Origin of the sequence: Pseudomonas persica, assembly GCF_900291015.1 — a bacterium.
Taxonomy (GTDB): domain Bacteria; phylum Pseudomonadota; class Gammaproteobacteria; order Pseudomonadales; family Pseudomonadaceae; genus Aquipseudomonas.
In genome coordinates this window covers 1-55205 of record NZ_OLKL01000048.1, presented here as the reverse complement: position 1 = coordinate 55205, position 55205 = coordinate 1, and the positions used below count along the sequence as shown (strand labels likewise).

Genomic DNA, 55205 nt, shown 5'->3' with positions numbered 1-55205 from the left:
TGTTGTTCACCATCGTCGTCACCGGCGTGTACGGCTTCACCATTGAACGCATCGCCTACAAACCCCTGCGCAACTCTACCCGCCTGGCACCGCTGATCAGTGCCATCGGCATCTCGCTGATCCTGCAGAACTACGCGCAGATCAGCCAAGGCGCCCGCCAGCAAGGCGTGCCGACCCTGCTCGAAGGCGCCATGCGCGTCGAAGTCGGTACCGGCTTCGTGCAACTGACCTACACCAAGATCTTCATCCTGGTGGCGGCCTTTGTCGGCATGGGCCTGCTCACCTACGTGATCAAGTACACCAAGCTCGGCCGCATGTGCCGTGCCACCCAGCAAGACCGCAAGATGGCCTCGATCCTCGGCATCAACACCGACCGGGTGATCTCCTATGTGTTCGTCATCGGTGCGGTGATGGCCGCCCTGGCCGGCGTGCTGATCACCATGAACTACGGCACCTTCGACTTCTATGCCGGCTTCATCATCGGTATCAAGGCGTTCACCGCCGCGGTGCTCGGCGGTATCGGTTCGCTGCCTGGCGCCATGCTCGGCGGGATCATCCTGGGCATTTCCGAGTCGCTGTTCTCTGGCCTGATCAACTCCGACTACAAGGACGTGTTCAGCTTCTCGCTGCTGGTGATGATCCTTATCTTCCGCCCACAAGGCCTGCTGGGTCGCCCGCTCGTGGCTAAGGTGTGAACATGTCCATTGCCAAAACTGCCGCTGTAAGCGAAACCAACAAGGGTTTCGACCTTAAACGCAGCCTGCTGGAGACCATTGTCGCCGGCCTGCTGGCACTTATCGTGTTTGGCCCTGTGGTCGGCGTGGTGCTCGATGGCTACAGCTTCAATGCCGAGCCGCAGCGCGTCGCCTGGCTGGTCGGCGGGGTGATGCTGGGGCGCTTCCTGCTCAGCCTGTACCTGCAGACTGCTGTCGGCTCGCGCATGCTCCAGGGCTTCGAAAGCGGTGGCTCGGGCGTGCATGTGCGCGCGCCGGACTACGTGTCACGCCTGCGCTACATCATTCCGGCGCTGGTGGTGATCGCCATCGTCTTCCCGATCTTCGCCAACAAGTACCTGCTGACCGTGGTCATCCTCGGGCTGATCTACGTGCTGCTGGGCCTGGGCCTGAACATCGTGGTCGGCCTGGCCGGCCTGCTCGACCTGGGCTACGTGGCGTTCTATGCCATCGGCGCCTACGGCCTGGCGCTGGGTTACCAGTACCTGGGCCTGGGTTTCTGGAGCGTGCTGCCACTGGCTGCCATCGCCGCGGCGCTGGCAGGGTGCATCCTCGGCTTCCCGGTGCTACGGATGCACGGTGACTACCTGGCGATCGTGACCCTGGGCTTCGGCGAAATTATTCGCCTGGTGCTGAACAACTGGCTGTCGTTCACCGGCGGCCCCAACGGCATGCCGGCACCGTCGCCAACCTTCTTCGGCCTGGAGTTCGGCCGCCGGGCCAAGGACGGCGGGGTACCGATCCACGAGTTCTTCGGCTTCGAGTACAACGCCACCCTCAAGTTCGTGTTCATTTACGCGGTGCTGTTCATCGTCGTGCTGGCCGTGCTTTACATCAAACACCGCCTGACCCGCATGCCGGTCGGCCGCGCCTGGGAAGCGCTGCGCGAAGACGAAATCGCCTGCCGCTCGATGGGCCTGAACCACGTGCTGGTCAAGCTTTCGGCGTTTACCCTGGGTGCCTCCACCGCCGGCCTGGCCGGGGTGTTCTTCGCCACTTACCAGGGCTTCGTCAACCCGTCGTCGTTCACCTTCTTCGAGTCGGCGCTGATTCTCGCCATCGTGGTGCTCGGCGGCATGGGCTCGACCGTGGGTGTGGTGATCGCCGCGTTCGTGCTGACCGTAGCGCCAGAACTGCTGCGCAGCTTCTCCGAATACCGCGTGCTGCTGTTCGGGGTGCTGATGGTGCTGATGATGATCTGGCGACCGCGCGGGCTGATCCGCATCAGCCGTACCGGTGTGACCCCGCGTAAAGGAGTGGCGCCATGAGCGACGATATCATTCTCTCGGTCGACAACCTGATGATGCAGTTCGGTGGCATCAAGGCGCTCAGCGATGTCAGCCTGAAGGTCCGGCGCAACCAGATCTTCGCCCTGATTGGCCCCAACGGTGCCGGCAAAACCACCGTGTTCAACTGCCTGACCGGTTTCTACAAGGCCAGTGGCGGGCGCATCGAGCTGAACGTGCGCGGCAGCCACACCAACGTCATCCAGCTGCTCGGCGAGCGCTTCCAGGCTGCCGACTTCGTCTCGCCGGCGCGCTTTGCCAACCGCATGTACTACAAGATGTTCGGCGGTACCCACCTGGTCAACCGCGCCGGCCTGGCGCGCACCTTCCAGAACATTCGCCTGTTCAAGGAAATGTCGGTGGTGGAGAACCTGCTGGTGGCCCAGCACATGTGGGTCAATCGCAACCTGCTGGCCGGGGTGCTCAATACCAAGGCTTACCGCAAGGCCGAGAGTGATGCGCTGGACCACGCATTCTATTGGCTGGAAGTGGTCGACCTGGTCGATTGCGCCAACCGCCTGGCTGGCGAGTTGTCGTACGGCCAGCAGCGCCGCCTGGAAATCGCCCGGGCCATGTGCACGCGGCCGAAGATCATCTGCCTGGACGAACCGGCGGCTGGCCTGAACCCGCAGGAAACCGAGGCCCTCAGCCGCATGATCCGCGTGCTGCGTGATGAGCACGACATCACCGTGGTGCTGATCGAACACGACATGGGCATGGTCATGAGCATTTCCGACCATATCGTGGTGCTCGACCACGGCAACGTGATTGCCGAAGGCGCGCCGCAGGACATCCGCCACAACCCGACGGTGATCGCCGCCTACCTGGGTGCCGATGAAGAGGAACTGGTATGAGTGCACCCATTCTCGAACTGAAGGATCTGGACGTGTTCTACGGCCCGATCCAGGCGCTGAAAAAAGTCTCGATGCACATCAACGAGGGCGAGACGGTCAGCCTGATCGGCGCCAACGGTGCCGGCAAGTCGACCCTGCTGATGTCGATCTTCGGCCAGCCGCGGGCGGCGTCGGGACATATCGTGTACCGCGGTACCGACATCACCCGCAAGTCGTCGCACTACATCGCCTCCAACGGCATCGCCCAGTCGCCGGAAGGGCGTCGGGTGTTCCCCGACATGACTGTCGAGGAAAACCTGATGATGGGCACCATCCCCATCGGCGACAAACATGCCGACGAAGACATGCAGCGCATGTACGAGCTGTTTCCGCGCTTGAAAGAGCGGCGTAACCAGCGGGCCATGACCATGTCCGGTGGCGAGCAGCAGATGCTGGCCATTGCCCGCGCGCTGATGAGCCGGCCAAAGCTGTTGCTGCTGGACGAGCCATCGCTGGGGCTGGCGCCGATCGTGGTCAAGCAGATCTTCTCGACCCTGCGTGAGCTGGCCAAGACCGGGATGACCATTTTCCTGGTGGAGCAGAACGCCAACCATGCGCTGAAACTGTCGGACCGGGCGTATGTGATGGTCAACGGGCAGATTCGCATGACCGGGACCGGGCAGGAGCTGCTGGTCAACGAAGAGGTGCGAAACGCCTATCTTGGTGGACACTGAGTTGTATTCGGGGCCGCTTTGCGGCCCCATCCAAATGTGGACAACTTGTCGCGCACCTGTACCCATACACCCCTCCACCCCTCCCAGACCCTTGTTTCCACAGGCCGGATCTTTTCCACGGATAATGTGGAACCGCCTGTGGAAAACATGGTGGCATATCCCTCAAGCCCTTTGGTAGCAAGCCCTGCAGAGCTATGATCAATTTTTGATCACATCGCCCTTGTGGATGATTTCCCAAGCTTTTCAAAGCCCTGCATGCATGCGCAGAGCGATGCATGTCCTGTGGATAACTCTGTGAAAAAACCTTGGACAGACCGCTGCAGGCGGCATGCTTGAAAGCCTTGCGCCATCACCGAAAAGATATCCACCGACCACAAGCTGCTGAAAGGTTTCCGCGCGGTGGACAAGTTGCCCCCAATCCGTGGGGAAAGACTTGTGGATAACGTGCGCATAGCTGGCGCCGAGCCCTCTGCTGCAAGGGTTTTCCGCAGATGAACAAAAAATGAACAGCACCCTCGACGGGTTGCTGCCAGCGCCCGGCGCGGGCATGCTGCAAAACTGCCGATGACAATCCACCGCGAGGAACAGAGCATGACGTCCACCGTATTCATCACTGGCGCGACTTCCGGTTTCGGCGAGGCCACTGCTCGCCGCTTCGCCGAAGCCGGCTGGAAGCTGGTGCTCACTGGTCGCCGCAAGGAGCGCCTGGACGCCCTGTGCGCCGAGCTGTCGGCCAAGACCGAAGTACACGGCCTGGTGCTCGACGTGCGTGACCGCAAGGCCATGGAGCAGGCCATCGCCAACCTGCCGACCGGCTTCGACAAGCTGCGCGGCCTGGTCAACAACGCAGGCCTGGCGCTGGGTGTGGACGCGGCGCAGAACTGCAGCCTGGATGACTGGGAAACCATGGTCGACACCAACATCAAAGGCCTGATGTACACCACCCGCCTGCTGCTGCCACGACTGATCGCCCATGGCCGGGGGGCGTCGATCCTCAACGTAGGTTCCGTAGCGGGTAACTACCCGTACCCGGGCAGCAACGTGTACGGCGGCACCAAGGCCTTCGTCGGCCAGTTCTCGCTGAGCCTGCGCTGCGATTTGCGGGGTACTGGCGTGCGGGTGAGCAACATCGAGCCTGGTCTGTGTGAGAGCGAGTTCTCGCTGGTGCGCTTCGGCGGTGACCAGGCCAAGTACGACGCCACCTACGCCGGCGCCGAGCCGATCCAGCCGCAGGACATTGCCGAGACCATCTTCTGGATTCTCAACCAGCCGGCGCATATCAACATCAACAGCCTCGAGCTGATGCCGGTGAGCCAGGACTGGGCAGGGTTCTCGATCGACCGGTCGGTCAAGGGTTGATCCGAGGGCCTTTTCGCGGGTGAACCCGCTCCCACAGGTACTGCATCGGTTTCAGAGGTGGCGCCATTCCTGTGGGAGCGGGTTTACCCGCGAAGAGGTCAGCTCAGGCGCTGCAAACCTTCCAGGCAAGTCGCCAGGTGGTAGGGCGTAGTCGAGGGCATGTCATGCCGGCTGACATTGCCTTCACCATCGCGGCACTCGTACCAGCCCGCGTCGCGCAGAAACCGTGCCTCCAGCGCCTGCAACTGCCCAGCCAGCTTCGCCTCGCCCCCCGCCCGCAGCACCAGCGCCCGCAGGTACTCCGCCTGCGCCCAGATGCGCTGGGTGGCATCCAGCACCTGGCCATCCACATCCAGCATCGCCAGCACCGCGGCATCCTTTACCCCGTACTGTTCGGCGTAGCCGAAAGCCCGGTCGATGGACGCATGCAGCGGCGTGTCACGCAGCAGCGGGGAGGTATGCAGCAGGTAGAACCACTCGAACTGGTGCCCCGGCTCGAACCAGTTATCCACAACGCCGCGTGGCTTTTCCAGCATCAGGCCGTGGGCCGGTTCGATGAAGTGCGCCTGCAGCGCCTCGCACAGTTGCAGCAGCGACTGCCGGGCATGCTCGTCGTCACGCACCGCCAGCACTTGCAGGAAGGCTTCGGCCAGGTGCATCTGCGGATTTTGCAGCGGGCCGCTGCCAAGATCGGCCCAGTCTTCACCGAGGCTGGCTTCGTACAGGCCATCGTCGCGGGCGAACTGCTGGTCGATGATGTCCAGCGCGGCGTTCAGCGTGGACTCCACCAGGTTGTCACGTACCTTGCCCCAGTAGTGCGCACAGGCGAAGACGATGAAGGCATGGGTGTACAGGTCCTTGCGCCGGTCCAGCGGTTTGCCCTGGGCGTCGATGCTGTAGAACCAGCCGCCGTGCTCGGCGTCGTGGAAGTGCTTCTGCAGTGATCGGAACAAGGCGGCGGCGCGCTCGGCTGCGCCGGGTTGCCCGATACGGCTGCTGAACAGGTAGAGCTGGCGTGCGCAGGCCATGGCCCGATAGCGCTGTACCGGCAACGGTTGATGCTGGGCGTCCAGGGCCTCGTAGGGCAGGGCCATGTCGGCGTTCCAGCCCGGGCCTTGCCACAACGGCACGATGCGTTCGGCGAAGTGCTGGTTGAAGCGGGCCAGTTCGGGCAGGGTGGGGCGGGGGTCGGACATTTCGGCGCTCGTCGCTGTCGGGCAGGGCGCCATGGTAGCAGAACTGGGGTTGTGGGTAGCCTGTGCCGGCCTCTTCGCGGGTGAACCCGCTCCCACAGGTATTGCGCTGCCCTCAGGTCCGGTGCCGTACCTGTGGGAGCGGGTTCACCCGCGAAGAGGCCAGTACAGGCTACCGATCAGCTCGGGTTGCCAAGCCCCTGCCAATGCCGCGCCCCGACGAAGATGAAGCGCAACTGCTGGGTGATCTTTTCCTGCGGCGTCAGCGCCTGTGGATAACCCGCCTCGGGGCTGTCGATAAGCTCGGGCAGGGTGGCGAACACGGTCTTCACCACCAGGTCGGCCATCACCGTCAGGGCCGCGCTGTCCAGATGCTGCCAGCGCTTCATCCGCGCCAGGTCGGTGGCCAGGTCGTCGCTGATGTCCTGGCGCAGGCGGGCAATGGCCTGGCGTACGGCCTGCGAACCGCCGTACTGCTCACGGGCGAGAAACAGGAACTGCGCGCGGTGGGCGGCGACCACGTCGAGGAAGATGCGCACCGAGGCGTCGGTGATGCCGCCCAGTTCGAATTCATTGTGGCGCACCAGGCGGATAGTCTGGCGGAAGGTGGTGTCGATTTCGGCCACCAGGGCCAGGCCCAGGGCGTCCATGTCGGAAAAATGCCGGTAAAAGCCGGTGGGTACGATGCCGGCCGTCTTTGCCACTTCGCGCAGGCTGATACTGCCGAAACCACGGCCACTCTCCATGAGCTGGCAGGCGGCATCGAGCAGGGCCTGGCGGGTCTGTAGCTTCTGTTCGGCGCGCGGCAGCATGGTGCGGGCTTCTGTGACGGTAAGGCTGGGCACTCTAGTTAAAAAAACAAAGCCCGGTCAATGGACCGGGCCTGGAGGGGAGCAGGCGTTGTGGCAAAGGTTGCTCTTTTCGGGCATGGCGATCAGCTCACACGGCTGAGTTCAACCAGGCGATCGGAGCCACCTTCGGCAACGCGGCCGGTACGTTCGATCAGGCGATCAGAGCCACCTTCGGCAACGCGGCCCGTGCGTTCGATCAGGCGATCAGAGCCACCTTCGGCAACCCGGCCAGTGCGTTCGATCAGGCGATCGGAACCACCTTCGGCAATCCGGCCAGTGCGTTCGATCAGGCGATCAGAGCCACCTTCGGCAACCCGGCCGGTACGTTCGATCAGGCGATCGGAACCACCTTCGGCAACGGTTTTCAGCGGCTGGGCGATTTCCGCAGCGCTGGAACGCGATTCGGCGGTCAGGTGTTGCTCGTCGGCTGGCAGGGCAAAAGCGTTGGCAGCCAGGATGGACAGGGTCAGGGTCAGCAGATGGCGTTTCATGATTTCGGTGCTCCTCTCGGGGGCTGGAAAGTGGGTACGGAGCCAATGCTACGCCGGGTAACGCCAGAGAGAAGTTCATACGGATAATGGTAACAATCGACCGTATTGATAGAGGTTGGAAGCTGCTCTAGGCAGCGCGTTACGGACCGAATAATGGCAACTTGATACTGTTTTTTTGCGGGTAACACGCACGGCTTGGCGAGACGAATTGCTGAGCAAAAGGCCAGGAAAAACTTCGCTATCATGGCGCCATCGATAAAACCCCACGGGTTTTCATCAGTCCGAGATATTGAGTGCCACCGCTGCGCCTGTTCTGCGCCATACCGCAAGGAGAATCACGCAATGACGCGTCCCGCCAGAATCCTCGTCTGGACCTTCACCAGCCTGCTGACCCTGCTGGCGATCCTGGTGGTGGTGATCGCCACCTTCGACTGGAACCGCGTCAAACCTCTGCTCAACGAGAAAGTCTCCGAGGCCCTGCAGCGGCCCTTCGCGATCAATGGCAACCTTGCCGTGGACTGGCGCACCGAACCTGAAGAGGGGGGCTGGCGTGCCTGGGTGCCTTGGCCGCACTTCACTGCCGAGGACCTGACCCTGGGCAACCCCGAGTGGCTCAAGGAGCCGAAGATGGTCGGCCTGGAGCGCGTGTCGTTCCGCCTGGCGCCGCTGCCGCTGCTGTTCCAGCAGATCAGCATCCCGCGCATCGACCTGACCAGGCCCACTGCCAGCCTTAGCCGCCTGGCCGATGGCCGCGCCAACTGGGCCTTCGACTTCGGCCCCAAGGATGAAAACGCAGAGCCTGCCAAATGGCAGCTGGACATCGGTGCCATCGGCTTCGACCAGGGCAGTGTCAGCTTCGATGACCAAACCCTGAAAACCAGCATGAAGGTGCAGATCGACCCGCTGGGCAAGCCTGTCCCGTTCAGCGACATCGTCGGCAAGGCCAGCGCCGAGAAAGCTGGTGCCGCGCAGGACTACGCCTTCGGGCTCAAGGCCCAGGGCCGTTACAAAGGCCAGCCGGTGTCCGGTACTGGCAAGATCGGTGGCCTGCTGGCTCTGCAGGACGCCAGCCAGCCGTTCCCGCTGCAGGCTGACGTGCGCATCGCCGACACCCATGTGCTGCTCGCCGGCACCCTGACCGACCCGCGCAACCTCGGCGCCCTCGACCTGCGCCTGCGCCTGTCCGGAGCCAGCCTGGGCAACCTCTACCCGTTGACCGGTGTGACCTTGCCCGACACCCCGGCCTACTCCACCGACGGCCACCTCAGCGCCAACCTGCACGCGGCGCAAGGGGCAACCTTCAACTATCAGGGCTTCAACGGCCAGATCGGTGACAGCGATATCCACGGTGACCTGGCCTTCGTTGCCAGCCAGCCACGGCCCAAGCTGTCCGGCAACCTGGTATCCAACCAGTTGCTGTTCAAGGACCTGGCGCCGCTGATCGGCGCCGACTCCAACGCCGAGCAGAAGGCGCGCGGCGGTGCCAGCAAGCAGCCGGCAGGCAAGGTGCTGCCGGTGGAAGAGTTCCGCACCGAGCGTTGGCGTGCCATGGACGCCGACGTCACCTTCGCCGGCAAGCGCATCGTGCACAGCGCGCAACTGCCGTTCAACGACCTGTCGGCCCACGTGATCCTGGAAGACGGCCTGTTGCGTCTGGAGCCCCTGCGCTTTGGCGTGGCTGGCGGCAACCTGGCTTCCAGGATCCGCCTGGATGGCCGCAATGTACCGTTGCAGGGACGGGCCCGTCTGACGGCGCGGGGCTTCAAGCTGAAGCAGTTGTTCCCCGCCTTTGCGCCGATGCAGACCAGCTTCGGTGAGTTGAATGGCGATGCCGATATCACCGGCCGGGGCAACTCGGTGGCCGCCTTGCTGGGCACGGCCAATGGTGACCTGCGCATGCTGATCAACGATGGCGCCATCAGCCGCAGCCTGATGGAGATCGCCGGGTTGAACGTGGGCAACTACCTGGTCGGCAAGCTGTTTGGCGATGAAGATGTGAAGATCAACTGCGCAGCAGCCGATGTGGGCATCAAGGATGGCTTGGCGACCACGCGCCTGTTCATCTTCGATACCGAGAACGCGATCATCTACATCAACGGCACGGCCAATTTCGCCACTGAGCAGTTGGACCTGAAAATTGCCCCGGAATCGAAAGGCCTGCGGCTGTTCTCGCTGCGCTCGCCGCTGTATGTGCGCGGGCCGTTCGCCAAGCCCAGTGCCGGGGTGCAGGCGGTGCCGCTGGCGTTGCGTGGGGCGGGGATGGTGGCGCTGGGCGTGGTGGCCGGGCCGGCGGCGGGGTTGCTGGCGCTGATTGCGCCTAGCAGCGGGGATGATCCGAACCAGTGCACGCCACTGTTGCAGCAGATGAAGGCGGGCAAGGCGCCGGCGGTGGTGAAAGGTAAGAAATGACGGGGGCCGCGTTGCGGCCCAATCGCCGGCAGGCCAGCTCCCACAGGTCCCCTACTGACATCAAGGCTTGTGCAATTCCCGTGGGAGCTGGCTTGCCGGCGAATGGGCTGCAAAGCAGCCCCTTGCGGTTACAGCCCTTGCAACAGGTCGACAGATCGTCCGCGTGCTCCTCTCCTGCGCCAGGATGTCAGGCTTACGCGCCGTGGGCGGCGGCGCTGTCTTCTTCGCGTTGTTTGCAGGTCTTGAAGCCCTTGGCATCGACATGGCCGGTGGCGTCGAAGCGCACGTAGTAGGGCTGCTGGTGGCCGTCGCGGTTGAGGATGTAGTCGTTGCAGGTGCCGCCATGGGGCAGGTCGATCACGCTGGAGGGGCTGCCGCCGATGGCGATGACCTTCTGCATGGTCATGCCTTTTTCCACCTGCTTGACCAGCGGCTCGTCGCGGTAGGTGACGTAGTCAACCGGGTTTTCCGGGCGGCTGCCGCAGGCGGCGAGGGTGGCGCTTGCCAGAAGGATTGCCAGGGTCTGCTTGTACATGGTCCTGCTCCTTGCAAAGGTCTGTGTGGTTTTGAACCGCAGCGCGCGCCGGGAGTTCGATTGCGATGGTCATCAAGGCCGCTGTAGTGTTGGCCGGTCGTCCACGGAAAGGGGCTGGGGCAATGCAGCAGGAATTGGCCACGCGATACCCGTTGGTGCTGGTGCCGGGCATGCTCGGTTTTGTCCGGTTAGTGCTCTATCCCTACTGGTTCGGCATCGTGCCGGCCCTGCGCAAAGGCGGGGCGCAGGTGTTTCCGGTGCAGGTTTCGCCGTTGCATTCCAGCGAGGTGCGCGGTGAGCAGTTGCTGGCGATCATCGAAGGCATCTGCCAGCGCACCGGCGCGGAAAAGGTCAACCTCATCGGCCATAGCCAGGGCGCCCTGAGCGCGCGCTACGCTGCCGCCAGGCGGCCCGGGCGGGTGGCTTCGGTCACGTCGGTGGCGGGGCCCAACCATGGCTCGGAACTGGCCGATTACCTGGCGCGTACGGCACCGGGCGATTCCCCGCAGGGGCGCATCCTCAAAGCTGTGCTGCATGGCTTGGCCGTGCTGCTGGTGTGGTTGGAAACCGGCTGGCGCCGCGACCCGCTGCCGGTGGATGTACACGCCTCGCACCAGTCGTTGACCAGCGCCGGGGTGGCGCTGTTCAACCAGGCTTATCCACAGGGGCTGCCAGGCACCTGGGGCGGGGAAGGGGCCTATGAGGTCGATGGCGTGCGCTATTACTCCTGGTCCGGCACCTTGCAGCCCGGCCTGACCGACCAGCGGCGCAACCGCTTCGACGGCAGCAGCCACTTCTGCCGCCTGTTCGCGCGCAGTTTCGTCAAGGAAAAGGGCCATTGCGACGGCATGGTCGGGCGCTTCAGTTCGCACCTGGGACAGGTGATCGGCGACGATTACCCGCTCGACCACCTGGATATCGTCAACCAGTCGCTTGGCGCGGTGGGCAAGGGCGCCGAACCGGTGCGGCTGTTCACCGAACATGCCGCCCGGCTCAAGGCGGCGGGGCTCTAGCGACGAATCGGTGTGGTCCAGCGCTCGGCCAGCAGCACTGCGGCGATCAGTGCCGTGAGCAGGCTGGTGGGTCGCCGGCGTTGACCCCTTCAAGCACTCAGAAAATGACACCAGCGCGCCCAGCAGGGCGCCGTAGCCAAGGCGCTGGCCCGGCCAGGCGATGGACAGTGCCAGTGACATCAGTGACATCAGCGAGAGGATGATGCCCATGAGGCGTTCTCCGTTACAGCAGCAGCGCCTGTCAGAGCGAGCGCCGCCCGCGCGGCGCATCGCGAGCTGCGCTCGCTCCTACGTTTGTTTCGGGCCAGTTATTTCTGAGGGATCTGCGCGCGGACTCTTTGGAGCATGACGCGACATCTTGTCGTACGGACCAGGCGGTCGCGCGCGCCTGCCCCAGGCGTTACTGGCCCGAAACCAATGTAGGAGCGAGCGCAGCTCGCGATGCGCCGCGCGGGCGGCGCTCGATCTATGTCCCACCTCAGCACTCAAGTCAGGCATCTCTTGGCCCGTACCTGGCCAGGCCCTGGCAGGGCGCTGACAATTCTTGGCTACACTCAGCACGACCCCCGTGCATCGGGCACGGAGCCAAGGAGACCACTCCATGAAAGTGCTGCAAATCCCCTTACTGGTGTTGGCGGTGTTGTTCAGCGCCCAAGGCTTCGCCGCCAATACCGCGCAGCAGGAAAAGATGAAAACCTGCAACGCCGACGCCACTGCCAAGGCCCTCAAGGGCGATGAGCGCAAAGCCTTCATGAGCACCTGTCTGAAGAAGGACGTGCCGCAAACCCAGCAAGAGAAGATGAAAACCTGCAATGCCGACGCCACCACCAAGGCCCTGAAGGGTGACGAGCGCAAAGCGTTCATGAGCGACTGCCTGAAGAAGAAATGACCTGCGCCTATGCCTGCAGGCGTAAGGCTGGCAGACTGCGGGTCTTTCCCGTTGTCTGCCGTTGAGGCTGTATGACCTTCACCCCCCGCCAAGTCACCTTGGCCAGCTGGATCATCGTGTTTGCCGGGCTGTTGCTGGCGCTGCCCCTGAAATTGCTGCCGAGCCTGCTGGCCGGATTGCTGGTGTTCGAGCTGGTCAACATGCTCACGCCGCGGCTGCAACCGCTGCTGACCGGGCAGCGCGCCCGTTGGCTGGCCGTGGCGCTGCTCGGCACGCTGGTGGTCAGCACCCTGACCCTGCTGTTTGCCGGTGCCTTCAGCTTCCTGCTGCACGAGGCGGAAAACCCCGGTGCCTCGCTGGACAAGTTCATGGCCCTGGTGGAGCGCGCCCGTGGCCAGCTGCCGCCGTTCATCGAAGGCTACCTGCCGGCCAGTGCGGCGGAGTTCAAGGTGGCCATTGGTGACTGGATCAAGAGCCACCTGAGCGACCTGCAGCTGGTGGGCAAGGGCATGGCGCACATGTTCGTCACCCTGTTGATCGGCATGATCCTCGGCGCCATCGTCGCCTTGCAGCGCATCCCCGACATCTCCCGGCGCAAGCCGCTGGCGGCGGCGCTGTTCGAGCGCCTGAGCCTGCTGGTGCAGGCGTTTCGCAACATCGTTTTCGCGCAGATCAAGATTTCGCTGCTCAATACCACGTTCACCGGCATCTTCCTGGCCGTGGTGCTGCCGATGTTCGACGTGCACCTGCCGCTGACCAAGACGCTGATCGTGCTGACCTTCCTGTTGGGCCTGCTGCCGGTGATCGGTAACCTGATGTCGAATACCCTGATCACCATCGTCGGCCTGTCGTTGTCGATCTGGGTGGCGGCGGCGGCGTTGGGTTACCTGATCGTCATCCACAAGGTCGAGTACTTCCTCAACGCGCGGATTGTCGGCGGGCAGATCAGTGCCAAGTCCTGGGAATTGCTGCTGGCGATGCTGGTGTGCGAGGCGGCATTCGGGTTGCCGGGGGTGGTGGCTGGGCCGATCTACTATGCCTACCTGAAGAGTGAGCTGAAACGGGCCGAACTGGTCTGATTATTTGTTGACCAGTGCAGGCCCTTTCGCGGGTAAACCCGCTCCCACAGGGATCGCACAGACTGCAAGCCTTGTGCAGTACCTGTGGGTTTACCCGCGAAAGGGCCTGCACAGGCTAAAAACGTCGGATCAAGCCACGCCGTAACGTTTACGCGCCTCGATGGCCAGCCCGCTACCAATGCTGCCAAAGATGTTGCCTTCCACATGCCGCGCATTCGGCAGCATCGCCGACACACTGTTGCGCAGCGCCGGGATCCCGCTGGAACCGCCGGTGAAGAACACCGTATCGACCTGGGTCTCGCTCACACCAGCCTTGGCCAGCAGTTCGCTAACACTGCCACGCACGCGCTCCAGCAGCCCCTCGATGGCTCCCTCGAACAGCGCCCGGGACAGGTCCACGCCCAGCTCGCGCTCGATGCGGCCGAGGTCGACGTGGCGGCTTTGCTGCTCGGTCAGCTCGATCTTGCTGGCCTCTACTTCCATTGCCAACCAGTGCCCGGCACGCTCTTCGATCAGCTTGAACAGGCGGTCGATGCCCAGCGTGTCCTCGATGTCATAGCGCATGCTGCCCAGCGCCAGCTGCGACTTCTGCGAGTACAGGGCGTTGATGGTGTGCCAGGTGGCGAGGTTGAGGTGGTAGCTGGTCGGCATCAGCGCGCCGCTCTTCATGCGGCTGCCGTAGCCGAACAGCGGCATCACGCCCTGCAGGCTCAACTGCTTGTCGAAGTCGGTACCGCCAATGTGCACGCCGCCGGTGGCGAGGATGTCGCTCTGGCGCTCGGCCACCAGGTGGCGCTCGGGCGACAGGCGGATCAGGGTGAAGTCCGAGGTACCACCGCCGATGTCGACGATCAGCACCAGCTCTTCGCGGCTGATGCCCGACTCGTAGTCGAATGCCGCGGCAATCGGCTCGTACTGGAACGACACGTCCTTGAAGCCGATCTTGCGCGCCACTTCGGCCAGGGTGTCCTCAGCCTCCTGGTCGGCGGTCGGGTCTTCGTCGACGAAGAACACCGGGCGGCCCAGCACCACCTGCTCGAACTCACGGCCGGCAGCGGCCTCGGCGCGTTTTTTCAGCTCACCGATGAACATCCCCAGCAGGTCCTTGAACGGCAGGGCGCTGCCCAGCACGCTGGTATCGTGCTTGATCAGCTTGGAACCCAGCAGGCTTTTCAGCGAGCGCATCAGGCGGCCTTCGTAGCCTTCCAGGTACTCGTGCAGCGCCAGGCGGCCATATACCGGGCGACGCTCCTCGATGTTGAAGAACACTACCGAGGGCAAGGTGATCTTGCCGTCCTCCAGGGCAATCAGCGACGAGGCGCCTTGGCGGTGCCAGCCGACCGTGGAGTTGGAGGTGCCAAAGTCGATGCCCAGGGCGCGGGCCGGGGATACGTCAGACATGGGGAATGAGCTTCCGGAGGCAAAACGGCCGCGCAGTGTATGCCAGTTGGCTACAGAATCAAGACCAGTCGTCTGCCGTGGAGCAAAGCCAAGGCGGTCTTGAAAGGCTATGCTTGACCCCTATCTTCTTTTGCAACACGCACATTCACATTGGTGATCCATAGATGGACTTCAAAGACTATTACAAGATACTCGGCGTAGAGCCCACGGCGGACGACAAGGCGATCAAGGCCGCGTACCGCAAGCTGGCGCGCAAGTATCACCCCGACGTCAGCAAGGAGCGCGACGCCGAGGAAAAATTCAAGGAGGCCAACGAGGCCTACGAAGTACTGGGCGACGCGCAGAAACGCGCCGAGTTCGACGAAATCCGCAAGTACGGTGGCCAGCATGGCCGGCCGTTCCAGGCACCACCGGGCTGGGAAAACCGTGGCGGTGGCGGTGGCTTCGAGGGTGGCGATTTCTCTGACTTCTTCAGTTCGATCTTCGGTGGCCGGGGTGGCAACCCTTTCGGTGGTGCCCGGCAACAGCAACGCAGCGCCGGCAGGCGGGGGCAGGACGTGGAGCTTGAACTGGCAGTGTTCCTTGAAGAGACCCTGAACAAGGAGTCCAAGCAGATCAGCTTCCAGGTGCCGCAAACCAATGCCATGGGGCAGCGCACCGGCTTTACCACCAAGACCCTGAACGTGAAGATTCCGGCCGGGGTGACCGATGGCGAGCGCATTCGCCTCAAGGGCCAGGGCGCGCCAGGCAGTGGTGGCGGGGCCAATGGCGACCTGTTCCTGACCATTCGCATGGCACCGCACCCGCTGTTCGATGTCGAAGGACATGACCTGATCATCACCGTGCCGCTGGCACCGTGGGAGGCAGCACTGGGCGCCAAGGTGGCGGTGCCGACCCTGGACGGCAAGATCAACCTCACCATCCGCCCCGACAGCCAGAGCGGCCAGCGCCTGCGCGTACCGGGCAAGGGCCTGGCCAACAAGAGCGGCGAGCGTGGCAACCTTTACGCGCAACTGAAAGTGGTCATGCCACCAGCATCCGACGAGTCTGCCCGCGAATTGTGGACCAAGCTTGCCGAAAAGGCTGCGTTCAATCCGAGGACACAATGGAGTAAGTGATCATGAGCAGCACCCTGATCGTTCAACTGGACATGCGTACCCTGTGTCAGGAGGCCGACATCACGGCTGACTGCGTGATCGAAATCGTCGAGCACGGCATTGTCGAGCCTTCCGGGCGAACGCCGGAGGACTGGTTGTTCGACGATCAGGCGCCGTTATTGGCCAAACGCGCGGCCAAGCTGCATCAGGAGCTGGAACTGGAGTGGGAAGGGGTGGCGCTGGCGCTGGAGCTGCTGCAGGAAGTGCAGCAGTTGCGCAGTGAGAACAGCATGCTGAGGCAGCGGTTGGGCAGGTTTACCCAGATGTGAGGTTTGCAGGCCCGGCCTCTTCGCGGGTGAACCCGCTCCCACAGGAATCGCACGATCCCTGAGATGTGTGTAGTACCTGTGGGAGCGGGTTTACCCGCGAAGAGGCCAGTACAGGCAAAATCAAATTCAGCTTGGTTCTGCACCCGGGTTCAGCACCAGCTGCATGAAGGTCAGATCCAGCCACCGGCCAAACTTCACCCCCACTTGCGGCATCTGCCCGGTCACCACGAAGCCCAGCCGCTCATGCAGGCGCACCGACGCTGCATTGCCGCTCTCGATGGCCGCCACCATCACATGCTTGCCACACTCGCGCGCCCGCTCGACCAGCGCTGCCATCAGCACCGGCCCCAATCCCTTGCCGCGTTGATCGCCACGGATATACACCGAGTGTTCCACGGTATTGCGAAAGCCCTCGAACGGCCGCCAGTCGCCAAACGATGCATAGCCCAGCACACCGCTCCCATCCACCGCCACCAGGATCGGGTAGCCTTGCTGCGCCCGTGCGGCGAACCAGGCCAGGCGGTTGGCCAAATCCACCGGGGTTTCGTTCCAGATCGCCGTGGTGTTGCGCACCGCGTCGTTGTAGATGTCGAGGATGCCCGGCACGTCGGTAGGCAGGGCGTCGCGGATTTCATGACTCATGACAGCGTCTCGCAGGGTCGTTGCTTGCAGATTAAATGGTTACCAGCCCACGCACACCCTCGGCTTGCATGTTTTCGCCACGGCCCCGCTGGATGATCTCGCCACGGGCCATCACCAGGTACTGGTCGGCGAGCGCCTCGGCAAAGTCATAGAACTGCTCCACCAGCAGGATGGCCATGTCACCGCGCTCGGCCAGGCGGCGGATCACCACGCCGATTTCCTTGATCACCGAGGGCTGGATGCCTTCGGTCGGCTCGTCGAGGATCAGCAGGCGCGGGCGGCTGGCCAGGGCGCGGCCGATGGCCAGCTGTTGCTGCTGGCCGCCAGACAGGTCGCCGCCACGGCGTTGCTTCATCTGTTCCAGTACCGGGAACAGTTCGTAGATGAAGGCTGGCACTTCGCGGGCCTGCCGGGCGGGAAAGCGCGACAGGCCCATCAGCAGGTTCTCCTCGACAGTGAGGCGCGGGAAGATCTCGCGGCCCTGGGGCACGTAGGCGATGCCGGCGTGGACCCGTTGCTGCGGCTTGAGGCTGGTGATCGGCTTGCCTTCCCATTCGATGCTGCCGTCGCGGGCCGGGACCAGGCCCATCAGGCAGCGCAGCAGGGTGGTCTTGCCTACGCCATTGCGGCCCAGCAGGCAGGTGACTTCGCCGACCTTGGCTTCGAAGGACAGGCCCCGGAGAATGTGGCTACCGCCGTAGTACTGGTGCAGGGTGTCGATCTTGAGCATGTGAATGTTCCTGGGAAGTCTGTTTTGCCTGTGCTGGCCCTTTCGCGGGTAAACCCGCTCCCACAGGGATCGCACAGTTCTCCAGACCTGCACCGTACCTGTGGGAGCGGGTTTACCCGCGAAGAGGCCGGCACAGGTTTCAATGTCTAGCGGCCCAGATACACCTCGACCACCCGCTCATCCGCCTGCACCTGCTCCAGCGAGCCTTCCGCCAGCACACTGCCCTGGTGCAGCACGGTCACATGGTCGGCAATGCTGCCGACAAAGCCCATGTCATGCTCCACCACCATCAGCGAGTGCTTGCCAGCCAACCCCTTGAACAGTTCGGCGGTGAATTCGGTCTCGGCATCGGTCATGCCCGCCACCGGCTCGTCCAGCAACAGCAGTTGCGGCTCCTGCACCAGCAGCATGCCGATCTCCAGAAACTGCTTCTGCCCATGCGACAGCAAGCCTGCCTGGCGCTGGGCCAGCGGCAACAGGCGCAAGGTGCCCAGCACCTCGTCGATGCGCTGGCGCTGCTCACCACCCAGGCGCGCTGTCAGGCTGGCCCACACCGACTTGTCGGCTTTCAGCGCCAGCTCCAGGTTCTCGAACACCGTCAGCGCCTCGAACACCGTGGGCTTCTGGAACTTGCGGCCGATGCCGGCCTGGGCGATCTGGTATTCGCTCATGCGGGTCAGGTCGAGGGTGTCACCGAAATAGGCCGTACCGCTGTCGGGCCGGGTCTTGCCGGTGATCACATCCATCATGGTGGTCTTGCCGGCACCATTGGGGCCGATGATGCAACGCAGCTCGCCCACACCGATGTACAGGTTCAGCGCGTTCAGTGCCTTGAAACCATCGAAGCTGACGCTGATGTCTTCCAGGCTCAGCACCGTGCCGTGGCGGGTGTCGAGGCCGGCCTTGCGGCTATGGCCCAGGCCGATGGCGTCGCGGCCGGCACCGAGGTTGTCGAACACCGGTTCGAGCATGAATTCAGGGTGGACCGGGGGCACGCCTCTCATGGCTGGCTCCTTTTCTTCAACAGACCGACCACGCCCTTGGGCAGGTACAGGGTGACGAGGATGAACAGCGCACCGAGGAAGAACAGCCAGAACTCCGGGAAGGCCACGGTAAACCAGCTTTTCATGCCATTGACCAGGCCGGCACCGAGCAGCGGGCCGATCAGCGTGCCGCGCCCGCCCAGGGCTACCCACACGGCGGCTTCGATGGAGTTGGTCGGCGACATTTCGCTGGGGTTGATGATGCCCACCTGCGGCACGTACAGCGCCCCGGCCAGGCCGCACAGCACGGCGCTGAGCACCCACACCAGCAGCTTGAAACCGCGTGGGTCGTAGCCGCAGAACATCAGGCGGTTCTCGGCGTCGCGCACGGCGGTGAGCAGGCGGCCGAACTTGCTCTGGGTCAGGCGCCAGCACAGGTACAGACTGGCCAGCAGCAGGCCGACGGTGAGCAGGAACAGCACCGCGCGGGTGCCTTGCGCGGCAATGTCGAAGCCAAGGATGGTGCGGAAGCTGGTAAAGCCGTTGTTGCCGCCAAAACCGGTTTCGTTACGGAAGAACAGCAACATGCCGGCGAAGGTCAGTGCCTGGGTCATGATCGAGAAGTACACACCCTTGATCCGCGAGCGGAAGGCGAACCAGCCGAACACCAGCGCCAGCAACCCGGGCGCCAGCACCACCAGGCACAGGGCCCAGGCGAAATGCTGGGTGCCGGCCCAGTACCACGGCAGCTCGCTCCACGACAGGAAGGTCATGAACCCCGGCAGGCCGTCACCGGCGGCCTGGCGCATCAGGTACATGCCCATGGCGTAGCCACCCAGGGCGAAGAACAGTCCGTGGCCCAGCGACAGCAGCCCGGCGTAGCCCCAGACCAGGTCCAGGGCCAGGGCGACGATGGCGTAGCAGAGGATCTTGCCGACCAGGGTCAGGGTGTAGGCCGACACGTGCAGGGCATGCTCCGCCGGCAGCAGTGACAGCGGCGGCAGGGCCACCAGCAACAGGACGGCGACGGCGCCGATGGCCAGGGTCAGCCGTGGCCCGGCGTTTTGCGTAGCGGTGACAAGCAGTGGCTGGTTCATCAGTCGATTACCCGTCCCTTGAGGGCGAACAGGCCTTGCGGGCGCTTCTGGATGAACAGAATGATCAACGCAAGGATGAGGATCTTGCCGAGCACGGCACCGATCTGCGGCTCCAGCAGCTTGTTGGCGATGCCTAGGCCGAAGGCGGCCCACAGGCTGCCAGCCAGCTGGCCGACGCCGCCGAGCACCACCACCAGGAACGAGTCGATGATGTAGCTCTGGCCCAGGTCCGGGCCGACGTTGCCGATCTGGCTCAGGGCCACGCCGCCGAGCCCGGCGATGCCCGAGCCGAGGCCGAAGGCGAGCATGTCGACGCGCCCGGTGGACACGCCGCAGCAGGCCGCCATGTTGCGGTTCTGGGTGACCGCGCGCACGTTCAGGCCCAGCCGTGTGCGGTTGAGGAGCAGCCAGGTCAGCAGCACCACGGCCAGGGCGAAGCCGATGATCACCAGGCGGTTGTATGGCAGCACCAGGTTGGGCAGCAACTGGATGCCACCCGACAGCCAGGCCGGGTTGCTGACTTCGACGTTCTGCGCGCCGAACAGCAGGCGGATGGCCTGGATCAGGATCAGGCTGATGCCCCAGGTTGCCAGCAAGGTTTCCAGTGGGCGCCCGTAGAGATGGCGGATCACCGTGCGCTCCAGTGCCATGCCGACCCCGGCACTGACGGTGAAGGCGACTGGCAGGGCGATCAGCGGGTAGAACTCGATGGCGCCGGGGGCGTAGCGCTGCAGCAGCACCTGGACCATGTAGGTGCTGTAGGCGCCGAGCATCAGCATTTCGCCGTGGGCCATGTTGATCACCCCGAGCAGGCCGAAGGTGATGGCCAGGCCAAGGGCTGCCAGCAGCAGGATCGAACCCAGCGACAGGCCGCTGAAGGCCTGGCCGAGCAGCTCGCCGACCAGCAGCTTGCGCTGGACCTGGGCCAGGCTGGTTTCGGCGGCGGTGCGCACGCCCGGGTCGGTTTCCGCGTTGGGCTGCAGCAGCGCTTCGAGGCGGGTGCGGGCCAGTGGGTCGCCGGTTTCACCGAGCAGGCGCACGGCGGCCAGGCGTACTGCCGGCTCGCTGGCGCCCAGCTGCAGGTTGGCCAGGGCCAGGCCGAGGGCGGCGTGCACGGTGGCATCCGGTTCGCTGGCGAAGCGCCGGTCGAGGAAGGCCATTTGTGCCGGTTGTGCGGTCTTTTGCAGTTGTTGGGCGGCGGCCAGGCGCAGGTCGCTGTTGTCGCTGAGCAACTGATGACTGGCCAGGGCGTTGTCGATTAGGCCGCGCAGGCGGTTGTTCAGCCGGACCTTGCGGCTGTCGTCAGCGGCGATGCGGCCCTGGCGCAGATTGTCCAGCAGTGCCAGGCGTGCGGTCTCGGGTTGCGCCGCCCAGCTTTCGAGCAGGCGGGCTTGCTCGGCGGGCTTGGCGGTGAGGAAAAATTCGCCCTCGCTGGCCTGGGTTGCCAGGGGCATCAGCAGAAGAAGGGTTAGCAGGAGTCTAAGCATGCGAGCAATCCTGGAATACAGCGGTGGATTCTTCGCGGGTAAACCCGCTCCCACAGCTATCGCACAGGTTTCTAACCTTGCACCGAACCTGTGGGAGCGGGTTTACCCGCGAATGGGCCGCAAGGCGGCCCCAACGGCTCTCAATTACCTTTCACGGCGTAATCAGGGCGCTTGTCATTGCCCGGAATGAACGGGCTCCATGGCTGCGCCCGCAGCGGTTGCGCGGTTTCCCACACCACGCTGAACTGTCCGTCATCCTGGATCTCGCCGATCATTACCGGTTTGTGCAGGTGGTGGTTGGTCTTGTCCATGGTCAGGGTGAAGCCGGACGGCGCCGCGAAGCTTTGCCCGGCCAGCGCCTCGCGGACCTTGTCGACGTCGGTGGACTTGGCCTTCTCGGCGGCCTGGGCCCACATGTGGATGCCGACATAGGTGGCCTCCATCGGATCGTTGGTCACCGCCTTGTCGGCGCCTGGCAGGCCCTTGGCCTTGGCGTAGGCCTTCCAGTCGGCGACGAATTTCTGGTTGACCGGGTTATCCACCGACTCGAAGTAGTTCCACGCTGCCAGGTGGCCCACCAGTGGCTTGGTGTCGATGCCGCGCAGTTCCTCTTCACCGACCGAAAACGCCACCACCGGTACATCGGTGGCCTTCAGCCCCTGGTTGGCCAGTTCCTTGTAGAACGGCACGTTGGAGTCGCCGTTGACCGTGGAGATGACCGCCGTCTTGCCGCCGGCGGAGAACTTCTTGATGTTGGCGACGATGGTCTGGTAATCGCTGTGGCCGAACGGCGTGTACACCTCCTCGATGTCCTTGTCGGCCACGCCTTTGCTGTGCAGGAAGGCGCGCAAGATCTTGTTGGTGGTGCGCGGGTAGACGTAGTCGGTGCCCAGCAGGAAGAAGCGCCTGGCGCTGCCGCCGTCTTCGCTCATCAGGTATTCCACTGCGGGGATGGCCTGCTGGTTGGGGGCGGCGCCGGTGTAGAACACGTTCGGCGACATCTCTTCACCCTCGTACTGCACCGGGTAGAACAGCAGGCCGTTGAGCTCCTCGAACACCGGCAGTACGGATTTACGCGACACCGAGGTCCAGCAGCCGAACACCACGGCGACCTTGTCCTGGGTCAGCAGCTGGCGGCTCTTTTCGGCGAACAGCGGCCAGTTGGAGGCCGGGTCGACCACCACCGGTTCGAGCAGCTTGCCGTTCACGCCGCCCTTGGCGTTGATCTGCTCGATGGTCATCAGCGCCATGTCCTTTAGCGAAGTCTCGGAAATGGCCATGGTCCCCGACAGCGAATGCAGGATGCCGACCTTGATGGTCTCGGCGGCCTGGATGCTCCAGCTCAGGCCCATTGCGGCAATCGATGCGCTAAGGGTGAAGGCCTTGATCAGACTGCGACGCTTCATGTGCTCTCTCTCCGCTGAGTTTTTATGGTGTTGGGCAAGCGGGGAGGGGCGTTGCAAGGGGTGTGCCTAGTGGCTTTAGGCCCGTAATAGAGGGGTTGTGCGAGGTGTTGGGGCGTTGGTTGGGGCCGGGTTGGTGCCTGATGGATTTGTGTGCACAGGATTGGTGCCGCGTTGCAGCCCCGGGGCCATCAACCGTTACGCACAGCCGTGCGCGGATGGCGCTTGTTGCGCACGAGTTGGTAGGCCTGGTGCCGCGCTGCGCGGTGCTTGCGGTACTGCAGGTACGACAGCAGGATCAGCGTCCAGACGAACATGAACCACACCGCCGAAACGGTGGTGATGGCCGGCCAGCATGAACAGCTCGACGAACGGGCTGTTGCCCGGCACCACGTCGCGCCATGGAGTATCGCGATCAGCGCCAGTACATAGAACATGATGATCCGCACCAGGATCGAGTTGATCGCCAGCGGCAGGGTGCGTTACAGGTTGCATTCCGTTGGACGATCGGTCGTCTTGTCAGAGGTAGCCAGCCAGGCTAACACGCACGTTCCAGTTCGAGGCGCGACAGAACGACTCGACTTTTGGGTAGTGGTGTCACGCCTGTACCGGCCTCTTCGCGGGCTTGCCCGCTCCCACAGGGACCGCGCAGCCCTCAGGCTTGGCGCAGAACCTGTGGGAGCGGGTTTACCCGCGAAGAGGCCGGTGCAGGTCAGCACTCAGGCATTGGCCGGCACCCGACGGCGCCTCACCACCAGGCTATCAACAGCCCACATCACCACCATCGACACCCCCACCAGCGGGAACATCACCCCCAGCACCAGCATCACTGCCACCGCCGCCTTCCAGCGTGGCAGGTCATGGCGCAGCGGCGGCACACCCAGCCCGCCGGCCGGCCTGCGCTTCCACCACATCACCAACCCGCTCACCGAGCCCAGCAGAATCATCAGGCACACCAGCAGGATGATGATCTGATTGACCGCCCCGAACATCTTGCCTTCATGCAGCATCACGCCCAGCTCGGTGGCGCGGGCGACCGGGCTGTAGTCCTGCCAGCGCACATCGGCCAGGACCTTGCCGGTGTACTGGTCGACATGCAGGGTGGCGTCGTTGCGCGGATCATCGGCGAATACGGCAACGGTGAACACACCATCGGCCGTGGTGGGCAGGGTGATGCTGTAGCCCGGTTCGACCTGGCGCGCGGTAGCGATGTCTTCGACCTGCTGCAGGCTTGCCTGCGGCGCTGCCGGCGCGCTCGACATCATGTGATGCCCGGCATGTTCGGCGTGTGCACCGGACTGCGGCATCGGCGTGTTTTCCATCGCCCAGGGTACGGTCTGGCGGTGTGCGCTGTTGAGTTCACCCGCCTGCTGGTCCGACTTGGGTACGTCGTTCCACATGGCCGCCGGAAAACGGTTCCACACGTCGGCATACTGCTTGCCCCACAGGCCGGTCCAGGTCATGCCGCTGACCAGCATCAGCAGCAACAAGGCCGAGCCCCAGAAACCGCTCACCGCATGCAGGTCGCGCCAGAACAGTCGGCCGCGTGCCGACAGCCGTGGCCACAGCACGCCCGCGCCATTGCCCCCGCGGGGCCACCACAAGTAGAGCCCCGACACCACCAGCACGATGCCCCAGCCCGCGGCCAGCTCCACCAGGCGGTCACCGAGCGTACCGACCATCAGTTCGCCATGCAGGGCGCGGGCGATGGCCTGCAGGTTCTGCTTGCCATCCTGTTCGCCGAGGATCTTGCCGCTGTAGGGGGCGACGAACACGTTCAGTTCGCGCCCAGCGTCATGCACCACGAACTGCGCGCTGCGTTCGGCGTCCAGCGGCGGCAGGTACTGGCCAACGTGGCCGTTGGGGTAGGCCTTGCGCACCTCGGCCAGCAGCGTGTCCGCCCCTTGTCGCTGGTGGCCGGCTTCGACCACCATCAGTTCGCGGTACAGCAGCGGGTCGAGTTGCGGCTTGAACAGGTAGATGATCCCGGTGATCGCCAGCAGGATCATGAACGGGGCCACGAACAGCCCTGCATAGAAGTGCCAACGCCAGGCCAGGTTGTAGAAATTGATGCGTGTTCCTCTCATGGGAACCTCCTGTTTGACCAGCAGATGGGCGCGACCTGCGCCGCGCCCGTTGTTATTGTCAGAAGCTGAAGTCGACCTTGGTCCAGAAGGTCCTGCCTGGCTCGTTGACCGGCTGTGGATCGGTAGCCGGGTAGCCGAACCCGGCGTTCCCGGCCAGGTTCAAGTGCTCGGCGTAGGTTTTGTCGAACAGGTTGTCGACCCCCGCGCTGAGCTTGAGGTGGTTGCTCACCTTGTAGGCGCCATTAAGCGAGAACACGCCGAAGCCGGCGCTCTTGTCGTAGTCCTTGCCGACCACGTTGCCCTGTTTCTCAGCGATGCGGTTCTGCGCCGCTACCAGCCGCCACAGTGCGCCGACGCTCCACACGTCGCGGCTGTAGGTCAGGCCCAGGCGGCTTTCAAGGGGCGGCATTTGCGGTAGCGCCTTGCCGTCACTGCTGTTCTTGCCCCAGGCGTAGGCCAGCGTGGCGTCGGCCTTCCAGTTTTCCGTCAGTTGGTAGGCCGCGCCCAGCTCGCCGCCCATGATGCGGGCGTCGATGTTGCGGGCCTGGGAGCTCATGCCCTGGTAGTCGAACAGGATGTAGTCGCGGATCTGCCCCACGTAGCCGGAAGCCCAGGCTTCCATGCGCTCGTCGCGGTACTGGATACCGAAGTCGAGCTGGGTGGTCTTCTCCGGCTTGATGCCGTCGAAGGCATTGGCCGCCCCTGCGGGTGGCAACTTGGGCGAGAACAGCTCCCAATAGTCGGGGAAGCGTTGCGCATGGCCGAGGCCGATGTAGGTAGTGGCCGGTAACGCCGCCAGGTCGTGTTCATAACGCACGAAGCCGCTGGGTAGGGTGTCGGCGCGGGTGTCGCCACTGGTGGCGATATTCTTCCGGAAGTCACGGGCCGAGGCGCGGTCCAGGCGGGCGCCGGTAACCAGGCGGTCCTCGCCGCTGACGTACCAGGTCAGCTCGCCGAAGGCACCGTAGTTGTGGAAGTCGGCATCCTTGGTCCAGGCTTGGCCCTTGTGGGCGTTCACGCCCATGCCGCCGCGCTTGCGATGCTCGTTGGTCTGCGCGTCGATGCCGCCGATCAGTTGCACGTCGGCCCAACGCCAGGTGGCCTTGATGCGTGCGCCCAGGGTGCGGCGGTCGACGTTGCTGACCATCGGCATGCCCATCATGCCGCTGCCCGAGGGCGTGCGCAGGCTGTAGTTGTCCATCACGTGGTCGGCGTAGTTGTAGTAGACCTGCGCCTCGACCTTGTCGAGCACCTCGCCGAGGTTGGACTTTTCAAAACGCAGGCCCAGGCTTTCGCGTTTGAACTGCGAGCCGTCCATCCCGCGCCCGGCATAGCGGGCCTCGCCATCGCCCCTGCCGGCGGTGAGTTCCAGCAAGGTGTCCGGGTCGGGCGTCCAGCCGAGGGCGACATCGCCGTTCCATTTGTCCCAGCGTGACGGCACGGTGTCGTCGTTGCCGTCGTGGTAGTCGTCCGAGCGCGACTGGTTGCCGACGAAGCGGGCGTAGGCCTGGCTGTTACCGGCGGCGGCGTCCAGCACTTTGTCGAAGCGGCCGTTGGAGCCGGCCAGCAGGCTGGCGTTGACCCGGCTGCCGAGGGTGCCGAACTTCTCCGGCTCGCGCTCGAAGAGGATGGTGCCTGCCGAACCGCCCGGGCCCCAGATCACGCTTTGCGGGCCTTTGATCACGGTCAGGCGGTCGTAGGTTTCCGGCGAAATGTATGACGTAGGGGCGTCCATGCGGTTGGGGCAGGCACCCAGCATCAGGCCGCCATTGGTGAGGATGTTCAGGCGCGAGCCGAACATGCCGCGCAGGACCGGGTCGCCATTGGTGCCACCGGCGCGGATGGCCGAGAAGCCGGGGATGGTCTTCAGGTAGTCGGCGCCGTCGCTGGCCGGCACCGGCTGGCGCGGGTCTTTCGGGTTGGTGACCACGGTCAGCGGCGAGCTCGGGGCCACGGCGGTGATCACCGTCGGGCTCAGCTCGGGGGCGTCGTGTGCATGGCCTTCATGGCCAGGGTCGGCGGCCAGGGCCACGGGCGCGAGCAGCGAGCCGCACACGGCGGCAATGGTCCCACGCAGGGACAAGGCAAAAACAGGGGTGCAGCCGGACATAATGATTCCAGTCGATCAGTCATGAGTCAGCGCGAAGCCTCCTGGCTCCGTGCGCAAAATGTGGGTTCAGACGTTGATCGAGGAAGGTGGGGCGCGGCTGCGCGCGCCAGGGAATACAGCCTGCCGGGCATGGCCCTGGCGCGTGGGCGCGAACAGGTGAGTGGTGGGGACGACGCTGCCGGCGCTGAGCGGGCTGAGGGCCTGGGGCAGGGCCGGGCAGTTGAACAACAGGCTGCAGTAACCGCACTTTTCCCACATCACATGCAGTTGGCCATCGCCAGCCTGGCCGTGATGGCTGTCGCCGCCATGCTGATGGGCAGTCGCCATCGGCATGTCCATCGGCATGCTCATGCCGGCGTGGTGGTCCATCGGCATCGACTGGGAAATCAGCGGGCCGATGAAGATCATCCACATGGCGAACAGGCTCAGCCATCCGCCACCGGCGCGCCTGCGGTCAGGGCGGGTGGTACGGCTGATGCTGTTGCGCGGCAGGCTCATGACGAGTGCCTTTCAGCGGGTGATCAGTGCGCGTGTTGGTGGGCTTGCGGCTGGTCCGTCGGCGCCTGCTGCTGCACGGCCACCTCGACGGTGATGTCGCCGGCCTTTTCGAAGTGCAGGGTCAACGGGAAGCGCTTGCCGTCGCTGAGCAGGCTGCGGTCCTTGGGCTGCATCAGCATCACATGGTAGGCGCTGGGGGCGAAGGTCAGGTCCTTGCCGGCGGGCACCACCACGCTGGGCACCTGCTGCATCTTCATGGCGCCGTTGGCGCTCATGGCATGCTCGTGCAGTTGCGCGTCATCGCTGATGGGGCTGTCGACGCCGAGCAGGCGGTCGTCGGCCTGGCCGTTGTTGTGCACCACGAAATACGCCGCGACGTTTGGGGCGTTGGGGGGTAACTGCAGTGACCAGGGGTGGGCGATGTGCAGGTCACCCACGCGGTATTCGTGGGCATTGGCAAAGGCGCCGGGCAGCAGCAGGGTGGCCAGGACGAGGGCGTGCTTGAGCATGGTGAATCTCCGTTTCTGTTCAGGTTCAGGCAGACAGCGCGATGAACTCAGGCCAGCGGAGAGGCACGGGGGTTGAGCGCAGGCCAGAGATGGCGCGGCGTAGCGTGGTAGTCGGCGGGTGGCGGCAGCAGCCCGGCGAGCAGTATCGGCGGGTTGTGCAGTTGCGGCGGGTAGCCGGGCAGGGCCAGCAGTGGCGCGGCGCCGGAGCAGCACCAGCAATTCATCATGCTGGCGCTGTCGTCGCTTTGCGAGCCGAGGTCGATCTTGGCCAGGGCCTGGACGTCGGCCTTGGCCTTGTTGCCCATGCTGGAACAGAAGGCCCCCCACAGCAGCTGCTCGGCCGGGCCCTTGGGCGCGGCAGAGGACAGCGGCATGGCCAGCAGGTTGAACAGCACTGCAAGGCAGGCTATCCAGGCGATGTGCCGACGTGGGGGCATGGAGAGATCCGGTCAGGAATCGTGGTGGGTATTGTAAGGCCGAGTATAGGTAAAAATGGCGGGGTGCGGTGAAGTGACGCAGGCCGGGTGGCTGCGGGGGCTGCTTTGCAGCCCAATCGCCGGCAAGCCAGCTCCCACAGGGACCGCACAGATTTCAAGGCCTGTGGTAAATCTGTGGGAGCTGGCTTGCCGGCGATGAAGGCAAAGGTACCCTCAAGTCTTGTTGCGGCCCATCAACCCGCGCACGGTCTCCTGCAGGTCCGCCGGCAATACCACCACCTTGGCATTGCTGCTACCCGCCAGATTCTCCATCGCGCCTACATAACGCTCGCCCAGCAGGTACATCGCCGGCACGGTCTCGTTGCCCACGGCGTCCTTGACCAGCGTAATCGCCCGCGCCGAGGCCTCGGCCAGGCTGATCTGCGCCTCGGCATCCAGCCTGGCCGCCTGCAAGCGCGCTTCTGCCTCGAGGATCGCCGCCTGTTTGGCCCCTTCCGCACGGGTCACGTCGGCCTTGCGTTCGCGCTCGGCAGCCGCCTGGCGCTCCATGGCCAGTTGCATGTTCTCCGAGGGTTTGATGTCCTGGATTTCCACCGAGCGTACGGTCACGCCCCAGTCTTCGGTCTGCTCGGACATCGCCTCGCGCAGGCGCGCCTTGATCTGCTCGCGGCTGGACAGCGCTTCGTCCAGGTCCATGGCACCGACGATGGCGCGCAGCGAGGTCATGGTCAGGCTGGTGACGGCGAACGAGAAGTCCTGCACGCCATAGGAGGCCTTCTGCGGATCGACCACCTTGGCGAAGCACAGGGCGTTGGCGACGATCACTGCGTTGTCCCGGGTGATGATTTCCTGCTGCTGTACATCGAGGATGATGTCCTTGGTCGGCAGGCGGTAGGCGACCACGTCCATGTACGGGATGACGATGTTCAGGCCGGGCTTGAGCGTGCTTTGGTAGCGGCCCAGGCGCTCGACGACCCATTCCTCGCCCTGGGGCACGATGCGCACTCCCTTGAACACGGTGATCAGGACGAACAGGGCGATGGCGACGACAACGATGAGACTGGTCATGGTGCGAACTTCCTTTTAGTGCGGATTCAGGCCCGGATGACCCGGACGGTGTTCCCTTCGATCGCGGTCAGGCGTACCCGCTCGCCGGCCGCGATCTGGCTGTCGGCGACGCAGGTCCATTCTTCGTTGCCGAGGATCGGCTTCTGGAAGCGTACGCGGCCTTTCTGGAATTCCGAGACGCCAGCGGTCAGCAGCCCCACTTCGCCGATCACGCTGTCGGCGGTCCAGCGCACGTCCGGTTGCTTGCGCCGGAACAGCTTGAACCACAGCGCTGTGGTGACTGATGACAGCAGCACCCACAGCAGCACCTGCATGTCCAGTTGCAGGCTGGGGGCGGCCAGCGAGATGAGCGAAACCAGTACGGCACCGATGCCGAACCAGAGGATGAAGAATGTCGGCAGGACCAGTTCGAGCAGGATCAGCGCGATGCCGAAGACCAGCCAGATCCACCATTGCATTTCCATATGGGTAGCGCCTTCCAGGAAGAGGTGCCGAGTTTAAGGCAGCAGGGCGGCACAGGGCCACTTCATGCTTTGAAAGAAAAGTCCGAAATGGCCGTAGGAGCAACTGTCGTACGCAAATGTATGAACGTTGCCGTGCCCACTGTGGGAGCGGGTTCACCCGCGAACACCGGCGCAGCCGGTGCCATGCACCGCGTTGGATTCTTCGCGGCTGAAGCCGCTCCCACAGGATGCACGGACCGCTTGCGAATTCAGTTCTCTATGCGACAGCGCAGCCCAAAGGGCTGGGCCATCTCCCACAGGGATCCGCGGCGCGTTTACGGAATTTGTTGTCCGTGCAAGTCGATTGTTGCAGCCAGGTCGGTTAGCGAGTCGAATGCCCGGTCCACATCCGGCAAAGCCGGTCGCTTCAGGATCAGCACAGGTATCCCCAGCTCCCGCGCCACCTCCAGCTTCGGCTCGGTCGCCACGCTGCCGCTGTTCTTGCTGATCAGCACGTCGATCCTGCGGCGCTGGAACAACGCCCGCTCATCCTCGATATGGAACGGCCCGCGGGCGCCGATCACTTCACAGCGCTGGTTGCCCGGGCATGCTTCCAGCGCACGCAAGGTCCAGAACTGCTCCGGCGGAATCTCGTCCAGATGTTGCAGCGGCTCGCGCCCCAGCGTGAACAAGGGCCTGCGGAACGGCTTGAGCGCGTCGATCAACCCGGACCAGTCCTCGACCTCATGCCAGTCGTCCCCCGCTTGCGCCTGCCAGGCCGGGCGGCGCAGGGCCCAGCACGGGATACCGGCACTGCGCGCGGCATTGGCGGCATTGCGGCTGATCTGTGCGGCGTAGGGGTGGGTCGCGTCGATCAGCAGGCTGATGCCTGCCTCACGCAGGTACCGTGTCAGGCCTTCGGCGCCGCCAAAGCCGCCGACCCGAACCTGGCATTGCAGGTCCTGCGGCACCCGGCCGATGCCCGCCAGGCTGTAGACGTGCTGCGGGCCCAGGCGGCGGGCGATGGCCAGGGCTTCAGTGACGCCGCCCAGCAGCAGGATGCGCCCGTTCATTGCACACCTGCCCGGCCGACGATGCCACCCTGGCGGTCAATGGCGAACACCTCCACCTGTACCTGCGCCGGCACCACGCTGCGGGCGAAGGCCAGGGCATGCGCGCATACCGCGTCACCCAGGGGGATGCCGGCTGCATGCGCCAGCGCGAGCGCCTGCTGGCTGGTGTTGGCAGTAATGATCGCGGCCTGCAGCGCCTCGTCGGCGCCGATGTCCGCAGCCCAGCCGGCCAGTTGCGGCAAGTCGATGCTGGAGTGACGGCTATGCAGGTCCATGTGCCCGGCGGCCAGCTTGCTGATCTTGCCGAAGCCGCCGCACAGGGTCAGGCGTGGCACCGGCACCTTGCGCAGGTGCTTGAGCACCGCACCGACGAAGTCGCCCATTTCGATCAGGGCGATTTCCGGCAGGCCGTAGACCCGGCGCATGGTGTCTTCGCTGGCGTTGCCGGTGCACGCGGCGATGTGCGTGTAGCCGTTGGTGTGGGCGACGTCGATGCCCTGGTGGATCGAGGCGATGTAGGCCGCGCAGGAAAACGGCCGCACGATGCCGCTGGTACCGAGGATCGACAGCCCGCCGAGGATGCCCAGGCGTGGGTTCATGGTCTTCAGCGCCAGTTGCTCGCCGCCCTGCACATTGACCGTGACCTCGAAACCGCCGAGGTAGCCGCATTCGTCCGCCAGGCGTTGCAAGTGTTCGCTGATCATGCGCCGTGGCACCGGGTTGATGGCCGGCTCACCCACCGCCAGCACCAGCCCCGGGCGGGTCACGGTGCCGACGCCGGTGCCGGCGACAAAGCGGATGCCCGGTTCGGCCAGCAGGCGCACCTGGCTATAAAGCAGGGCGCCGTGGGTTACATCCGGGTCGTCGCCGGCGTCCTTGAGCGTGCCCGCTTCGGCGCCTTCGCTGGTGAGGCGGCAGAACTCCAGGCGCATCTGCACCACCTTGCCCTTGGGCAGGGTGATGCTGACGGCGTCGCTGCTTTCGCCGCCCAGCAGCAAGCGTGCTGCCGCCAGGCTGGTGGCGGTGGCGCAGCTGCCGGTGGTCAGGCCGCTGCGCAGGGGGGCGGGTTGTTCGCGGGTTTCTTCACGCATCGGCGGCTTTCACCACGTCCAGCAAGGTGATCGGTAGCGCCTGGCGCCAAGTGTCGAAGGCGCCCAATGGCTGGGCATGGGCGACGTGGATGCGGGTCAGCTCGCCGCCATGGCGTTCACGGAAATGCGCCAGGGCCAGTTCGCTTTGCAGGGTCACTGCGTTGGCTACCAGCCGGCCGCCAGGGCGCAGGCTTGCCCAGCACAGGTCGAGCACACCGTCGCCGGTGACGCCGCCACCGATGAAGATCGCATCCGGTTGCGCCAGGCCCATCAGCGCCGCTGGTGCCTTGCCGCGAACCAGTTGCAGGCCGGGTACACCCAGCGCATCGCGGTTGTGTTCGATGAAACCCTGGCGGCCTTCGTCGGCCTCGATGGCCAGGGCGCGACAGGTCGGGTGGGCACGCATCCATTCGATGCCGATCGAGCCGCAGCCGGCACCCACGTCCCACAGCAGTTCGCCGGGCTGTGGTGCCAGGCGCGCCAGGGTGATGGCGCGGACATCGCGTTTGGTCAGCTGGCCGTCATGCCGGAAGGCGCTGTCCGGCAGCCCGGCCAGGCGGTGCAGGCGCGGGGTGCCGGCTGCGGCCAGGCACTCGATGGCCACCAGGTTGAGCGCGGCGACGTCGTTGTGCGGCCAGTCCTGGGCAGTGCCGGCCAATTCACGTTCGTCCATGCCACCCAAGTGTTCGAAGACCCGCAGGCGACTTGGCCCGAAGCCACGCTCGCGCAGCAGCGCGGCAATCGCAGTCGGGCTGTCGCCATCGTTGCTCAGCACCAGCAGGCGCACGCCTGTGTGCAACTGGGCGTTCAGTGTCGCCAGCGGGCGGGCGACCAGCGACACCACCTGCACGTCCTGCAGCGGCCAGCCCAGGCGGGCGGCGGCCAAGGTGCAGGAGGAAGGCATCGACAGCACGCGCATTTCAGCGGCGGGCAACTGGCGCGCCAGGCTGGCGCCGACGCCGTAGAACATCGGGTCGCCGCTGGCCAGCACGCACACCGGCTCGCCGCGCAGGGCCAGCACCGGGGCCAGGGAGAACGGGCTTGGCCAGCCCAGCCGTTCGCCGGCCACGCAGCGTGGCAGCAAGGCCAGCTGGCGCGGGCTGCCGAAGATCCGCGCAGCGCCCAGCAGTGCGCGCCGGGCCTGCTTGCCCAGGCCACTGAAGCCGTCTTCGCCGATGCCTACAACTGTCAGCCAGGGTGCCATGTAATCGTTCCGCCATGTTTGGGGCCGCTGCGCGCCCCTTCGCGGGCTCGCCCGCGAAAAGGTGACGCGGTCCTGAATTTCTACTCGATCGCCGAGGATGCTCGACCACCGGCTTTTCATGCCGCCGGACAAAGCAGGCATAATACCGCGCCTTCTACACTCAAGCGCATTTTCACAGATTGCCGGATGCCCCTTTGACCCAGGCCCATGCCTCCCATGTATCGCCCCGTCCCTCGGCTTGCCCGGGGTTGTGGCGCATCGTCAGTGCCCGTGATGGCGGTATCTGCCGTATCAAGCTGCCGGGCGGCCTGCTGCTGGCCGACCAGGCCGATGCGGTGGCGGCGGCGGCCGAGCGTTTCGCCGCTGGCGTGATCGAGGCCACCAACCGCGGCAACCTGCAGATTCGCGGCATCGGCAGCGAGCATCGCGGCCTGGTCGAGACACTCCTCGCTGCCGGCCTGGGCCCACGTGATGCCGCCGGTGACGATGTGCGCAACCTGATGCTCAGCCCGCTGGCCGGGCACGACCCGGCGATGCTGCTGGACGCTCGGCCGCTGGCCGGGCAAATCCTCGACCTGCTGGAGGGCACCCCGCGTTTTCACCAGTTGTCGGCCAAATTCGCCGTGCAGCTGGATGCCGGCGAAAACCTGGCCATGCTCGAACACCCCCATGACCTGTGGCTGTCGGCCCTGCGCCTGGAGCAGCAGACCTGGCTGGCGTTTGGCCTGGCGGGTTGCCCGGCAGACAGCCAGGCGCTCGGTGCGGTGCCGGTGGAACAAGGCCTGGCACTGGTGCGTGCGGTGCTGGAGCGCTTCCTCGACCTGGCCACCCCGGCACAGTCGCGCATGCGCCAGTTGCTCGAGGTGTGTTCGACAACCGATTTCATCGACGGGCTCGGCCTGGCCATCCGCCGCGACTCCGCCGTGCTCGCATGGCGACGTGAACCGCGCAGCGTCTCGTGGCTGGGCGTTCTGCCCCAGGCGCCGGGCGTCGCCTTGGGCGTTGCCCCGCCACAGGGGCGCCTGACCCCGGCCATGTTGCGTGGCGCCGCGCGCATTGCCCGTGAACGGGGTGATGGCAGCCTGCGCCTGAGCCCTTGGCAAAGCCTGGTGCTGACCAACCTGCAAGCGCAACACGTCGACCACGCCCAGGCCGAGTTGTCCGCATTGGGCCTGCTATGCCACGACCATGAGCCATTGGCGCGCATCAGTGCCTGCACCGGCGCCAGCGGCTGTGCCAAGGCCTTGGGCGAGACCAAGGCCGACGCTGTCAGCCTGGCCGCACTGCTCGGCCCTGGCGTACCCGGCAGCGTGCACTTGTCCGGTTGCCCCCGATCCTGCGCCGTGGCCCATGTTGCTCCGGCCACTCTGTTGGCCCGCTCGCCGGGCCGTTATGACCTGTACCTGCGTGACGCGCGCCAACCGGGCTTCGGCGCCCTGCGCGGCACCGACCTTACCTTGAATGAAGCAGGCGCCATGCTCGACCTGCCGACGGAGCACCTTGATGATTGACTACATCCGCGATGGTCAGGAGATCTATCGCAACTCCTTCCGGATCATCCGTGAGGAAGCCCGACTCGAGCGGATCCCCGCAGACCTCGAAAAGCTCGCCGTACGGGTGATCCACGCCTGTGGCATGGTCGACGCCATCGATGGCCTGCAGTTCTCCGACGGCGCCGGTCGCGCCGGGCGTGAGGCGCTGCTCAATGGCGCGCCGATCCTGTGCGATGCGCACATGGTCGCCGAAGGCATCACCCGCGCGCGCCTGCCGGCTGACAACAAGGTCATCTGCACCCTACGCGACCCCAGCGTGCCGGGCCTGGCCAAAGATGCCGGCAACACCCGTTCTGCCGTGGCCCTGGAGCTGTGGCGCCCGCATCTGGAAGGCAGCGTGGTGGTGATCGGCAACGCCCCCACAGCGCTGTTCTACCTGCTGGAAATGCTGGATGCCGGTGCGCCCAAGCCGGCGCTGATCCTTGGCTTCCCAGTCGGCTTTGTCGGTGCCGCCGAGTCCAAGGCGATGCTCGCCGCCGATAGCCGTGGCGTGCCGTTCGTGATCATGCAGGGCCGCCTGGGCGGCAGCGCGATGGCCGCCGCCGCGGTCAACGCCCTGGCCACGGAGGTGGAATGATGGCGCTGCGTGGACGACTGCTGGGCCTGGGCGTGGGCCCGGGCGACCCGGAACTGATCACCCTCAAGGCCCTGCGCCTGCTGCGCGAAGCGCCAGTGGTTGGCTACTTCGTGGCCAAGGGCAAGCGCGGTAACGCCTTCGGCATCATCGAGGCGCACCTGCAGCCCGAGCAGACCTTGCTGCCGCTGGTCTACCCGGTAACCACCGAAGCCCTGCCGGCGCCGCTGTCCTATGAACAGGTGATCAGCGACTTCTACGACGAGGCCAGCGTGCAGGTGGCCGAGCATCTGGATGCCGGCCGCGACGTGGCGGTTATCTGCGAGGGCGACCCGTTCTTCTACGGCTCCTACATGTACCTGCACGACCGCCTGGCGCAGCGCTACGAGGCCGAAGTGATCCCCGGCGTCTGCTCGATGCTCGGTGGCGCCTCGGTGCTGGGCGCGCCGCTGGTGTACCGCAACCAGAGCCTGTCGGTACTGTCTGGCGTGTTGCCGGCCGAAGAACTCAGGCGCCGCCTGGCCGACGCCGATGCAGCAGTGATCATGAAGCTTGGCCGCAACTTCCCCAAGGTGCGCGAAGTGCTGGCCGAACTGGGTCTGGACGGGCGCGCGCTGTATGTGGAGCGGGCGACCATGGCCAACCAGAAGATCGTGCCGCTGGATCAGGTCGACCCGCAGTCGTCGCCGTACTTCTCGCTGATCATCGTGCCGGGTGAGAAATGGCAGGGATGAACATGCACCAGGCACCGGCGATCGTCATCCTTGGCCAGGGCAGCCTGACCACGGCGCAGCGTATCCAGCAGTGTTATCCACAAGCATCGATCCATGGCCTGGAAGGCCGGGTCGAGGGTGCCGACCTCTATTACACCGCATTCGGCGATACCCTGCGTGGGCTGTACCAGCAGAACACGCCGATCATCGCCCTGTGCGCCGCGGGTATCGTCATCCGCAGCCTGGCCAGCCTGCTCAGTGAGAAGGGTGTCGAGCCACCGGTGCTGGCCGTGGCCGAAGACGGCAGTGCCGTAGTACCGTTGCTCGGTGGCCTTGGCGGTGTGAACATGATGGCGCGCGAAATCGCCGAAGCATTGGGCGTTGCTGCGGCCATCACCACCAGTGGCGAACTACGTTTCGGCACCTGCCTGCTGAACCCGCCGCAGGGCTATGCCCTGGCGGATATCGAGCAAGGCAAGCGCTTCGTCTCCGACCTGCTGGCTGGCGAGACGGTACGCGTCGAAGGTGACGCGCCGTGGCTGCAGCAGGCGCAGTTGCCTGCCAGTGAGGCGGCCCGGCGTATCATCCATGTGGGGCACCAGGCGCGTCCGGCCAACCGCGACGAGCTGCTGATCCACCCGCGCTCAGTGGTAGTGGGGGTTGCTGGCGGTAGTCTGGGCACTATCCGTGCGGCATTGCAGCAGGCCGGCATCGCCGAGCCTGCAGTGGCTTGCCTGCTGGTCGACGAGCAAGCCATGACCGAAAGCGCCCTGCACGAGGCGGCACAAGCCCTGGGTGTTGCCTTGCGCTTTGCCGCCAAGCCGCACGATGTGGCCGGCATGGTGGCTGCGGCGTTGCCCGCTGCGCAACTGATCGAGGTGGCCGATGTGGTCATCGCGGTGGCGCCTGCCCCGGTCGAGGTGGCGCAGGTTGGCCGCCGTCGCGGTCGCCTGGCAGTCATCGGCCTGGGGCCGGGGGCTGCCGACCTGATGGTGCCGGCGGTCAAGGCCGAACTGGCGCGGGCCGAGGATATACTCGGCTACGAAACTTATGTGCGCATGGCCGGCCCGTTCCGTGACGATCAGGTCATGCACTGCACTGACAACCGGGAAGAAATGCAGCGTGCCCGGCATGCCTTCGAACTGGCGGCCCAGGGCCGTTCGGTGGTGGTGGTGTCGTCGGGCGACCCGGGTGTGTTCGCCATGGCCGCCGCCGTACTTGAAGCACTGCACGAATCGAGTGACCCGGCCTGGCACCGCGTCGACCTTGAGATCCTGCCGGGGGTTTCGGCCTCGCTGGCGACCGCCGCCCAGGCCGGTGCGCCGCTGGGTCATGACTTTTGCGTGATGTCGCTGTCGGACAACCTCAAACCGTGGTCGATCATTGAAAAGCGCCTGGACCTGGCGGCCCAGGCCGACCTGGTGCTGGCGTTCTACAACCCGATTTCCAAGGCCAGGCCGCATCAGCTTGGGGTGGCGCTGGAGGTCGTGCGGCGGCACCGCGCGGGGAACACACCTGTAGTCCTTGGCCGTGACATCGGTAGGCCGGGGCAGACGCTGAAGGTCGTCAGCTTGGCCGAGCTGCTGCCGGAAATGGTCGACATGCGCACCATGGTGTTGGTGGGCTCCTCTACAACCTGCGTATTTCCTCGCCTGTCGGGTGGGGTGTGGGCCTACACCCCACGCTGGTATCCCTCGGCTTCCTGAATACTGCGGAAACTCTTCAGCGCGTTGCGTGTCGCCCGTGCTGGCTAAGGTGGCTGCCCCTGACTCATGGGGCAACCATCAAGGAGTTTTCAGATGTCCGAAGCAACACAAGTCACCACCACCAACGATTCCGCGATCCTGGTCGAAGGCAACCTGCTGGCCTGCGGCGCGGGCATGTCTGCACAAAGCCGTCACGATGTGAAAAATGCCTTCCACTTTGCCACGTTGGTGGCCGACAAAGCCTTCGATGCCGAAAAGCAGAGCAGGCAGTGGTACGACAAGTTCGTCGATGTCATGCGTGATCTCGGCTTTACCATCCCGCGTCGCAGCTTCGAGCTGGAAACCTCGGCCGAGCTGTCTGTCACGGTAGGCGCTGTCGCTATCCGCGCGATAGGGGCTGCTGGCAATGCCATGCTGGGTGGCACGGTGCTGGGGGACCTGGCGAAGACTGCTTTCGACAAACTGGCCACCGTCGAGAACGACGCCAAGGTGCTCGACCACAAGCGCAAGAACAAGGCCAGGGGCATGGTCGGCCTGGCTGCCTGCATCGAAACCGAAAACAACGATGTGGTGATGGTGGTGAGCTGCATCCAGGCCAGTGCACCGCAACTGGACGACGACGTGCTGGGCATCCAGTGGAAGCTGGACAAGACCCACTACTACGCTGGCACGGCAGTGCTTACGCTCAATACCTTCGTCTACGACAAAGTCCGTGAAACCGTGGAAAACAAGCTCGGCGTGCGCAGTGTCGAGAACGTTCTCCAGTACGACATCTGATTGCAGGGCGGCGTTGTCGCAACGCCGCCTTGTTCGGTTCTTCGTGACGAGGCAATGCAATGGATAGAACAGTTGAACAACTGATGTTGATTGGCGGAACGGCATTACTGTATCCCGCGGGTACCGGCCAGATTCAACGTCAGGCCGCCTTTGACTCGATACTTTACGCGCAGTTGTTGGCCAACAAGAACGCTGGGTCACGCTTTGAAAACTACGACGGCTGGTACGTTGCCTACCGAGATGCATACCGCCAACTCGGCTGGATCAAGCTGGCCAGCACGCATGACCTCAAACAATTGGGGCAACCCGTGCGCAGCGCGCAGATTCAGCCACTTGAGGCATGGCTGAAAATACGCTCGATTCGCCACGATGCCGTGCTGGCGGCTGTAACGGCGGGTCTGAACCGATCAGCTGCAGGTTTTCGCCACTTGCTGAAGTTCAGCGTGCAGGACCAGACGCAGCGTTCGCAGTTGGTGATCGAGCTTGGCCTGCTCAAACCAGGGCCGGCGCTCGACCTTTGCAGCATCAAGCTGCAAATCGACCAGCCGATCTCGGGCATCTCGCTGGACATATTGCTGCGCGAGCAACTGCTTCAGGGTGAAGCCGAGTTCAATGGGGTTTCTCTGGTGCTGGATAACGGGCGCTTCCAACGCCAGCGTGATGAACTGCAGGCGTTGATGAAAATCAAGGATGCCCAGGGTGACTACCGATTCGACCCTCACGCGCCGGCAACGGGAGCACATCATGAGTGAAGCCACGTCTGCCGTGATCGGTGCAGGGATTGTCTCGTTTCTGCCGGGCATCTGCGCAGCGCAGCAAAACAAGGTAAAACTGGCCCTGGCGATGGCCGAGCGCGCGACCGAGACCGCGCGCAGGGAAGGGCTGGTCGAGGACTGGTTTGCCTACTACCGCAACCAGCTCAAATACATGGGCTGGGATGCCGTGTCTGCCGAGCAGCTTCATTGGCCCGACCAGCGCCGCGCCAGGCAGGCTGACCAGGTGCTGGAAACCATTGCGGCAACCGCCGGTGAGCACTTTGCTTCGGCCATCGGCATTTCCATGCAGAAACTGTTGGCCAACCCGTCGGTGCTGCAGGAGCTTGAGCGGCGTGCCTATGAACGCCAGCACTTCCAGTTGCTGCCCTGTGCGCCGGCCGGAGCCAACCGGGTGGATATGGTGCTTTACCATGAAACGGACACGCGCTCGGCGTTCAGTGCGGGCTTTATCAGCCACAAGCGCAGCTACCGGAACGTGCGTGCGGAGTTGGTACGCTTCAACCTCCTGGCGTTCGAACACAGCTTTTTGCCCAAGGTGCAGGACCGCGTCGTGCAGGTTTCCTTGCAGCGCATTCTGGATTACGGCTTCTAGGGTGCCAGGTAGCCTTTGATACCAGTGAAGATGATCTGCGCCGCCAAGGCGCAGACGAACAGCCCCATCAGCCGGCTGACGATCTGCAGACCCTGGTCACCAAGGATGCGCTCGATGCGGTGCGACAGGTAGAGCACCAGGCCAACGGTGAAGCTGGCCAGCGCGATACTGACGATGGCCAGCAGCTTGTCATCCCAATGCGGCTGGCTTACCCCCATCACCAGCAGTGCACCGATGGTGCCCGGGCCGACGGTCAGCGGGATGGTCAGCGGCACGATGGTGACATCCTGCTGCACGTTGTCGGCCTGTACAGTGGACTTGCCTTGGGCCATGCCCAGTGCCGAGATGAACAGCACACTGCCGGCGCCGATGCGGAAGGCGTCGGCGGTGATGCCGAAAATGCCGAAGATCGCCCGCCCGAACAGGTACAGCAGGACACTGGCGATGAGCGCGGCGATGGCCACCTTCCAGGCCAGCTGCTTGCGCTCCTTGCTGGAGTAGCCGCGGGTCAGGCTGATGAAGCACGACAGCACGAAAAACGGGCTGTAGAGCACGAGCATTTTCAGGTAGACGCTGAACAACTCATGGAGCATGGGGTAGCCCCTGGCAGGAAAGGTGAGGGGAAGTGTATCAGTAGCATCGTGGTTGTCTTCACTGGCCTCATCGCCGGCAAGCCAGCTCCCACAGGTACTGAGCATATCGTGAGATCGGTGCAGTCGGTGTGGGAGCTGGCTTGCCGGCGATGAGGCCAGTACAGGCAGTACAGATCAGGAAGTATGCGCCGGATCCACCTTGGCCTCCCGGTGGTTGGCCCAGTACTGGATCAGCTCGCGCAACTGCGACAACTCCACCGGCTTGGCCATATGCCCGTCCATGCCCGCCAGGCGGGCGCGTTCCTTGTGTTCGGCAAGAATGTGCGCGGTCAGCGCCACCACCGGGGTGCGCTGGCGCTGGTTGGCGGTTTCCCAGGCACGTAGCTGCTGGGTGGCCGAGAAACCGTCCAGGATCGGCATCTCGCAGTCCATCAGCACCAGGTCATAGCGCTGTGCCTTCATCGCCTGCAACGCCTCTTCGCCATTGCTGGCGGTGTCGGGCTCCAGGTTGAGCTTGCCGAGCATGCCGCGGATCACCTTGGTCGAGATGCTGTTGTCCTCGGCGACCAGCACGCGGAAATCGCCGGGCAGATCCAGTGCCTGGGGGATGCCGGGCAAACTGGCCGGTACGGCTTGCTCGCGGCCGCGCTGGGCCAGTTCTTCGGCCAGGGTGGTTTTCAGCGTGTAGCCGGCCACCGGCTTGGCGAGGATCCGCTTGACCCCGGCGTTGCGAGCAATGACTTTGCTCGGTGCGTTGCTGATGCCGGTGAGCATCACCACCAGGATGTCATGGTTCAGACTCGGGTCTTCCTTGATCTTGGCGGCCAGTTGCATGCCGGTCATGCCGGGCATGTTCTGGTCCAGCAGCACGGCATCGAAGTAGTCGCGCAGGTGGGCCTTGGTGCGCAGCAGGGCCAGGGCTTCCTTGCCCGACGGCACCGCGCTGACGTTCATGCCCCAGGCGCTGCACTGCTGTACCAGTACCTTGCGGCAGGTGTCGTTGTCGTCCACCACCAGCACACGGGCATCGCGCAGCGGGCCGTCGAGGTCGGCCGGTGGCTGTTCCAGGCGCGAAGAGTCCAGCGGCAGGGTCAGCCACAGGGTGTTGCCCATGCCGGTGCTGCTCTTGATGCCGAACTCGCCCTGCATCAGGCCGATCAGCTGCTTGGCGATGACCAGCCCCAGGTGGCCACCCAGCTTGTTGCTGGACAGGAAGTGGTGGCTGTGCAACTCGGCCTGCAGCAAGGCTTCGCGCTCGGCGGCGGGCAACGGTTCGCCGCTGTCCTGCACGGCGATGCGCAGGCGCGGTAACTCGCCGCGCTGGTCCAGCGCCACCACCAGCAGAATCTCGCCCTGGTCGGTGTTTTTCAGAGCATTTTCCAGCAGGCTCGACAAGGCCTGGCGCAGGCGCGTCGGGTCACCGCTGATCACCCGTGGTACTTGCGGCTGGGTGAAGCTGATCAGCTCGATGTTCTGCTGCTCGGCCTTGGCGCGGAAGATGTTCAGGCAATCCTCGATCAGCGCGTTGAGGTCGAACTGCACGTCATCCAGTTCGATCTGCCGGGATTCCAGCTTGGAAATGTCGAGAATTTCGTTGATCAGCGTGAGCAGTTCGTTGCCGGCGCTGTGAATGGTCTGCACGTAGTCGCGCTGCTTGACCGACAGCGGCGTGCCCAGCAGCAGCTCGGTCATGCCCAGCACACCATTCATGGGGGTGCGGATTTCGTGGCTGATCTTGGCCAGGAACTCGGCCTTGGCGTTGATTTCGGCATCGCTGGCGGCCAGTGCCCGGCTGGCGCTGAAGCGCTCTTCGCTGATGCGCCGCAGGCGTTCGCTGACCGCCAGGTTGAGCAGCAGGCCACTGGCCACGGTCAGGCCCATGAGGACGCACAGCAGCCAAGGGGTCGAGGTGCGGGTCAGGCCCAGCAGGGCTGGCAGCAGCACCAGGCCACCGAGGTTGAATACCACCATGGCCAGGCTGAACAGGCGTGCGGGTGCATAGCCCTTGTACCAGTGGTAGCTGCTGACCAGCAGCATGCTCACACTGCCCAGGGCCATCAGGGCGTAAGTCATCAGGTTGAGGGGCAGGGTGTCGACGAACAGCAGCACCAGCCCGCTGACCCCGACCACCAGCATTTCACCCTGCAGCAGACGGTTAAGCCGTGGCGACTTGCAGGGCGAGAAGAAATGCTGGGTGAAATACAGCCCGGCCAGACCGGCCAGGACCAGCGTCAGGTACGCGGCGGGCGTTTGCGCGCTGTGCCACACGTGCCACCAGGGGCCGCTGAGGTTCAGCAGGATCAGGCCGCTGAGCAGCATCAGGCCGTGGTACAGCGCCAGGATCAGGGCGGTGCTGGAACGGCTGTAGAGGAAGCGGATCAGGTTGTGCATGATCAGCATCACCAGGCCACCGAACAGCATGCCGAACAGCAGCGGCTGGCGCTGGTCGGAGGCGGCCACGGCCGCAGGCTCCAGGCTGATGGCCGGGCGCAGCTGGTGCTCGGAAACCAGGCGCAGGTAGATATCCAGGGGTTGCTTGCTGTTGGGCAGGGGCAGTACATGGTCGCTGCCACGCAGGGTCGGGCTGGCATTGCCGGCCTGGCGCCCATGGTGCAGCTGACGCAGAAGTCGGTCGCCCTCGAGGGCGTAGAGGTCCAGACCAGACAGGTCTGGAGCGAAAACCCGCAGTAGTTGTTCCTGGTCGCCGGGGTCCAGGTGGTAGTGCAGCCACAGGGCCTGTTCCGCAGGGGCGGCATCCAGGTCGGCGAGGACCAGCGGGCTGAACTGGTTGCGGTAACGCTCGGAGCGCACGTCGCTCAGTTGCAGGTTGGCCTGTTCGTCGAGCAGAACGGCCCAGCCTCCTTCATGTTCGGCCGCAGCCGGCAACATGCAGAGCAAGGTCAGCAAGCTGACGATCAGAGCTGAGGCAATCCGAAGCCGACGCACTACGAAATCCCTTCTTAGCCAAGGTGCCGGGTACTAACTATGCGCGGCGCGCCAAGTCGAAGGCAAGGCCCCTTGGGGCCCTGTCGACGAGCCGGATGCCGCAGGCGCAAGGTGCTGTGGCGCGTTGCGGCAAACCGGTACAACTTACTGCTGGTGCTCACCGCGCTCGCGGGCGATGGCCCGGTAGCCGATGTCGGTGCGGTAGAAGCTGCCGTTCCAGCTTACTTCCTTGGCCAGGCGGTAAGCCTGCTGCTGCGCGTCGGCAACGGTGCTGCCCATGGCGGTGGCACACAGGACGCGACCGCCGTTGGTGACCACTTGGCCATCCTTGAGCGAAGTACCGGCATGGAACACCTTGCCTTCGATCCTGGCTGCTGCATCCAGGCCGCTGATCACGTCGCCCTTGGCGTAGTCGCCCGGGTAACCGCCGGCAGCCAGCACCACGCCCAGGCTCGGACGCGGGTCCCACTGCGCTTCGACCTTGTCCAGCGCCTTGGCGAATGCGGCCTCGACCAGCAGTACCAGGCTCGACTCCAGGCGCAGCATGACCGGCTGGGTCTCTGGGTCGCCGAAGCGGCAGTTGAACTCGATGACCTTGGGGTTGCCCGCCTTGTCGATCATCAGGCCGGCGTAGAGGAAGCCGGTGTAGACGTTGCCTTCCTCGGCCATGCCGCGCACGGTCGGCCAGATCACCTGGTCCATCACGCGCTGGTGCACTTCGGCGGTGACCACCGGGGCAGGGGAGTAGGCACCCATGCCGCCGGTGTTCGGGCCGGTGTCCTGGTCGCCGACGCGCTTGTGGTCCTGGCTGGTGGCCATGGGCAGCACGTTCTGACCGTCGACCATGACGATGAAGCTGGCTTCCTCGCCGTCGAGGAACTCCTCGATGACCACGCGGGAACCCGCATCGCCGAAGGCGTTGCCGGCCAGCATGTCACGCACGGCGGCTTCGGCTTCTTCCAGGGTCATGGCGACGATCACGCCCTTGCCTGCGGCCAGGCCGTCGGCCTTGATCACGATCGGCGCGCCTTTTTCCTGCAGGTAGGCCAGCGCCGGCTCGATTTCGGTGAAGTTCTGGTAGTCGGCGGTCGGAATCTTGTGACGCGCCAGGAAGTCTTTGGTGAAGGCCTTGGAGCCTTCCAGCTGGGCCGCGCCCTTGGTCGGACCGAAGCAGTCCAGGCCGCGGCTGCGGAACAGGTCGACCACGCCGATGACCAGCGGCGCTTCCGGGCCGACGATTGTCAGGTCGACGTTCTTCTCGGCGAAGTCAGCCAGTTGCTCCAGCGCGCACACGTCGATGGCGACGTTCTCGCATTTGGGCTCGATGGCGGTGCCGGCGTTGCCCGGGGCAACGAAGACTTTCTCGACGCGTGGGTCCTGGGCAACTTTCCAGGCCAGGGCGTGCTCACGACCGCCGCTGCCGATGATCAATACTTTCATTTCAAAACCTCGAATTCTGTCTGGCCGATCCCGTTTCTGGTGTGGGAGCGGCCTTGTGTCGCGAAAGGGCCGCAAAGCGGCCCCGGCAAATTCTGCTGCGAAGCTGAAAACCTGGGGGCGCTACGCACCCCTTTCGCGACGCAAGGCCGCTCCCACAAACAAGGCCGAGGAACGGCCGGCCATCTTGATTAGTGGCGGAAGTGGCGCATGCCGGTGAAGACCATGGCGATGCCGGCTTCGTCGGCAGCAGCGATGACTTCGGCATCACGCATCGAACCACCCGGCTGGATCACGGCGCTGATACCCACTTTAGCCGCATTGTCGATGCCATCACGGAACGGGAAGAATGCGTCCGACGCCATGACTGCGCCCTGCACCTGCAGGCCGGCATGTTCGGCCTTGATTGCAGCAATGCGCGCGGAGTTGACGCGGCTCATCTGGCCGGCGCCGACGCCGATGGTCTGGCGCTGCTTGGCGTAGACAATGGCGTTGGACTTGACGAACTTGGCCACTTTCCAGGCGAACACCAGGTCGTGGATCTCTTGCTCGGTCGGCGCACGCTTGGTGACGATCTTCAGGTCATCGGCGGTGATCATGCCGATATCGCGGCTCTGTACCAGCAGGCCACCGTTGACGCGCTTGAAGTCCCAACCGGCAGCGCGCTCGGCTGGCCACTCGCCGCATTCCAGCAGGCGTACGTTCTGCTTGGCGGCAACCACATCGCGGGCAGCCTGGGAGATTTTCGGCGCGATGATCACTTCGACGAACTGGCGGTCGACGATGGCCTTGGCGGTTTCGCCGTCCAGCTCGCGGTTGAAGGCGATGATGCCGCCGAACGCCGACTCGGTGTCGGTGGCGTAGGCCAGGTCGTAGGCCTTGCGGATGCCGCCTTCGTCTTCAGGTACCACGGCCACGCCGCACGGGTTGGCGTGCTTGACGATGACGCAGGCCGGTTTGACGAAGCTCTTCACGCACTCCAGTGCAGCGTCGGTGTCGGCCACGTTGTTGAACGACAGCTCCTTGCCCTGCAGCTGGATGGCGGTGGAAACGCTGGCTTCGCCTTTCTTCGCTTCTACATAGAACGCCGCGCTCTGGTGCGGGTTCTCGCCGTAGCGCATTTCCTGGGCCTTGACGAACTGGCTGTTGAAAGTGCGCGGGAATTCGCTGCGGCCTTCAGTGCTCAAGGTCTCTTTGGCCTGGTCGATGGTACCCATGTAATTGGCGATCATGCCGTCGTAGGCAGCGGTGTGCTCGAACGCCTTGAGCATCAGGTCGAAGCGCTGGGCGTAGGTCAGACCACCGGCCTTGAGGCCTTCGACGATGCCGGCGTAGTCGCTGGCGTTGACCACGATGGCCACGTCCTTGTGGTTCTTGGCAGCCGAACGGACCATGGTCGGGCCGCCGATGTCGATGTTCTCGATGGCGGTCGGCAGGTCACAGCCAGGCTTGGAAATGGTCGCTTCGAACGGGTACAGGTTGACCGCTACCAGGTCGATCGGCTTGATGCCGTGCTCGTTCATGATGGCGTCGTCGATGCCGCGGCGGCCGAGGATGCCGCCGTGGATTTTCGGGTGCAGGGTCTTGACCCGGCCATCCATCATTTCGGCGAAGCCGGTGTAGTCGGCCACTTCCACCGCGTTGACGCCGTTGTCCTTGAGCAGCTTGTAGGTGCCGCCGGTGGACAGGATCTCGACACCGAGCTGCTGCAGCTCACGGGCGAATTCGAGGATACCGGTCTTGTCGGAGACGCTGATCAGGGCGCGGCGGACTGGCAGGCGGGTAGTCTGGTCGGTCATTTCGGGTTCCAATAACGCGGTGGAGTCAGCAAAAAAGGCGTCTCTGTTCAGGGAGCCGCCTTTTCTGGTTGGGATTCTGGCTTACAACAAGTCGTACTGCTTGAGCTTCTTGCGCAGGGTGCCTCGGTTCAGCCCGAGCATCTCGCTGGCCTTGGTCTGGTTGCCCTTCACGTAGTTCATCACGCTTTCGAGCAGGGGCGCCTCGACTTCGGAGAGCACCAGGTTGTACACGTCCGTCACGGTCGCGCCTTCCAGGTGGGCGAAGTAGTTGTGCAGCGCCTTCTCGACGCTGTCGCGAAGGGTCTGGCCCTCTTCGCTCGGCGTGTTGAGGTGCTGTTTCAGGTTGGCGTTGTCGCTCACGGGCGTTGTTCCACTCACAAATGTCTCGGTCATCATCGTCATGCGGCCACCCCTTGTCCGTCCTCTGTCTCAAGGCTCTGTCGACGCTCGCTGAAAAACGCGCGAACGTTGGCGCACTGCGCTTGTGTGTCTTCCAAAGCGTTGAACCGGGAGCGAAACTCCTTGCCGCCGGGTCGTGTTGCCAGGTACCAGCCAACGTGCTTGCGGGCGATACGTACGCCCATCACATCGCCATAGAAGGCATGCAGCGCGGCCAGGTGCTCCAGCAGGATGCGTTCCACTTCCTCCAGCTGCGGCGCTGGCAGGTGTTCGCCAGTGCGCAGGTAATGCTCGATCTCGCGAAAGATCCATGGCCGCCCCTGGGCGGCCCGGCCGATCAACAGGCCATCGACCCCGGTGGCGTCCAGCACCGCCCGGGCTTTTTCTGGCGAGGTGATATCGCCGTTGGCAAAAACCGGGATCGACACCGCCTGCTTGATGGCGGCGATGGTGTCGTATTCGGCTTCGCCGGTGTACAGGTCGGCGCGTGTGCGGCCATGCACCGCCAGCGCCTGGATGCCGGCCTGCTCGGCGATCCTCGCCACGTTCAGGCCGTTCTTGTTCGCCCGGTCCCAACCGGTGCGGATCTTCAGGGTCACCGGGACGTCCACGGCGCCGACCACGGCGTGGAGGATCTCGCTGACCAAGGCTTCATCTCTCAATAAAGCAGAGCCTGCGGCTTTGTTGCAGACTTTTTTTGCCGGGCAGCCCATGTTGATATCAATGAGCTGGGCACCTGCTTCGACGTTGGCCTTTGCCGCCGCTGCCATCATCTGCGCATCACCACCGGCGATCTGCACCGAGCGTGGCTCGGGATCACCTTCATGGATGCGGCGCAGGCTCGACTTGCGGCTGTTCCACAGACTCATGTCGCTGGAGACCATTTCCGACACCACCATGCCGGCGCCCAGGCGCTGGCAAAGCGTACGGAAAGGCTGGTCCGTGACCCCGGCCATGGGCGCGAGGATCAGGTTGTTACGTAGTGTGTATGGGCCGATGCGTACCGCCGACATAGGTGATCCCTGTTGTGGGGCCGAATCTTGGAGTTCGAAAAAGGGTTGGCATGATACCCGCTCTCGATGACCGGATAAAGATGGGTTTGGATAAAATCTGAACAGTTGTCGGCTTATGACATTTGGTATGGGAGGGCTTGGGCAGTGGGAGCGGGCGAGCCCGCGAACACCGGCGAAGCCCGTGCCATCCTCAGCGGCGCCTGGTTCGCGGGCTTGCCCGCTCCCACAGTTGCTGGCTATTCCGGCGAACGGAAGCTCAGGCTGTAATTCACGGCCTTCGGCCCAGGGTCGAGGATGTCCAGGGCGATATGGATCGGGGTCTGGCTGGGCATTTCGCCACGCCCGGCCAGTTCACCCGACAGGTACTCGCTGGGCTTGAAGCGCCGGCTGGCGATCAGCTGGCCATTGAGGTCGGCAAAGCGCAGCTCCAGCAGCGGGAACGGCTGGGCGAACGGTGCGCGGTTGTAGATGATCGCATCGACGATCAGCGCGCCCTTGAAGTCCGGGTGGCTGCGTACCACCAGGTTGCTGCTCTTGATTCGGGCGATATCGACGCGGGTCGGCACCTCGCAGCCGACCAACGGGCAGACTTGCTGGAAGAGCGGCCGGTATTGGTCCTGGCGGGCCATTTCGTCGAAGTGGAACCACACGTACTGGAACGCCAGCAGGCCAGCGGCCAGCAGGGTCAGGAAGCCCCACAGCAGGCGCTTGCCCCAGTTGGCCGCGGGCTTTTCCCAGCCCAGTTGCAGCGGGTCGTCGACCACGTCGACCAGCGGCTCCTTGCGCGCCTGGCGCTCGACTTTGCCGGCAAGGCCCGGTTCCAGGCGTTCACCGGGCAGCGGCTCGACAGGCTCGTCATCGCGCGCCGACAGGTTCAGCTCCAGCGGCTCTTCGTCGCGGGCGCTCAGGCCCGGTTCCGGGATGTCGTCATCGCTGGCGTGCAGCGGTTCGTCGAATTCGCGGTGGTCATCGATTTCGACGGCGCGGTGTGCCGGTGGCTCGTCATCGATGTCCAGATCCAGGTTAGCGCCCAGGGTCGGCTCGGTGCGCTCGCCAGGAGCGGGCTCCAGGTCCAGCTCCAGGGGCTGCAGCACGGGCGCGGGCTCGGCTGCCTTTTGCGCCTCGAAAGGCTCGTCGGTGGCCGTGCCGAACAAATCGTTGGCATGCTCGTCCGGCCGCAACTCGTCGCGCCTTGCCTGCAGCCCGTCATCCTGGTTGGCCGGGCGTGCCGGGGCCGGTTGGCTGCGGCGCTCCAGGCGCTCGAGCTCCTTGTCGAGGTCAACGGCGTCCAGCGCCTGGGCCGTGAGCGCCCAGTCCTCGTCAGGGGTGAAGCTGCGCTCGCTGCTGGCAGGTTCAGGAGCGACTGCGGGCTCGACCACCGGCTCGTCAGGCTCCGCAGGTGCCGGCGTTGGCACCACAGGTGCGCTGGCCGCTGGACGGCTCTGCTCCAGCAACTGCCTGGCGGCGTTGAACACCTGCAGGCAGTGGCCGCAGCGCACTACGCCGCGGGCCACGCTCAACTGGTGGTGGGTGACGCGAAAGCTGGTCTGGCAATGCGGGCACTGGGTGACGAAACTGTCGGTCATGCGGCAATCCGGGAGCTGTGCAAAGAAGTATTCTAGGCCCGCTTAACGGCGGCGACCACTGATGCGTACCCAGCCGTCGCGCACGACGATCGGGTCCAGCTCGAAGTCGGCGGCATAGGCCGCGGCCACTTCCTCACCCTGCTCGGCGAGGATGCCCGACAGCGCCAGCAGGCCCCCTGGGCGGACCAGGCCGGACAGTTGCGGTGCCAGCGACACCAGCGGGCCGGCGAGGATGTTGGCGACCAGCACATCGGCCTGCATGGCCGGCATGTGCTCGGGCAGGTACAGCGCCAGCTTCTCGTCGGCGATGCCGTTGCGCTGGGCGTTGTCGCGCGAAGCCTCGATGGCCTGCACGTCGATGTCGGTACCGACCGCCTCACGGGCGCCCAGCAGTAGCGCGGCAATCGCCAGAATGCCCGAGCCGCAGCCGAAGTCCAGTACTTGGGTGCCTTCGAGCTGCTGGCCGTCGAGCCATTCCAGGCACAGGGCGGTGGTAGGGTGGGTGCCGGTGCCGAACGCCAGGCCCGGGTCGAGCAGCAGGTTCACCGCGTCCTGTTCCGGGGCCTCGTGCCAGCTGGGCACGATCCACAGGCGGCGGCCGAAGCGCATCGGCTGGAAGTTGTCCATCCAGCTGCGTTCCCAGTCCTGGTCCTCGATCACCTCGGCCTGGTGCTCGGGCAGCTCGGCGCCGGTCAGCAGGCGCAGGTGGGAGAACACCTGCTCGGGCTCGGCATCGGCCTCGAACAGGGCCAGCAGGTGGGTGTGCGACCACAGCGGAGTGGTATTGAGGTCTGGCTCGAAGATCGGTTGATCCTCGGCGTCCATGAACGTGACCGAGACGGCACCCACTTCGAGCAGGGCATCTTCGTAGGTTTCGGCTTGTTCCGGGCTGATGGCCAGGCGTACTTGCAGCCAGGGCATGGCGGGCACCTTTGGTAAATCGACAGGGGCAGCCCGAGGCTGCGCGAAGGCTGGCAGTTTACGCGAGTGCAGTGGGTTTGTAGAGAAGGCCGGAACACCGTGCTGGCTTCTTCGCGGGCATGCCCGCTCCCACAGATATTCCGCGAGCTCTGTGGGAGCGTGGTGCTTCAGACAAAACAGAGGGAGAGCGACTCGGCTATATAAGCAGGCTTCTCTTCACCGTCGATCTCCAGCGTGGCAATCGCCTTGAGCAACCATTGCCCCGGCCTTTTCTCCGTCACCTCGGCCAGGTCCACCTTCAGCCGCACCTGGCTGTCGACCTTGACCGGCTGGATGAAGCGCACGCTGTCCAGTCCATAGTTCACCACCATCTTCAGCCCCTCCGGCAGGATCAGGATGTCCTCGATCAGCTTGGGAATCAGCGACAACGTCAGGAAACCGTGGGCGATGGTGCTGCCAAACGGGGTTTTTGCCGCCTTTTGCGGGTCGACATGGATGAACTGGAAATCGCCCGTGGCTTCGGCGAACAGGTTGATGCGCTGCTGGTCGATCTTCAGCCAGGCCGAGCGGCCCAGTTCCTTACCAACGTACTGCGAAAGCTCTGTAACCGGTACATAAGGCATCGCGGACTCTCCTGATTGTCAGTTGGTACGAAGGTGCAAGATCAGCACGGCGAACCGTTTCAGTCAAGTTGTCCGCTTTTCGACGAATATCGGTATATGGCGGCACGTGCTTATAATGACGGCCATGCCCGAGGGAGATGCTTATGCTGTTGCGTGGTTTGACCTGGCTGGTGCTGTTCCAGCTGCTGGGGACGGCGATCAATCACCTGTTGGTGCCGTTTCTGCCAGGGCCGATCATCGGCCTGTTGCTGCTGTTGTTCTTCCTCATGGCCCGTGGTGAGGTCGGCAAGCCGCTGAACGAGGCCGCCAGCAGCCTGTTGCGTTACTTGCCGCTGTTGCTGGTGCCGCCGGCGGTGGGGGTGATGGTGTATGCCAGGGACATCGCCGCCGATTTCTGGGCCATTGCCGGTGCCTTGCTGATCTCCTGCCTGGTGACTCTGGTTTTCGTCGGCGTGCTGATGCAAAAGCTCATCCACCGCCAAGGCCGGCGCGAGGATCAGCCATGATGCTCGATTGGCAAGGCGCGCTGGATGCAGTCGTTCATCATCCCTTGTTCGGTATCGGCATCACGCTTGGGGCCTATCAGGTGGTGCTGGCGGCCTACGAGAAGACCCGCTGGATCTTCCTGCAGCCGGTACTGGTGTCGATGTTGCTGGTAATCGGCGTGTTGCTGGTGTGTGGCATCGACTACAGCGAATACCGCAAGAGCACCGAAATCATGAACATCCTGCTGGGGCCCGCCACCGTGGCCCTGGCCGTGCCGCTCTACCTCAACCTGCGGCGTATCCGACAGCTGTTCTGGCCCACATTTACTACGCTGGTAGTCGGAGGCCTGTTCGCCACGCTGTGCTGCCTGTTGCTGGGCTGGTGGTTCGGTGCCGAGCACATGATCCTGATGACCATGGCGCCGAAGTCGGTGACCTCGCCGATTGCCATGCTGGTGGCCGAGCAGATTGGCGGCGTGGCGGCCCTGGCGGCGGTGTTCGTGCTGATTACCGGGGTGATCGGGGCAATCTTCGGCCCGGCGCTGCTGAGCCGCTTTGGCGTGCATAGCCCCGAGGCGCGCGGCATGTCGCTGGGCGTAACCGCACACGCGGTGGGTACTTCGGTGGCCCTGCAGGAAAGTGACGAATGCGGCGCCTTTGCCGCGCTGGCGATGAGCCTGATGGGGGTGGCCACGGCGGTGTTCCTGCCGCTGGCGGTCAGCCTGGTGGCTTGAGGACTTGTGATGACGCTACCGCTGTTTCCCCTCAATACCGTGCTGTTTCCTGGTTGCTTCCTCGATTTGCAGATTTTCGAGGCGCGCTATCTGGACATGATCGGGCGCTGCATGAAGCGGGGCGAAGGTTTTGGTGTGGTGTGCATCCTGCAAGGCGAGCAGGTTGGCAAGGCGCCGCCGGTGGTTGCCTCGATCGGCTGCGAGGCGCTGATCCGCGATTTCGCGCAGCAGGATAACGGCTTGCTGGGTATCCGCGTCGAAGGTGTACGGCGCTTCAACCTGGAAAGCACCGAGGTGCAGAAGGACCAGTTGCTGGTGGGCCAGGTGCAGTGGCTGCCGGAGCAGGCGGACAGCCCGTTGCTCGAGGCGGACGAAGACCTGCTGGCGTTGCTGGTGGCCCTGGGCGAGCACCCGATGGTCGAAGCGCTGGACATGCCGCGCCCGGTGGATGGCCGCCAGGCGTTGTCCAACCAGTTGGCGTACCTGCTGCCGTTCATGGAAGAGGACAAGCTGGATTTGCTGAGCCTCGACTCGCCGCAGGAGCGGTTGGGGGAAATCCAGAAGCTGCTGGAGCGGATTCAGGGAGAGCTGTTTGCCTGAAGTGCTGTGTTGCCTATGCCGGCCTCTTCGCGGGTGAACCCGCTCCCACAGGTACTGCATCGGGCTTGAGCGCGACGCTATCTCTGTGGGAGCGGGTTCACCCGCGAAGAGGCCCGCACTGGCGACATCAGTATTGGTACCTGAGCAAAGCCTGCGGCAACGCATGCAGGGCAAAGAACGCCAGCAACGCGACACACGCCGGCAGCACCAGCCACCACACCCGCAGTGGCAAGGCCGGCAGGGTCTGCTGCCGCTGCACCAGTGCCAGGCTCAGCGCGCACACGCAGCACGCCAGCAAAGCCCCGGCGAGGATGTCGGTCGGCCAGTGCGCCCCCAGGTACACCCGTGACAGGGCAATCGCCAGCGCCGGAATGCAGCCCAGCATCACCCAGGTCAGACGCATCCGCGGCGGTTGCCCGCGCCCGGCCAGCACCGCCATCACCAGGAAAAACGCAAACGACGCCGAGCTGTGCCCGCTCGGCATGCTGTAGCTGGTCAGCGGGTCGCTCAGCACTTCCGGGCGGGCCCGGGCGAACAGCCACTTCAGCGTACCGTTGGCAAGCGCCGTCCCCATCAGCGCGCCTGCAGCGAACATGGCATGCCGCCACTGCCGGGCAAGCAGCAGCAGGCCGGTCAGCAGGCCGCCGAGGAACAGTTGGGTGCGGAAATCGCCCAGGCGGGTTACCAGCACTACGGCGCCATCGATGGTCTGGCTGCGGTGCTCCTGCACCAGTGTCATCACGCCCTGATCGAATTCGTGCAGGTAGGGCCAGCCGAGAAAGACCCCGGCCAAGGCGACGAAACTCATGCCGGCGATCAGCCGGGTGCCGTGGCGTTGATCGCGAATGCTGGTGTTCAGGCTTAGCCCGATGATGACTGCCAGCGTGCCACCGATGATCCCGGCATCCAGCCAGAAGCCTTCCGGCAGCGGCAGGCGCATGGCTGCGCCGGTAGTCCAGCCGGGCAGCAGGTAGGCCACCGCCCAGCCGGCACCGGCCACCAGGCTGACGGCGATGAAGCGCGGCAGCGGCATGTCGAACATGCCGGCGACCATCGGCAGCATCGGCCGCAGCGGCCCGATGAAGCGCCCTACCAGCAGGCTGGCGATGCCGTAGCGCTGGAAGTACGCCTCGGCGCTGCCGATCCATTCCGGGTGGTGGCGCAGCAACGGCAGGCGGCGGATGTTCTGGTGGAAATGCTTGCCCACCGTGTACGACAAGGCATCGCCCACCAGGCCGCCGAGAAAGCCCAGCAGCAGCGTTTCGCCCAGGCTGAAGGCGCCGCTGCCGGCCAGTACCGCGACGGCGAACAGCAGCACGGTGCCTGGCACGATGATGCCGGCAATAGCCAGGCACTCGATGCAGGCCACCAGGAAAATCGCCAGGCCAAGCCACTGCGGGTTGGCGCTGAGCCAGCCGGTCAGGCTGTCGAGCCATTGGCCCATGGTTCAGCTTCCTTGTTCGAGAATGAAGAAGTCGCGGCCTTCTACTTGGCCGCGGCGTAACGGGTTTCGCGTGCAGAAACGGGCGTATTCGGCATCGACGAAACGGTAGGGCAGGTGCTCGTCGCGACCATGTGGGATGCCCAGGCGAGCGGCCTGGATCACCCGTGGCACGGCGTTGCCGCAATCCTCCACGTACAGGCGCTCGGCGTCGAAACGCTGGGCGTCCCAGTGCGGCACTTTCAGACCCAAGGCCCGGCACAGCAAGGTCTGGCCGGCGCACAGGCGCTCGGCCGGGCGGAGGTTGCCGCTGGCATCGGGGTTGTTCAGTTGCATCTGCGCCAGGCTGTTCGGCCCCGAGCGGGCGTCCTGCCAAGGATAGGCGGACTTGATCAGCACCGCGTTGCCCGGTCCGTGGGCGCTGAAGTTCAACGAGTCGCCGCCGCGCGCGTAGTACATATAGATGTGCCCGCCATCGAGGAACAGTGCCTTGCGTTTTTCGGTGTAGCCGAGCGAGGCGTGGCTGCCTTTGTCGGTGAGGTAGTAGGCCTCGGTCTCGATGATGCGCGCAGCCAGCCACAGGTCGCCGTGGCGATGACGGATGACCTTGCCCAGCAGGGCCTTGGCCAGGGTCTGGGCATCGCGGTCGAAAAAGCTGTCGGGCAGGGCTGGCATGCGGGCGGTTCGTGGCTGGGAAGGTGGGGATGATAGCAATGAATGGCTTAATCGAGGCTGAATCGAGTGTGATGTTGGCAGCGCCGGCCTTTTCGCGGGTAAACCCGCTTGTATGGTAGGACTTGAAGGGAGGAGGAGGGTCATAACTCGCTTCTGACTGTTCGCAG

General features: G+C 64.5%; 53 protein-coding genes and 2 pseudogenes (1 of these 55 running past the window's edge). 21 read left to right on the top strand and 34 right to left on the bottom strand.

The genetic code is table 11. From position 1 onward, the window contains the following. From FQ664_RS23105 to FQ664_RS23085, 5 genes are all read left to right on the top strand, one after another. Nucleotides 1-695 carry the 3' portion of an ABC transporter permease subunit gene (locus FQ664_RS23105; RefSeq protein WP_019098910.1) on the top strand. Its footprint begins 220 nt before the window's first position, so the window shows 695 of its 915 coding nt (coding positions 221-915); the start codon falls outside the window, past its left edge; its stop codon occupies nucleotides 693-695. A 2-nt stretch (nucleotides 696-697) separates the two neighbouring features. Then, on the top strand, nucleotides 698-2002 hold the full coding sequence (gene livM, locus FQ664_RS23100) for a high-affinity branched-chain amino acid ABC transporter permease LivM (RefSeq protein WP_144175137.1): 1305 nt from the start codon (nucleotides 698-700) through the stop codon (nucleotides 2000-2002). Then, a complete protein-coding gene (locus FQ664_RS23095; protein WP_010955466.1) occupies nucleotides 1999-2874 on the top strand; it encodes an ATP-binding cassette domain-containing protein in 876 nt (291 codons plus the stop codon). The genes livM and FQ664_RS23095 overlap by 4 nt, the downstream gene beginning before the upstream one ends. Next, nucleotides 2871-3587, top strand: coding sequence for an ABC transporter ATP-binding protein (locus FQ664_RS23090; RefSeq protein WP_004576969.1), 717 nt, complete (start codon nucleotides 2871-2873; stop codon nucleotides 3585-3587). The genes FQ664_RS23095 and FQ664_RS23090 overlap by 4 nt, the downstream gene beginning before the upstream one ends. Before the next feature lie 591 nt (nucleotides 3588-4178). Further along, nucleotides 4179-4946, top strand: a complete 768-nt coding sequence (locus tag FQ664_RS23085; RefSeq protein WP_144175135.1) for an SDR family oxidoreductase — start codon at nucleotides 4179-4181, stop codon at nucleotides 4944-4946. A 98-nt stretch (nucleotides 4947-5044) separates the two neighbouring features. Here the strand turns inward: FQ664_RS23085 and FQ664_RS23080 are convergent, their stop codons facing one another. From FQ664_RS23080 to FQ664_RS23070, 3 genes are all read right to left on the bottom strand, one after another. Then, nucleotides 5045-6142, bottom strand: coding sequence for an AGE family epimerase/isomerase (locus FQ664_RS23080; protein ID WP_144175133.1), 1098 nt, complete (start codon nucleotides 6140-6142; stop codon nucleotides 5045-5047). 176 nt (nucleotides 6143-6318) lie between these two features. Continuing rightward, a complete protein-coding gene (locus FQ664_RS23075) occupies nucleotides 6319-6951 on the bottom strand; it encodes a TetR family transcriptional regulator (RefSeq protein WP_144175132.1) in 633 nt (210 codons plus the stop codon). A 122-nt stretch (nucleotides 6952-7073) separates the two neighbouring features. Next, a complete protein-coding gene (locus FQ664_RS23070) occupies nucleotides 7074-7481 on the bottom strand; it encodes a phage infection protein (protein WP_144175130.1) in 408 nt (135 codons plus the stop codon). 342 nt (nucleotides 7482-7823) lie between these two features. On the opposite strand from FQ664_RS23070, the gene FQ664_RS23065 reads away from it, so the two are divergent. Beyond that, on the top strand, nucleotides 7824-9890 hold the full coding sequence (locus tag FQ664_RS23065; protein WP_144175128.1) for an AsmA family protein: 2067 nt from the start codon (nucleotides 7824-7826) through the stop codon (nucleotides 9888-9890). Nucleotides 9891-10083: 193 nt separating this feature from the next. On the opposite strand, the gene osmE is transcribed toward FQ664_RS23065, so the two are convergent. Continuing rightward, nucleotides 10084-10425: an osmotically-inducible lipoprotein OsmE gene (gene osmE / locus FQ664_RS23055; RefSeq protein ID WP_144175124.1), complete on the bottom strand. Its 342-nt coding sequence runs from the start codon at nucleotides 10423-10425 to the stop codon at nucleotides 10084-10086. A 122-nt stretch (nucleotides 10426-10547) separates the two neighbouring features. On the opposite strand from osmE, the gene FQ664_RS23050 reads away from it, so the two are divergent. After that, nucleotides 10548-11438, top strand: coding sequence for an esterase/lipase family protein (locus FQ664_RS23050; RefSeq protein WP_144175122.1), 891 nt, complete (start codon nucleotides 10548-10550; stop codon nucleotides 11436-11438). 67 nt (nucleotides 11439-11505) lie between these two features. Here the strand turns inward: FQ664_RS23050 and FQ664_RS23045 are convergent. Beyond that, nucleotides 11506-11648: pseudogene (locus tag FQ664_RS23045) on the bottom strand (EamA family transporter); the annotation flags it as partial. A gap of 391 nt (nucleotides 11649-12039) precedes the next feature. Between FQ664_RS23045 and FQ664_RS23040 the strand changes: the two are divergent. Together FQ664_RS23040 and FQ664_RS23035 are read left to right on the top strand one after the other, a co-directional pair. Continuing rightward, entirely contained in the window at nucleotides 12040-12327 is a 288-nt protein-coding gene (locus FQ664_RS23040) for a PsiF family protein (protein ID WP_003258250.1), read from the top strand. A 71-nt stretch (nucleotides 12328-12398) separates the two neighbouring features. After that, nucleotides 12399-13406 (top strand): AI-2E family transporter, encoded by a 1008-nt coding sequence (locus FQ664_RS23035; protein WP_144175121.1) that lies wholly within the window; start codon nucleotides 12399-12401, stop codon nucleotides 13404-13406. Nucleotides 13407-13535: 129 nt separating this feature from the next. On the opposite strand, the gene FQ664_RS23030 is transcribed toward FQ664_RS23035, so the two are convergent. Next, a complete protein-coding gene (locus tag FQ664_RS23030; RefSeq protein WP_144175119.1) occupies nucleotides 13536-14807 on the bottom strand; it encodes an Hsp70 family protein in 1272 nt (423 codons plus the stop codon). Nucleotides 14808-14971: 164 nt separating this feature from the next. Here FQ664_RS23030 and cbpA point away from each other — a divergent pair, with 164 nt between their 5' ends. Together cbpA and FQ664_RS23020 are read left to right on the top strand one after the other, a co-directional pair. After that, on the top strand, nucleotides 14972-15925 hold the full coding sequence (gene cbpA, locus FQ664_RS23025; protein WP_144175117.1) for a curved DNA-binding protein: 954 nt from the start codon (nucleotides 14972-14974) through the stop codon (nucleotides 15923-15925). 2 nt (nucleotides 15926-15927) lie between these two features. After that, entirely contained in the window at nucleotides 15928-16233 is a 306-nt protein-coding gene (locus FQ664_RS23020; protein ID WP_054887830.1) for a chaperone modulator CbpM, read from the top strand. Nucleotides 16234-16359: 126 nt separating this feature from the next. On the opposite strand, the gene FQ664_RS23015 is transcribed toward FQ664_RS23020, so the two are convergent. The 17 genes and pseudogenes from FQ664_RS23015 to cbiE all read right to left on the bottom strand — a co-directional run bounded on the left by FQ664_RS23015 (nucleotide 16360) and on the right by cbiE (nucleotide 33095). Next, the gene (locus FQ664_RS23015; RefSeq protein WP_015271973.1) at nucleotides 16360-16875 is read right to left on the bottom strand and encodes a GNAT family N-acetyltransferase; all 516 of its coding nucleotides are present in this window, start codon (nucleotides 16873-16875) and stop codon (nucleotides 16360-16362) included. Nucleotides 16876-16906: 31 nt separating this feature from the next. Continuing rightward, entirely contained in the window at nucleotides 16907-17605 is a 699-nt protein-coding gene (urtE, locus tag FQ664_RS23010; protein WP_144175115.1) for an urea ABC transporter ATP-binding subunit UrtE, read from the bottom strand. A gap of 146 nt (nucleotides 17606-17751) precedes the next feature. Next, on the bottom strand, nucleotides 17752-18609 hold the full coding sequence (urtD, locus tag FQ664_RS23000) for an urea ABC transporter ATP-binding protein UrtD (RefSeq protein ID WP_144175113.1): 858 nt from the start codon (nucleotides 18607-18609) through the stop codon (nucleotides 17752-17754). Then, on the bottom strand, nucleotides 18606-19685 hold the full coding sequence (gene urtC / locus FQ664_RS22995; protein ID WP_144175111.1) for an urea ABC transporter permease subunit UrtC: 1080 nt from the start codon (nucleotides 19683-19685) through the stop codon (nucleotides 18606-18608). The genes urtD and urtC overlap by 4 nt, the downstream gene beginning before the upstream one ends. Continuing rightward, the gene (gene urtB, locus FQ664_RS22990; RefSeq protein ID WP_144175110.1) at nucleotides 19685-21172 is read right to left on the bottom strand and encodes an urea ABC transporter permease subunit UrtB; all 1488 of its coding nucleotides are present in this window, start codon (nucleotides 21170-21172) and stop codon (nucleotides 19685-19687) included. Before urtB ends, urtC begins: the two co-directional genes overlap by 1 nt. Nucleotides 21173-21312: 140 nt before the next feature. Beyond that, nucleotides 21313-22578 (bottom strand): urea ABC transporter substrate-binding protein, encoded by a 1266-nt coding sequence (gene urtA / locus FQ664_RS22985; RefSeq protein WP_144175109.1) that lies wholly within the window; start codon nucleotides 22576-22578, stop codon nucleotides 21313-21315. A 188-nt stretch (nucleotides 22579-22766) separates the two neighbouring features. Then, nucleotides 22767-23057: pseudogene (locus FQ664_RS22980) on the bottom strand (hypothetical protein); the annotation flags it as partial. 237 nt (nucleotides 23058-23294) lie between these two features. Beyond that, nucleotides 23295-24662 (bottom strand): PepSY-associated TM helix domain-containing protein, encoded by a 1368-nt coding sequence (locus tag FQ664_RS22975; protein WP_144175108.1) that lies wholly within the window; start codon nucleotides 24660-24662, stop codon nucleotides 23295-23297. A 58-nt stretch (nucleotides 24663-24720) separates the two neighbouring features. Then, entirely contained in the window at nucleotides 24721-26772 is a 2052-nt protein-coding gene (locus FQ664_RS22970; protein WP_144175107.1) for a TonB-dependent copper receptor, read from the bottom strand. A 66-nt stretch (nucleotides 26773-26838) separates the two neighbouring features. Next, nucleotides 26839-27270, bottom strand: a complete 432-nt coding sequence (locus FQ664_RS22965; RefSeq protein ID WP_144175106.1) for a DUF2946 domain-containing protein — start codon at nucleotides 27268-27270, stop codon at nucleotides 26839-26841. Between the two features lie 23 nt (nucleotides 27271-27293). Beyond that, the gene (locus tag FQ664_RS22960; protein ID WP_144175104.1) at nucleotides 27294-27779 is read right to left on the bottom strand and encodes a copper chaperone PCu(A)C; all 486 of its coding nucleotides are present in this window, start codon (nucleotides 27777-27779) and stop codon (nucleotides 27294-27296) included. A 47-nt stretch (nucleotides 27780-27826) separates the two neighbouring features. Beyond that, entirely contained in the window at nucleotides 27827-28216 is a 390-nt protein-coding gene (locus tag FQ664_RS22955; protein ID WP_144175102.1) for a DUF2946 domain-containing protein, read from the bottom strand. Nucleotides 28217-28429: 213 nt separating this feature from the next. Beyond that, nucleotides 28430-29284 carry an SPFH domain-containing protein gene (locus tag FQ664_RS22950; protein ID WP_144175100.1) on the bottom strand — a complete coding sequence of 285 codons (855 nt, stop codon included), beginning with the start codon at nucleotides 29282-29284 and terminating at the stop codon, nucleotides 28430-28432. Between the two features lie 26 nt (nucleotides 29285-29310). Beyond that, the gene (locus tag FQ664_RS22945; RefSeq protein WP_144175098.1) at nucleotides 29311-29748 is read right to left on the bottom strand and encodes an NfeD family protein; all 438 of its coding nucleotides are present in this window, start codon (nucleotides 29746-29748) and stop codon (nucleotides 29311-29313) included. 314 nt (nucleotides 29749-30062) lie between these two features. Then, nucleotides 30063-30800, bottom strand: a complete 738-nt coding sequence (locus FQ664_RS22935) for a cobalt-precorrin-6A reductase (RefSeq protein WP_144175096.1) — start codon at nucleotides 30798-30800, stop codon at nucleotides 30063-30065. Beyond that, a complete protein-coding gene (locus FQ664_RS22930) occupies nucleotides 30797-31891 on the bottom strand; it encodes a cobalt-precorrin-5B (C(1))-methyltransferase (protein ID WP_144175094.1) in 1095 nt (364 codons plus the stop codon). The genes FQ664_RS22935 and FQ664_RS22930 overlap by 4 nt, the downstream gene beginning before the upstream one ends. After that, a complete protein-coding gene (gene cbiE, locus FQ664_RS22925; RefSeq protein WP_144175092.1) occupies nucleotides 31884-33095 on the bottom strand; it encodes a precorrin-6y C5,15-methyltransferase (decarboxylating) subunit CbiE in 1212 nt (403 codons plus the stop codon). Before cbiE ends, FQ664_RS22930 begins: the two co-directional genes overlap by 8 nt. Before the next feature lie 179 nt (nucleotides 33096-33274). Here cbiE and cobG point away from each other — a divergent pair, with 179 nt between their 5' ends. The 7 genes from cobG to FQ664_RS22890 all read left to right on the top strand — a co-directional run bounded on the left by cobG (nucleotide 33275) and on the right by FQ664_RS22890 (nucleotide 39786). Continuing rightward, nucleotides 33275-34606 (top strand): precorrin-3B synthase, encoded by a 1332-nt coding sequence (gene cobG, locus FQ664_RS22920; RefSeq protein ID WP_178091040.1) that lies wholly within the window; start codon nucleotides 33275-33277, stop codon nucleotides 34604-34606. Continuing rightward, the gene (locus tag FQ664_RS22915) at nucleotides 34599-35225 is read left to right on the top strand and encodes a precorrin-8X methylmutase (protein WP_144175090.1); all 627 of its coding nucleotides are present in this window, start codon (nucleotides 34599-34601) and stop codon (nucleotides 35223-35225) included. The genes cobG and FQ664_RS22915 overlap by 8 nt, the downstream gene beginning before the upstream one ends. Beyond that, a complete protein-coding gene (locus FQ664_RS22910) occupies nucleotides 35222-35956 on the top strand; it encodes a precorrin-2 C(20)-methyltransferase (RefSeq protein WP_178091039.1) in 735 nt (244 codons plus the stop codon). The genes FQ664_RS22915 and FQ664_RS22910 overlap by 4 nt, the downstream gene beginning before the upstream one ends. Nucleotides 35957-35958: 2 nt before the next feature. After that, entirely contained in the window at nucleotides 35959-37641 is a 1683-nt protein-coding gene (gene cobJ, locus FQ664_RS22905) for a precorrin-3B C(17)-methyltransferase (RefSeq protein ID WP_144175360.1), read from the top strand. Between the two features lie 93 nt (nucleotides 37642-37734). Further along, nucleotides 37735-38418, top strand: coding sequence for a hypothetical protein (locus FQ664_RS22900; protein WP_144175089.1), 684 nt, complete (start codon nucleotides 37735-37737; stop codon nucleotides 38416-38418). 59 nt (nucleotides 38419-38477) lie between these two features. Next, a complete protein-coding gene (locus tag FQ664_RS22895) occupies nucleotides 38478-39170 on the top strand; it encodes a hypothetical protein (protein ID WP_256676052.1) in 693 nt (230 codons plus the stop codon). Then, a complete protein-coding gene (locus tag FQ664_RS22890) occupies nucleotides 39163-39786 on the top strand; it encodes a hypothetical protein (RefSeq protein ID WP_144175088.1) in 624 nt (207 codons plus the stop codon). Before FQ664_RS22895 ends, FQ664_RS22890 begins: the two co-directional genes overlap by 8 nt. On the opposite strand, the gene FQ664_RS22885 is transcribed toward FQ664_RS22890, so the two are convergent. The 9 genes from FQ664_RS22885 to FQ664_RS22840 all read right to left on the bottom strand — a co-directional run bounded on the left by FQ664_RS22885 (nucleotide 39783) and on the right by FQ664_RS22840 (nucleotide 51103). Continuing rightward, nucleotides 39783-40379, bottom strand: a complete 597-nt coding sequence (locus tag FQ664_RS22885; protein ID WP_144175087.1) for a MarC family protein — start codon at nucleotides 40377-40379, stop codon at nucleotides 39783-39785. The genes FQ664_RS22890 and FQ664_RS22885 overlap by 4 nt on opposite strands. Before the next feature lie 174 nt (nucleotides 40380-40553). Continuing rightward, nucleotides 40554-43325, bottom strand: a complete 2772-nt coding sequence (locus tag FQ664_RS22880) for a hybrid sensor histidine kinase/response regulator (protein ID WP_144175086.1) — start codon at nucleotides 43323-43325, stop codon at nucleotides 40554-40556. 144 nt (nucleotides 43326-43469) lie between these two features. After that, nucleotides 43470-44765 (bottom strand): phosphoribosylamine--glycine ligase, encoded by a 1296-nt coding sequence (gene purD / locus FQ664_RS22875; protein WP_144175085.1) that lies wholly within the window; start codon nucleotides 44763-44765, stop codon nucleotides 43470-43472. Between the two features lie 188 nt (nucleotides 44766-44953). After that, nucleotides 44954-46561, bottom strand: a complete 1608-nt coding sequence (gene purH, locus FQ664_RS22865; RefSeq protein WP_144175083.1) for a bifunctional phosphoribosylaminoimidazolecarboxamide formyltransferase/IMP cyclohydrolase — start codon at nucleotides 46559-46561, stop codon at nucleotides 44954-44956. Between the two features lie 81 nt (nucleotides 46562-46642). Continuing rightward, entirely contained in the window at nucleotides 46643-46963 is a 321-nt protein-coding gene (gene fis / locus FQ664_RS22860) for a DNA-binding transcriptional regulator Fis (RefSeq protein ID WP_012274390.1), read from the bottom strand. Next, nucleotides 46960-47973 (bottom strand): tRNA dihydrouridine synthase DusB, encoded by a 1014-nt coding sequence (gene dusB / locus FQ664_RS22855; RefSeq protein ID WP_144175082.1) that lies wholly within the window; start codon nucleotides 47971-47973, stop codon nucleotides 46960-46962. Before dusB ends, fis begins: the two co-directional genes overlap by 4 nt. Before the next feature lie 236 nt (nucleotides 47974-48209). Next, nucleotides 48210-49559: a DUF3426 domain-containing protein gene (locus FQ664_RS22850; RefSeq protein ID WP_144175081.1), complete on the bottom strand. Its 1350-nt coding sequence runs from the start codon at nucleotides 49557-49559 to the stop codon at nucleotides 48210-48212. A gap of 42 nt (nucleotides 49560-49601) precedes the next feature. Further along, a complete protein-coding gene (gene prmA, locus FQ664_RS22845; RefSeq protein WP_087499523.1) occupies nucleotides 49602-50480 on the bottom strand; it encodes a 50S ribosomal protein L11 methyltransferase in 879 nt (292 codons plus the stop codon). A gap of 167 nt (nucleotides 50481-50647) precedes the next feature. Beyond that, nucleotides 50648-51103, bottom strand: a complete 456-nt coding sequence (locus FQ664_RS22840; protein ID WP_144175080.1) for a MaoC family dehydratase — start codon at nucleotides 51101-51103, stop codon at nucleotides 50648-50650. Between the two features lie 143 nt (nucleotides 51104-51246). Between FQ664_RS22840 and FQ664_RS22835 the strand changes: the two genes are divergently transcribed. The 3 genes from FQ664_RS22835 to FQ664_RS22825 are packed head-to-tail and all read left to right on the top strand — an operon-like array spanning nucleotide 51247 to nucleotide 52922. Next, the gene (locus FQ664_RS22835; protein ID WP_144175079.1) at nucleotides 51247-51609 is read left to right on the top strand and encodes a CidA/LrgA family protein; all 363 of its coding nucleotides are present in this window, start codon (nucleotides 51247-51249) and stop codon (nucleotides 51607-51609) included. Next, complete coding sequence (locus tag FQ664_RS22830) at nucleotides 51606-52322, top strand: LrgB family protein (RefSeq protein WP_013974365.1); 717 nt, start codon at nucleotides 51606-51608, stop codon at nucleotides 52320-52322. The genes FQ664_RS22835 and FQ664_RS22830 overlap by 4 nt, the downstream gene beginning before the upstream one ends. A gap of 9 nt (nucleotides 52323-52331) precedes the next feature. Next, nucleotides 52332-52922, top strand: coding sequence for an LON peptidase substrate-binding domain-containing protein (locus FQ664_RS22825; RefSeq protein ID WP_144175078.1), 591 nt, complete (start codon nucleotides 52332-52334; stop codon nucleotides 52920-52922). A gap of 127 nt (nucleotides 52923-53049) precedes the next feature. On the opposite strand, the gene FQ664_RS22820 is transcribed toward FQ664_RS22825, so the two are convergent. Both FQ664_RS22820 and FQ664_RS22815 read right to left on the bottom strand, forming a co-directional pair. Continuing rightward, nucleotides 53050-54366 carry a bifunctional DedA family/phosphatase PAP2 family protein gene (locus FQ664_RS22820; RefSeq protein WP_144175077.1) on the bottom strand — a complete coding sequence of 439 codons (1317 nt, stop codon included), beginning with the start codon at nucleotides 54364-54366 and terminating at the stop codon, nucleotides 53050-53052. Nucleotides 54367-54369: 3 nt separating this feature from the next. Next, nucleotides 54370-55038, bottom strand: coding sequence for a DNA-3-methyladenine glycosylase (locus tag FQ664_RS22815; RefSeq protein WP_137162481.1), 669 nt, complete (start codon nucleotides 55036-55038; stop codon nucleotides 54370-54372). Nucleotides 55039-55205 lie beyond the last annotated feature (167 nt).

What these genes read in the sequence shown, in the direction of transcription:
- livM (WP_144175137.1), top strand. Translation starts at nt 698, where the DNA reads ATGTCCATTGCCAAAACTGCCGCTGTAAGCGAAACCAACAAGGGTTTC.
- FQ664_RS23095 (WP_010955466.1), top strand. Translation starts at nt 1,999, where the DNA reads ATGAGCGACGATATCATTCTCTCGGTCGACAACCTGATGATGCAGTTC.
- FQ664_RS23090 (WP_004576969.1), top strand. Translation starts at nt 2,871, where the DNA reads ATGAGTGCACCCATTCTCGAACTGAAGGATCTGGACGTGTTCTACGGC.
- FQ664_RS23085 (WP_144175135.1), top strand. Translation starts at nt 4,179, where the DNA reads ATGACGTCCACCGTATTCATCACTGGCGCGACTTCCGGTTTCGGCGAG.
- FQ664_RS23080 (WP_144175133.1), bottom strand. Translation starts at nt 6,142, where the DNA reads ATGTCCGACCCCCGCCCCACCCTGCCCGAACTGGCCCGCTTCAACCAG.
- FQ664_RS23075 (WP_144175132.1), bottom strand. Translation starts at nt 6,951, where the DNA reads ATGCTGCCGCGCGCCGAACAGAAGCTACAGACCCGCCAGGCCCTGCTC.
- FQ664_RS23070 (WP_144175130.1), bottom strand. Translation starts at nt 7,481, where the DNA reads ATGAAACGCCATCTGCTGACCCTGACCCTGTCCATCCTGGCTGCCAAC.
- FQ664_RS23065 (WP_144175128.1), top strand. Translation starts at nt 7,824, where the DNA reads ATGACGCGTCCCGCCAGAATCCTCGTCTGGACCTTCACCAGCCTGCTG.
- osmE (WP_144175124.1), bottom strand. Translation starts at nt 10,425, where the DNA reads ATGTACAAGCAGACCCTGGCAATCCTTCTGGCAAGCGCCACCCTCGCC.
- FQ664_RS23050 (WP_144175122.1), top strand. Translation starts at nt 10,548, where the DNA reads ATGCAGCAGGAATTGGCCACGCGATACCCGTTGGTGCTGGTGCCGGGC.
- FQ664_RS23040 (WP_003258250.1), top strand. Translation starts at nt 12,040, where the DNA reads ATGAAAGTGCTGCAAATCCCCTTACTGGTGTTGGCGGTGTTGTTCAGC.
- FQ664_RS23035 (WP_144175121.1), top strand. Translation starts at nt 12,399, where the DNA reads ATGACCTTCACCCCCCGCCAAGTCACCTTGGCCAGCTGGATCATCGTG.
- FQ664_RS23030 (WP_144175119.1), bottom strand. Translation starts at nt 14,807, where the DNA reads ATGTCTGACGTATCCCCGGCCCGCGCCCTGGGCATCGACTTTGGCACC.
- cbpA (WP_144175117.1), top strand. Translation starts at nt 14,972, where the DNA reads ATGGACTTCAAAGACTATTACAAGATACTCGGCGTAGAGCCCACGGCG.
- FQ664_RS23020 (WP_054887830.1), top strand. Translation starts at nt 15,928, where the DNA reads ATGAGCAGCACCCTGATCGTTCAACTGGACATGCGTACCCTGTGTCAG.
- FQ664_RS23015 (WP_015271973.1), bottom strand. Translation starts at nt 16,875, where the DNA reads ATGAGTCATGAAATCCGCGACGCCCTGCCTACCGACGTGCCGGGCATC.
- urtE (WP_144175115.1), bottom strand. Translation starts at nt 17,605, where the DNA reads ATGCTCAAGATCGACACCCTGCACCAGTACTACGGCGGTAGCCACATT.
- urtD (WP_144175113.1), bottom strand. Translation starts at nt 18,609, where the DNA reads ATGAGAGGCGTGCCCCCGGTCCACCCTGAATTCATGCTCGAACCGGTG.
- urtC (WP_144175111.1), bottom strand. Translation starts at nt 19,685, where the DNA reads ATGAACCAGCCACTGCTTGTCACCGCTACGCAAAACGCCGGGCCACGG.
- urtB (WP_144175110.1), bottom strand. Translation starts at nt 21,172, where the DNA reads ATGCTTAGACTCCTGCTAACCCTTCTTCTGCTGATGCCCCTGGCAACC.
- urtA (WP_144175109.1), bottom strand. Translation starts at nt 22,578, where the DNA reads ATGAAGCGTCGCAGTCTGATCAAGGCCTTCACCCTTAGCGCATCGATT.
- FQ664_RS22975 (WP_144175108.1), bottom strand. Translation starts at nt 24,662, where the DNA reads ATGAGAGGAACACGCATCAATTTCTACAACCTGGCCTGGCGTTGGCAC.
- FQ664_RS22970 (WP_144175107.1), bottom strand. Translation starts at nt 26,772, where the DNA reads ATGTCCGGCTGCACCCCTGTTTTTGCCTTGTCCCTGCGTGGGACCATT.
- FQ664_RS22965 (WP_144175106.1), bottom strand. Translation starts at nt 27,270, where the DNA reads ATGAGCCTGCCGCGCAACAGCATCAGCCGTACCACCCGCCCTGACCGC.
- FQ664_RS22960 (WP_144175104.1), bottom strand. Translation starts at nt 27,779, where the DNA reads ATGCTCAAGCACGCCCTCGTCCTGGCCACCCTGCTGCTGCCCGGCGCC.
- FQ664_RS22955 (WP_144175102.1), bottom strand. Translation starts at nt 28,216, where the DNA reads ATGCCCCCACGTCGGCACATCGCCTGGATAGCCTGCCTTGCAGTGCTG.
- FQ664_RS22950 (WP_144175100.1), bottom strand. Translation starts at nt 29,284, where the DNA reads ATGACCAGTCTCATCGTTGTCGTCGCCATCGCCCTGTTCGTCCTGATC.
- FQ664_RS22945 (WP_144175098.1), bottom strand. Translation starts at nt 29,748, where the DNA reads ATGGAAATGCAATGGTGGATCTGGCTGGTCTTCGGCATCGCGCTGATC.
- FQ664_RS22935 (WP_144175096.1), bottom strand. Translation starts at nt 30,800, where the DNA reads ATGAACGGGCGCATCCTGCTGCTGGGCGGCGTCACTGAAGCCCTGGCC.
- FQ664_RS22930 (WP_144175094.1), bottom strand. Translation starts at nt 31,891, where the DNA reads ATGCGTGAAGAAACCCGCGAACAACCCGCCCCCCTGCGCAGCGGCCTG.
- cbiE (WP_144175092.1), bottom strand. Translation starts at nt 33,095, where the DNA reads ATGGCACCCTGGCTGACAGTTGTAGGCATCGGCGAAGACGGCTTCAGT.
- FQ664_RS22915 (WP_144175090.1), top strand. Translation starts at nt 34,599, where the DNA reads ATGATTGACTACATCCGCGATGGTCAGGAGATCTATCGCAACTCCTTC.
- FQ664_RS22910 (WP_178091039.1), top strand. Translation starts at nt 35,222, where the DNA reads ATGATGGCGCTGCGTGGACGACTGCTGGGCCTGGGCGTGGGCCCGGGC.
- cobJ (WP_144175360.1), top strand. Translation starts at nt 35,959, where the DNA reads ATGCACCAGGCACCGGCGATCGTCATCCTTGGCCAGGGCAGCCTGACC.
- FQ664_RS22900 (WP_144175089.1), top strand. Translation starts at nt 37,735, where the DNA reads ATGTCCGAAGCAACACAAGTCACCACCACCAACGATTCCGCGATCCTG.
- FQ664_RS22895 (WP_256676052.1), top strand. Translation starts at nt 38,478, where the DNA reads ATGGATAGAACAGTTGAACAACTGATGTTGATTGGCGGAACGGCATTA.
- FQ664_RS22890 (WP_144175088.1), top strand. Translation starts at nt 39,163, where the DNA reads ATGAGTGAAGCCACGTCTGCCGTGATCGGTGCAGGGATTGTCTCGTTT.
- FQ664_RS22885 (WP_144175087.1), bottom strand. Translation starts at nt 40,379, where the DNA reads ATGCTCCATGAGTTGTTCAGCGTCTACCTGAAAATGCTCGTGCTCTAC.
- purD (WP_144175085.1), bottom strand. Translation starts at nt 44,765, where the DNA reads ATGAAAGTATTGATCATCGGCAGCGGCGGTCGTGAGCACGCCCTGGCC.
- purH (WP_144175083.1), bottom strand. Translation starts at nt 46,561, where the DNA reads ATGACCGACCAGACTACCCGCCTGCCAGTCCGCCGCGCCCTGATCAGC.
- fis (WP_012274390.1), bottom strand. Translation starts at nt 46,963, where the DNA reads ATGACGATGATGACCGAGACATTTGTGAGTGGAACAACGCCCGTGAGC.
- dusB (WP_144175082.1), bottom strand. Translation starts at nt 47,973, where the DNA reads ATGTCGGCGGTACGCATCGGCCCATACACACTACGTAACAACCTGATC.
- FQ664_RS22850 (WP_144175081.1), bottom strand. Translation starts at nt 49,559, where the DNA reads ATGACCGACAGTTTCGTCACCCAGTGCCCGCATTGCCAGACCAGCTTT.
- prmA (WP_087499523.1), bottom strand. Translation starts at nt 50,480, where the DNA reads ATGCCCTGGCTGCAAGTACGCCTGGCCATCAGCCCGGAACAAGCCGAA.
- FQ664_RS22840 (WP_144175080.1), bottom strand. Translation starts at nt 51,103, where the DNA reads ATGCCTTATGTACCGGTTACAGAGCTTTCGCAGTACGTTGGTAAGGAA.
- FQ664_RS22835 (WP_144175079.1), top strand. Translation starts at nt 51,247, where the DNA reads ATGCTGTTGCGTGGTTTGACCTGGCTGGTGCTGTTCCAGCTGCTGGGG.
- FQ664_RS22830 (WP_013974365.1), top strand. Translation starts at nt 51,606, where the DNA reads ATGATGCTCGATTGGCAAGGCGCGCTGGATGCAGTCGTTCATCATCCC.
- FQ664_RS22825 (WP_144175078.1), top strand. Translation starts at nt 52,332, where the DNA reads ATGACGCTACCGCTGTTTCCCCTCAATACCGTGCTGTTTCCTGGTTGC.
- FQ664_RS22820 (WP_144175077.1), bottom strand. Translation starts at nt 54,366, where the DNA reads ATGGGCCAATGGCTCGACAGCCTGACCGGCTGGCTCAGCGCCAACCCG.
- FQ664_RS22815 (WP_137162481.1), bottom strand. Translation starts at nt 55,038, where the DNA reads ATGCCAGCCCTGCCCGACAGCTTTTTCGACCGCGATGCCCAGACCCTG.